We start from the raw sequence: 53,872 nt of genomic DNA, 5'->3' as shown, positions 1-53,872 counted from the left end.
GATGAGAAATGTGATTGAGGGCCTTGACCACTTTGGCGCGGCTGAAACGTCCGGCGATGCCGTAGGAGGAGGGAAGCTGTTCATCAAGGGGGGCCTGCAACCAGCCGGGCAGCTCCTCGTCGTGCCAGGTGTTGGTCGCATCCACCAAGACCAGGTCTCCGCTGCCAGCGCTGTGAACCCAGTCGGGGTCCACCTCGTCCAGCTCCTCCTGCGGCACAGCAAGGATGACGATGCCAGTGCCCTGCTCAGATGTTCTGACCGCTATCTGTTCGGGCCACACCGGCACCGCCCCGGGTGCGTATATCTTCAGGTGGTGCTGCAGCGCTTTCGGCGGGCGCGTGGAGCACATGTCCACCGCGATGCCCACGCGCAGCATCACCCTGGCGAACGCGGTTCCCGCCCTCCCGGACCCCAGAATGCCCACCACTGGCTGCTCAGACATGGTGATACGCCCGTCCTGCGCTGATCTCCTGTGCGCGGTACAGCTGTTCGGCCAGCATGAGCCGGACCAGCTGGTGCGGGAACACCAGGTTGCTCAATGACCAGGTGAAGTTAGCCCGGCGGTGCAGCTCGGCGTTGACCCCATAGGCGCCCCCAATCACCAGTACGACGTCGTTGCCTGAGTCGAACTGCTGCTGCAGGTGGGCTGCCAGCTGAGGCGAGGAGATATTCGTTCCGCGTTCATCCAACAGGATGAGGTGCTGCTGGGGTTTGACGGTGTTGAGGATCTTGGCAGATTCTTCCTCGCGGGCGGCGTCGTGCTCCTTAGACGAATGCGGCAACAGCCGCCAGGAGAGATCGTAGGGTTTGCGGAGCCGCTTGGTGTAGCGGTCGATGCCATCAGTAACCCACGGTTCGTGTTTCTTGCCGATCGCAAGAACAGTGGTGCTCATTGCTGGCCTCTTTCGCAGAACATGAGCGACGGCCCCGAGACTACCGGGGTCTGCGGGGCCGCCAGAACGCGGTAGCGGTGGGATTTGAACCCACGGTAGGGGGTTACCCTACACAGCATTTCGAGTGCTGCACCTTCGGCCGCTCGGACACGCTACCTTGCGCACGAAATCGCGCCTCGTCATGCTACCAGTTTGCGCGCGCCTAGGCTGCCTCACCCGCGATGTTCAGCGAAGAACGCCTTCAACAGGGCACCGCACTCATCGGATCTGACCCCAGGCTGAATTTCTACCCAGTGGTTGAGTCGGGGCTCGCGCAGGACATCGAATACGCTTCCGGCTCCGCCGGCCTTCTTGTCCCATGCGCCGAAGATCACAGTGGCGATCCGGGACTGGCTGATCGCGCCGGCGCACATAATGCACGGTTCCAATGTGACCACCAGGGTGCAACCGTCCAACCGCCAGGACCCCATTGCCTGAGCTGCTCCGCGCAGAGCATTGAGCTCGGCGTGGCCGGATGGGTCGGCATCGCGCTCGCGGGTGTTGTGGCCCGAGCCGAGGATCACACCATCGGCGCTCAAGACGACAGCGCCCACAGGTACGTCTCCGGCAGCGGGTGCCTGGTCTGCCAACTGAAGGCACTGCCCCATCAGCCGGTGCTGTGTCTGTGGGTCCCTGGGGGAGAAGTTCACCTCTGACACGATACTGTGACACGCGCGCTGGTACCTTGATGCCATGCGAACTCACGCCGTTTCACACCCTCTGATCGACCATAAACTCACTCAGCTGCGGCGGGTGGAGACCCCATCGAATACATTCCGCGATTTGACCCGTGAGTTGGTGTCACTTCTGGCCTACGAGGCGTCGAATTCGCTTCCCACAGAGGAGACTGAAATTCGAACTCCCGTCATAGAGATGGTCGGTACTCGGCTGGCGGGGCCAAAACCGCTGGTGGTGCCGATTCTGCGCGCCGGACTGGGCATGCTGGACGGTATGACGGCCATGATCCCGACCGCGGAGGTCGGTTTTCTGGGGATGGCCAGGGATGAGGAGACGCTGAACATCGTCACCTATGCCGAGCGACTTCCGGACGATCTGACTGGGCGCCAGGTGTTTGTGCTCGATCCGATGCTCGCCACAGGTGGCACGCTGGTTGAAGCTATTCGGTTCTTAGAGCGCGCTGGTGCGGCAAGGATTACCTGCATCTGCCTGCTGGCGGCTCCGGAGGGAATCAGACGCCTCGAGGAGGAGGTCGGGGACCTGGATATTGAGCTTTTTGTGGCGGCTATTGATGAGAAGCTCAATGAGAAGGCGTACATCGTCCCGGGGCTTGGTGACGCTGGAGATAGACTCTACGGTCTGGCGGAATAGTACGTGGCCTACATCACCATTAGGTGGGCAAATCTCACTATGTGGAATTTTCTGGCTTATGTTACTTGCGTTTCGGAAATATTACGGCGATCCTGAGAGTGCCCACTACCCGGCAACCAGCCAGGAAGAGTCACGATTCATATGTCCGCACCGCTCAGTAAGGCCCAAAATCCAGGGTACGTTCACGTTTCAGTGAGGAATGCTGCCCGGCGCGCTGAGCTGGCCCGCAAGATGCGCAACGGAACCCCCGGCGCCAATGGCCAACCACGTACGGCGCCCATTCCGGTGCTCGCCCCACACAACGGAGCGCAGGTAGTTCACCCGGATGTCGTCGCCCGCGGATTCGTAGTCTACGTCGGGCTTGATGAGGACACTGCCAAGGCCGAGGGAACCTCGCTGCATCGGATCGCCACAGAGCTTCGTGACTATGTGGAGCACATCGCACCTGAATCGCAGGTTCACATTGCTATGGCGATGGCATCGCCGACGGCGGAGGGTGCTGATCTTGAGGTGGTGCGCCAGGCGCTCGGAGATCCGACTGTCGCGACGCGGGGACAAGCGGACCAGCCCGCTGTCCCGAGTGCGCCCCCGTCCTCGCTCTCGGCTTCGGGTGTCCTGATCGATCTGGCGCGTCGCGAAGTCCAGCTCGATGGCGAAGGTCTCAATCTCACCTACAAGGAATTTGAACTGCTCAACTATCTCGTTGAGAACTCGTCCCGGACCGTCGGGCGGGAGGAGTTGCTGCAGCGGTTGTGGCGCCACGTGGATGTCGACCAGATGCCCAATGAGCGGACCATTGACGTCCATATCCGGCGGCTTCGATCTAAACTGGGGCGCCTGGCCAACACGGTGCGAACAGTGCGCGGGCAAGGCTACCGCTTCTACGAGCACCCTGAAGTGACGGTCTGGGCAGCGCCCGAATACAGCATCTGATTCATGGCTAAGACGCTATTGGTGCTCCGTCATGCCGAAGCGGGACATAGCTTTTCCGGCGATGACTTCTCCCGCACCCTGACCGGGCACGGCGAAACCCAGGCTCGCGAGATCGGTCAGTGGTTGCTGGAGTCCGCCTACTGGCCGGAGGTCACGGTGGTGTCCTCCTCCATGCGAACCCGCCAGACCAGCATCTGGGTCGCTCACGAGCTTGGTGAGAGAGCGCCCACCGCGCAATTGGATGACCGGATGTATCTGGGATCTCCGGGTCAGCTCTGCTCAGTGATCAATGAGACACCCGAAACCGTGAACAACCTGCTGGTGATCGCCCATATGCCGGGGGTCCAGGAACTCAGCATGAAGCTGACAAGTGCCGAGTCAGATGAGGAGGCCGCGCTGAACATGGCCTCACAGTGGCCACCGGCTGGACTCGCTCGCTTCGATGTGACCAAGCCCTGGGCTGAGTTGGACGGGCGCGACGCCGCCCTCGCTGAGTTCGTCACCACCGGATCGTGGAAATGAGCCATCCCTGATTGGACCGGATTTGGCTCAGCCGGAAAAGCACGTGTAGTATCGTCAAGGTCCAACTCACGGTACAGTGAGTTTCTGGAGCAATGCGCCTATAGCTCAGCTGGATAGAGCGTCGGTCTACGGAACCGAAGGTCTGGGGTTCGAATCCCTATGGGCGCACCAACAGAGAAATGCCCCTCGATCCCAGTCAGCACAAGGGATCGAGGGGCATTTTTGTGTCCAAATTTGGGCCGGAAATGTGGTCCATTTTAAGGGCTGGTGGTGACTTTAGTGCCACCTTTACTGTGACGCACCATGTGTAGCCAGCGGCGATAATTAGGCGGGTGAGTAGCGGATTCAGTGCTGTCCAGACTCAGTTTCGGACGAATGTGGGACAAGGAAGAAGGTCTGGGCGTGATGACAGAGAATCGTCGGATGGCCTACAGCATCAAGCATGCGGCTGAACAAGTTGATATCTCAGAGCGAAAGCTGAGGGAACTCATTGCAGCCGGCCACATCGCGACAGTGAGGCCGCCAGGCACATCGCATCCGAAGATCACTCACGCCGAACTCGAAGCGTGGTTGGAGGCTGGCAGCTAATTGTCAATGCTGTGGTGTCGGCAGCCTCAGTCGTAGGGCGACTCGCCCCTGGATGCCCTGGAACCGCGCATTACGGCATCATGCTCCTCTTGGGTGAGCTTGTCCTTTAGCGCGAGGTCTCTCCAGCTGGGAGCTTGATAGGGCGGATCGTCACCGCCGTGCTCTAGCCATTTAGCATGAATTTCTTGCTGATCGCCAGGGGAGAAGCGCCTCAATCGCCCTTGGCGGTGACATGGCCATGCGAGACGGTCAGAGAGGGCGCGCACTTTGTCTGCGGAAACGCCATAGCGATCTGCTATTGCATCGATGGTTACCCAGCGATCTCGTCCGCTATTGTCTGATTCCGACTGGCTATACATAACTATCGAGGGCCCGATCGATTCGCTCTCGACGCGCCTTGCGCTCTTCTCGAGTCTCAATCCGATCAGGTCGATTAGGCCTCCACATATCGCGAATGCGCTGTTGATCGCTCGGAGAGAAGCGAAGCATCCTGCCCTGCCGACTGCAGGGCCACTCTCCAGAGTTCGCTCTTGCACGAACGGTCGTGAGGCTTATGGAATAGAGTTCGGCGATCTCGTTGACGGTTGCCCACCGCTGCTCCATGGGGAACCGCTTGTCCGAAGGTGCGTGCTGCTCGTCCACCATGAGACTCCTAAGGTCGCTGTTGCCACAGCATTACACGGGGGAGGTGTTCACTCAAGGGGAAGCGGTGCACTCAGGGGTATTTTTGCCGCAAAGCTCTATAACCTGTGGCGTGTTGCGAAGCTTTGAACCATGGAGTATCTAACTTCCGGGGGAAGCGCTTTGCTTTTTCTTTCCGGGATTCGTCCCGCCATCGAATCTGTCAGGGCACGCCAGACTTGGTGGTCTGCTTATCAATGCTCGCTATCGTCGTCGCTTTCCCGGACTCCGCCGAACCATTCCATAAGGTTATTGTCTACATTCTCCATAAGCTGCTTGTAGCCACCGTCAACATAACTTTGTAACCGTTTACGGCCTTGCTCAACACGCTCCCGAAGGGCAGGAGAAAGTAGAAAATCTAGATCATCAATATGCTCATCGTAAAGCATTAGCGCATGTTGACTGAATGAAACATTATCGAGGATCTCTATTTTCATGTTCTCAATGGTTTTTTCTAGCTCATCGATTCTCCGGAGTGAGTCAAAAAGCTCACTGATTGCGCGGGCTTCCTCGCTCGGAGAAGACATCTGTTCCGTACCTGCGTTCAACAGGTAGGCCAGCGCGCGCGCCTCACTAAGTCGGACCGGCCTCTGGCCCTTCTCGATTCGGGAGATCGTCATCTGGTTGATGCCGTCAAACCCCAGCTCCTGCATCTTTGTAGCAAGTGCGTCCTGGGAGAGGCCATCTCTGATGCGCATTTCGCGCAGGTTGGAAGCAAAGTTGAGTTCGCCTTGCGTTAGGTCCGAGGGGCCATCTGGGGTGTCCATGCGTTGATTCTTGCACACATACGTTTGAAACCTCAAACAACGTGCTACCATGTTTGAGTAAGTAAACGAAACGGTTTGGAGGACGAGATGCCAGGATTGAAACTGCGGAGCACAACAGACATCGCCAATACCTACGGATTCCCTGAGGCGACACTCCGATACTGGAGGCACTGCGGAGAGGGGCCGCCCTCCGTTCGAATCGGGCGCAGAGTCTTCTACAGAGAGCAAGACGTCATCGACTGGATTAACAACCAGTTCGACGCCGAAGTCGAGAAGCGTGTGGGCGCATGAAGCTGACCGTCGCCCTGGCCCAGTGCGAAAATCAGTCAGATCACTACGGCAATGAGGAGGCGCTGTACTACCGCGGAACAGCCAGATGCGAAAGTTCTGAAGCGAAATACGAACGGCCCGGTGATCTCCGCCAAGACACCTACCGGACCGCTCAGACCAACCACCAGAAAGGGGTAGCAGTCGCTAGCGAGTCTACCTCCTTGACCACAGTAGGGGGCATCGACCAATGACCAGAAAACCAGTCCCGCACGAGGAGCGACTCGCGTACGCGTACCAGCAAGCTGCGGACCGGTCTGGGTGCAGCATCTCAACGATCCGCCGGGCGGTAGCCGAGGGCCACCTCGTGAGTTTTCCCCTCAAAGGAACAACCAAGCTCGTCATCCCTCGCGAATCACTCGAGGACTGGGTCCGCGAATCTGCAAAAGCCGCGTAAGGCCCCTCAATTCCGCCACACCACCAAGTCCGTTGCTCGACGGCACCCCACAGGAGGGGACTGTGACCTTAGATACCTGTACCCAAAACTCATTCACCGAATTGTCGTTCGTGTACCTATGGAGGCTAATAAGAGGCGCGTCGAGCGAGCTCATGGGCAGCCCGTTGAGTGTGCGCCGTTCCAAACACCTCGCCGGTCAACTCTGCGGTGGACATGGCGACCTCGATCTGCAGCTAGAACGGTACTGGCCCTACATGCATAAAGATCCGACCGGCGAATCCGCCGTTCGGCAAGTGCTGCGAGATGCCGTCAGGCGTCGCTAGACCTGAAGGGATCTTTCCAATGAGCAAAAACACAGCAGACCAAACCACCGCGAGTGGTCTCGTCCAGCACTCATTCAGCTCACCACTAACTGCTGGGGAGGAGCGAAGGATGCACCGCAGGGCGCTCGCGGCAGAGTTCGTCCGTCTAGCCGCCGCGGCACACTCTAGGCATCCGACGCGGGCACGCGCATTAGTGCTCCAGCACATGTCCAGTACAGCAGCAGCACACGGCCTCGGACCCGAAGAGATTCAGGCCGTCATCCGTCAGGCCGGAGAGGAGATCACGAAAGGCTCAACGAGCTTGCCAAGCTGACCACACCGGAATCAGAGGCGTGAGCGCTTTCTCGTCACAGTGAGGGGCCACGCCCCAAGACAAAGCCACTAAATCACATCAGAACGGCCCGGTCACCCCGCCAAGAGTCCCGGACCGTGCAGACAATCCACAAAACAAAGGAAACAACCCTCATGTCACATTATACCCCAACTCAGCGCACTTCAGGACTCTCCATTCCGCAGCTGGAGGCCCTCGCCAAGAACATGAGCATCGACATTGACCCACTAGACCTACCAATCGAAGAGATGTGGGCCGAGTACACCCGACGTGACCGCACGATCAGGCTCCACCCGGACCTAGGCCGACCACAGCGACGCTGTGCACTGGCGAACCTCATCGCCCACGCGAGGCTGCGAGATCTCAGTGACAAACCATACGACAGCGGAGAAGATCTGCGGATGGCCGCTCGGATGCTCATCACCCCAAAAGACTGGGAAACGATCAGACCCACATGGGAGCACAGGTCAGAAGGTGACGACCTCCTCATATTCCGCAAATTCGGGATCCTGCCGAAGCTGCTTGCCGCCTACGAGCAGACCACCAAGGTGTGGCACCCAGTTGGCTGTGTGAATTGGTTCGGGCTGTGCGGAAACGGAACCGATGACGACATCCACGGCTTCACGCCCACATCTATCAAGGTCAGCGGCATCGCCTTGCACGCCCCTATAGCCGTGGTTGGAAGCCCTGGGGGTGATTACGAAGTAAAGGCCGGCGTCACAGTCGAAGTCGATGGCGGACTTCTCTACGGCGATACCACAAGCTTCGAAGCATCAGCAGAAGAGACTCGAAAACTTGCGCGGTTCCTTCTGGATCAAGCCAATGCAGTGGACCTAATGGTGCAGGATCACAACGAATTCACCCACAATGCCTCCATGCTGCGGAATCAACTGCTCACAGTCGGAGGCGAGCAGCATGGCTAAAACCCCATGGCATCCCAACACTGCCAAGAACAGAGGGGAGGACAAGAATGTCACATGAATACACACAGGTGAATACGGCTCTCTGGTCCGATGACGATTGGCGCGCACTAGACAGAGAACTGCAGTGGCTGTACTTCCTCTTGTGGACCCACCCAAACCTGAGCGCAGCCGGTGTGCTGGATTGGAGACCGGGGAAGCTCAGTGGGTTCTCGGCCGATACAGCAGCATCTGATATGCGGCACATCGCAGCTTCACTTCAGGCGAGGCGGTTCATCTTGATCGACGAGGACACGGAAGAAGTTCTCGTTCGCCCTTACATCAGGCGAGATCGGAACCGTCTGTCCATGCCCAACACGGCTAAAGGCATGTGTCGGGCGTACGCGGCTACGGGGTCAAAGAAAATTCGAGAAGTCATCGTCCACGAAGTGAAAAAGGCCTACGCCCGCACACCTGAGATGAAAGGGTTTACATCCGAAAACTCACGCGCTGACCTACTCGATCTCATGAGTCAACCATCCAACCCTATTGAATACTTCGTGGATATAGATGGGATGGGATCAAATGTAGATCAAATAGGGATCGAAACACCATCCTCGAATGTTGGTGAGATATCCAAGGGATCCCATCACGGAGAGATCGACAACAGATCTCCCCTACGAAAGACGGTAGACGTTAAACATAAACGGTCATCCCAGGGTCATTCTGAGGGTCAAAGTTCGACGGAGATCCCGACTGACGGGACCGAGACAAGCTCGGTCGATTTTTCATTGATCTCACCGGAAGATGCTGGACCCAGCCTTGACGACCTGTTCAACGAGTTCTGGTCTCACTGGCCGAAGAAGGTGAAGAAGCCCGAAGCGCACGCAGCGTTCATGAAGGCAGTGAAAGACAAGCGAGCAACGGCCAAGCGGATCATAACCGGAGCCAAAGCCTACGCGGCGGCTGACCTACCAGATAAGAAATTCATCCCCAACCCAGCGACATGGCTAAACAACGACCAGTGGAACGACGATCCCAACGACTCGATCTCGGGTTCCGAGTCAGCCTCACCCGGACGTGAACCAGCGGTCGTCCGAACCGACCCGTGGGGGAGGGGCTCAGGCTTCTACCGGCGCGCCTACGACTGGCCCATCACCACCGACTACCGAGAACGCGATCTGCAACCCCCGAAGGAGGAGTTCCTTGTCTGGCCTGGAAACCCTGCAACCACCGAAGACATCGCAAACGACAAGCTCGTCTACCACCATGGAGGTGACCCAGCAGACCGCCCCAGAGGCTGAACGAGCACTCCTCGGAGCAGTACTTTATTCCGGAGGGCGTGCACTGGACCACCTCGACTTCGACCCTGCCGACTACGCGGAACCCCGATGGGAGATGATCCACACCATCGTCAGGGATCTCCGAAAGGCAGGGCAAGTGGTTGACCCCATCACTGTCGATGAACAGGTCCGAAAGCACAACGGGGGTAAGCCCGTCACTGCCGACCTGCACAGGCTCATGGAGCTGCCAGTGTCACCAGCCTCTGCAGAGCACTACGCGGCGATAGTCACCACGTGGGCCACCCGTCGTCGACTGATGGAGACATCGGACAAGATCAGGTCACTAACGGTCGACGGGCTAGACCCTGATGCCGTGCTCGCAGAGGCTCACAATATGCTCGAAGGAGTCCGGGCGAGGTCCACCACGACAGAACAGGTCCGGTTTATCGGTGAGACGCTAGCTGACACGATTGAAGGGTTGAACCACAAGGCCAGCTTCACACCGACCCCGTGGCCAGCACTGGACCACCTCATCGGAGGGTTCCGGCCCGGTGCGTTATACGTCACCGGAGCCAGGACCGGAGTTGGCAAGTCACTGTTCGCCCTCGAATCGGCTCTATCGCTTGCCGGCCAAGGCTCCGTGGCTTTCATCAGCCCCGAAATGCCGGAATCCGAAGTGCATCACCGAATGATCGCAAACCGAGGAGGGGTCGGCATCAAAAACCTCATAGACCGCGATATCAGCGAACGCGACTGGGAACGCATCAAAGCGGCGAACGACCAACTCGTCGATGCTCCCATAGCGATCCGGGAGGGAGCAGCCACAGTTGCCCAAGTGAGAAGGTTCGTCGCTAGCGTCCACGCCAGAAAACCCCTCGCCGGGGTCATCGTGGACTACATCCAGATGATCCGACCTCCAGACGGAGACCGACGAGACAAACGCGAACAAGTCGCCGAAGTCTCCTGGGCCATGAAAGATCTCGCGATGAAATACAAGATCCCAGTGATCGCACTCGCGCAGCTCTCACGTGGCGCAGTAGCCGAAGACAAACCGCCACAAATCCACCACCTCAAAGAGTCAGGATCCATTGAAGAAGACAGTGATGTTGTACTGATGCTGCACCGCCCACCTTCTCAAGACTGGGAGATGAGCGTCATTGTAGGAAAGAACCGGCACGGCCCAGTCGGGGATTTCGCACTCGAGTTCCGCGGCTATAACTCCACCCTCGGAGGACACAACCAAAGGAGAAAACCATGATCAATATCGAACAAGCTGAAGAGCTACTAAACGCCATAGAAGCCTATGGCGATAGTGAGAGACTCCTCGGACAAGCTGAACTTAGAGAGTTCTGGGGAGAGGACCCTGACCCACGAGTGGGACCAGCGAACAAGCGCGTTACAAGAGCCCTCGATGAAGTGCGCCGGATGCTACGCCCATATGTGAGTGAGCCAGACCATCCAGGACTCGAAGGTCGCTTCGATGTCGACGAAGTAGCTCCGCCAGAAGATCCTGAGGAGGATGAGTTCGTCGAGGTGAAGTGGCTATTCGAAGACGAAGAGGAGCACTCGGCGGAGCGCTGAGTTTTCTCCAAGACCGCCCTCTAGGTGCCCGCTGCGTAGTCCGTGGCGGGCACCTACGTCTCTGGCGCAGGCCAGGGCCCGCGCCGCTTTGCCGTCAGAGCATGCTCACTCAAAGAGTAATCAGCACGACACAACCACCCGCCTAAGCCCCTGGACCACCGCCGGGGGCTTTCCTTATGCCCGGAACAGCCCACCAGTGTTCGACCCACTACAAACCCTATCGATCCTGCTCGTAGCTACCGCCCGGGTTCACGCCCGGAACAGCGGCTGACTCCAAGGAAAGGACCGCCCATGACCCTATCCGACAACGTGCACCGCCTCACACGACATCACCTCACCCTCAGCACCAAAAAAGTCACCACCGTGCCACCACTACTCGACCAACTAGCCGAAGCCGTACACAGCAACACCCGCACCCGTTCAGGAGGTCGCAACGAAAGAGGGCTACCAATCAACAGCGACGCCATAGACCTCTGGAAAGAACTCGACACGCAAGTGAGAACCGCAGAAGCAAACCGCACCGGCACGACACGCGGACACCTCACACAAATACTCCAACGCTGGAAAAACCTCACCGACCCCCACCTCACCCAAATCACCACCAACATGGTCACCCAAATCGAGAACCTACTCGACCCGCCACCACCCAGAAGGCCCATAAGGCAGCCCTGCCCAGCCTGCGACCAAGAATGGACACACGACACAGCCGGAGACCGCAAACCAGCACTCACAGCAAACGTCTACGACCCAGAAGGCGGCGTATTACCACCCACAGAATGGGATATCCACTGCGCCGAATGCCAAGCGCAATGGCACCCCAACGACCCTGCCTTCAAAATACTCATCCAACTCCTAACCACAACCCAGGAAGCTGTGATAAGATAGACTTGTCTAACGGATAACTGGATCATTTTCCGACAAGATGCGTTGAGTCCTTGTGGTGGGGCTCTTTTTTTATGCCCGCCCGGCGGTCAGGGTTTATCTCCTCTCCCAGGCCACCGGGCATTGCCTCCGGCAGCGATTGGATCGCGCTCAGCAGACTCACGACCGCTGAGAAGTAAGCGGGATCGTACCCCGCCCAGAGGACTCGCGACACGCCAGCGAGGGCCAATGTCGCATCGAAGCACCAGCCAATCGGCGGGGATATTTTCTGTCCTGCCCCCGGCCTGATGGGCTAATCCATAAGGGTTGATAGGGACGAGAGTTAGGTGGTTGGCCAGCTGAAAAACCGCTTGCATCGCCCAGAACTTCGTCGGCTCTTACTTGGTATATGGGTAACATAAAATTAAGCGATGGAAACTGACGATTTGGCGTTCCCAAGCGAGTACCCGGCATGCCCCGAAAGTTGGGCGCCTTACCTAGATTCCATGACACTGAACGAGATTGAGTCTCGAATTGAGAGGTTCGACCAGATAGCCTGGACACTAGGTTCGCCGGAGCGTTTGCGGGACGAGTTGTATGCGGTCCTCACACCACCCCATCGGAGTTCCTTTCCCGTAGTGTCCGCAGAATTTCGGAACATTCCCGAAGCAACTAATGTTTACCGAGTTCGTCAAATCAGTAGTCCTGAGCAAATCAAAGAATCTGCCGACGTTTGGCACGCGCCTCCGAACCTGGTCGGGGCGGGGCGACTGAACCGAGAGCAGGAATCACTCCTCTACACTGCCAATTCGCCTAAAGTAGCCATTGCGGAAGCTCGCGTCCAAGTCGGGGACATGTTCGCCTTATCTGAGTACGAGGCCGCTCACGATATCCCTGTAGTTCTGGTTGGCCAGCAGGCGTCTATAGCAGGCCTTAATGCCCTACAAGCTACCAAGAAGCGTTTGCTTGATGCTTTCTTCTTGAGGATATTCACGACGCCATCGCTTCCAAATGGTAACCGCCCGTACGTTGCCACGGAGGTCCTGGCCAAGGAATTCTACGACTATCCAGCGGACGTGTGCACGGGCTGGATGTACGATTCGATATCCAGTCCAGGGGGAGTTAATTTCGCATTCCGCCCGGACGAGAGTCAACGCGTGTTGCAATTCAAATGCGTGCACTTGGCGCGCCTTCTTCACACCGGTCCTGAGGCCTACGGTTGGTACATGTTCGATGTCAAGCGCCAGAGAGCCGGCAGAGACGAACTAGTCTCCGTTGCTACAAACCCACAAGGCGCGGACTGAGGTTGTCTTTGATAGCAGACTGTCGCGGTGGTCATCCAACCACCATTCAGTGATATGGCTTCCATGGTTACCGCATGACGTTCGGTTCGACTTGCAGGCTAAAGAGATAGTGACATGAGCTCGAGGGGGAGCGGGATGGGTAAGCCGGCGATGTACTGCGGTGCTGATGAGTGCTGCGAGGGTAGGCGGTATCCAGCCTGTATGGATCCCACGAAAGCTAAGGCCCCCACCCTTTCACCTGAGCAATCTCATTGGGACGACGAGCAAGGACTGAATACCCCTTACCTCTGCAGCGATTGAGGCCCAGCTCTTATAGCGCCTGCCTCTATGCCCGCTGATACCGGCACCCTTATAGGCCCAACCCTTTAGGGGCTGGGTATTGGGGGCAGGGATACGGGTACGGAAGGGGAGCCGCACACATGGCAGCACGGGTATGCTCCACCCCACGATGCCCCAACCTGACGGGGATCAATGGGGAGCCGCAGACCGGGGGCAGATGCGGGGACTGCAAGGCCAGGGCGGATAGGGCACGACGACCAGACGGTAACCCGTACACCACCACAGGCCACCACCGCTTCCGCGATGAGGTACTGGCACGCGATCCCATCTGCACACTGTGCCGAGCCGCACGGTCCACCGTGGCTGACCACTACCCAATGGAGAGAGTGGACCTGATAGCTAACGCTCTGGATCCCAACGATCCGTCTCATGGACGTGGATTGTGCAAGCTCTGTCATGACAAGCACACAGCAAAGACTTATTCCTTCGGTGGAACGCATTAGTTACCTCTGGTGACCGCGTGACCGTGGAGCTGACGGCGCGATCGACTGCGAAGTTTGAGCGATGAACAAAGTTCAGTCGGAGCTTGAACACAACCGGGGGTGACCCCTTGAGGGGGATCTGTGCCGGACCGCCGGGGAGGGATCTCTTTGGTCCGGAGGGTTCAAAACATTTCTGACCCTCGATATATATGTTCAACACCGAAAGGGTGATGACAATGGCCTCTGGAGGCGCAAGGAACCGTTCTGGACCGCAGGCAGACCCGAAATCGGGCCGATCTGACCAGCGCAAACTCTCCTTCGATGAGCTCCCAAGCGAGGGCCGCGAGGGTGAACCGCCGACCGAATGGCCGCTATCTGATCCGCAGGTCTACATCGAGACGGTCTCTGACTCAGGCAAGCCGATCAAGAATCTTGATATCGATGCTTCTGAGCAACGCAAAGACGCTGAGCTCGCACTCTGGGCCGAGGTCTGGACCTATCCGCAGGCCGTTGCGTGGGAGCGTGAACCGTGGCGGTGGAACATCATTGCCATCTGGGTCCGCACATTCCTCACCGCATCGGGGCCCGAGGCTAAAGCTGCCGACAAGACCGCACTGCACCGCTTTGGTGACCAGATCGGCCTGACTCCCGCTGGCTTGCGTGAGAATGGCTGGCAGATCGTCCGCGATGAGGTCGCGTCACGCCGCCAAGAATCGACTGAGGCACCTTCGACCGAACCGCGAAAGCGTCGGTTGAGGGCTGTAGGCGATGAGCGCTGATGGGCTCGGCGTCGTTGACTTCCCTACTCTCGGTGACCTGCTGGATGGATGGATCGAAGCGCACTGCAAGGTGCCCAATGGTTTCGACCGCGGTAAGTCATTCAGTCTCTCTGACTGGCAGTTCTGGTGTGTAGCTAACCACTACCGCGTACGGAAGTCAGCCAAGTGGATCCCGGCGTCACCGATGCGCTCTCAGGCATTCGTCTACCGCCGTTCACAGATTGTGGCACCGCAGAAGACGGGTAAGGGGCCGCTATCGGCTGCCATTGTCGCGTCTGAGGCTGTAGGGCCGACTCTCTTTGGTGGTTGGGCGGCTGAGGGCGATCAGTACCGCTGTGAGGACCACGGCTGCCCTTGTGGCTGGGAATTCGACTATGAGCCCGGTGAGCCAATGGGGATCCGCCAACCATCGCCGCTGATTCAGCTACTGGCTACCTCTGAGGACCAGGTTGATAACGTCTACGGGCCGCTGAAAGCCATGATCAAGCTCGGCCCACTCGGTGATCTGATGAAAGTCCGTGAGGGCTTTATTCGCATCATGGGTGGATCTGACGAGAAGGCTGATGACTTCGACAAGATCGAGGCTGTGTCTTCCTCGGCACAGTCCCGGTTGGGTAACCCGATCAGCTTTGCGCTGCAGGATGAGACGGGCACCTACACAGTGAGCAACAAGCTCGTGAAGGTCGCTCAGACTCAGCGCCGCGGCCTTGCCGGTATGGGTGGCCGCGCGATGGAGACCACGAACGCCTGGGATCCGGCTGACAACTCAGTGGCTCAGCAGACATTCGAGTCAACCGCCAAGGACATTTTCAAGTTCTACCGCCAGCCGCCGGCTGATTTGTCCTACAAGAACAAGCGCGAACGCCGTCGAATCCACCAATTCGTCTATGCAGGCTCACCCTGGGTGAACCTTGACGACATCGAGGCTGAGGCTGCCGAGCTTCTGGAGCAAGATCCGGCGCAGGCTGAGCGATTCTTTGGTAACCGCGTGGTCTACGGCGCTGGAACGTGGCTCAGCGATGAGCATGTGGTCGCTATGGAGAAGGAGCACCCGCTACCACCAGATGGAACCTCAGTTGCCGGCGGATTCGATGGCTCGGATCACGACGACTGGACGGCTATCAAGCTCGAGACTAAAGAGGGCTTGCTGTTCACTCCGCTATACGGTCCTGACTCTCGTCCCGCGTACTGGAATCCCTCAGAGTGGGGCGGCACAATCCCCCGCGGCGAGGTTGAGGCTGCGTGGGACGAGATCAGCCGTCGATATGAGCTTGTCCGCGTCTACTGTGACCCCGGCTTCCATGATGAACGGTCCTGGGAGTCGGATATCGAGACATGGGCGCAGCTCTACGGCGAAAAAGTGTTCATTTCATGGCCCACAAACATGATTGGGCGCATGTTTCCAGCCCTGACCCGCTTCCATGCAGATCTCCGCAGCGGAGAGGTCATGCTCGATGACTGCTCAGCCACTCGAGTACATCTGCAGAACGCCAAGAAGGTCAGCAAAACCCAAGACCGCTACGTTCTCGGCAAGCCCGCCCAAACACAAAAGATCGACATTGCCGTGACCTCAGTACTCGCACACGAGGCCGCAGCCGACGCGCGCGCCGCTGGTTGGCCGGTAAAGACAGAGCACTACGTCTACTTCGCCTGAAAGGTGGTGGCTACATGTTGTCAGCTCAAGAAGCCGCCACTAAGACCCAGGAGCTCTACGACTGCCTGGCACGCCGCCGCCCGATGATTGACAACTTTGACCGCTACTACGAGGGCGAACAGCCCTTGAAGTATGCCTCAAAGGAGTGGGCCAAGTTCCACAAGGAGCGCTACAAGGGCTTCTCGGATAACTGGTGTGCCGTCGTCATTGATGCACTCAATGAGCGCTTGCGTGTCAGTGGTCTACAGGTTGGGTCTGAGCCTGACGATGCCGAGAGGCAGCTCTGGGATGACTGGCAGCGCAACGACATGGACGCGCAGTCTTCGCAGGGCTTCCTGCAGACCATTGGCTCCACGCGCTCTGCTGTCATCGTCTGGGGCGACGAGAACGACGAGCCGGTCTACACCTGGGAGCACCCGTCACAGGTCTACGTGGAGTATTCCGCGGAGTTTGTTGCCAAGCCTCTCTATGCGATCAAGGCATGGCAGGACGATAAGCGCGAGTACGCCACGCTGTACACCGATGAGCAGGTCTTCAAGTGGCAGCGCCCGCTTCCAATGGAGGGTATTAAGGATGGCCGCACGTCATCTGGACTGTATGTCAATGCCGCGGGGTTCTCTGCCACTGGCTCATGGGAACCGCGACAGGGTGAGGGCGACGACACTTGGCCACTGAGCCACCCGCTGGGCGAGCTTCCCGTTGTGGAGATTCAGAACCGTCCACGGCTCAAGCGCGGGCCGATCTCGGATATTTCTGGCGTGATGGCAATGCAGGACGCTATCAACCTGCTTTGGGCATACCTCTTCGGAGCCGCAGACCACGCATCATTCCCCGCTCGCGTAATCATGGGCCAAGAGCCTCCCAAGGTGCCAATGCTCGACAAGGATGGGCAGAAGATTGGCGAGAAGGCCATTGATATCGAGGAACTTCGCCAAGGCCGCATGTTGTGGCTCACTGGCGACAAATCCTCCATAGATCAGTTCGATTCAGCCAAGCTTGATGTCTTCACGGATGTCATTGACATCAACATCAACCACGTTGCTGCACAGTCACGCACTCCGGCTCACTACTTCATTGCCAATAAGGGCATGTCGAACCTCAACGGCGAGACCTTGAAGGCCACAGAGACGCCGCTGGTCAAGAAGGGTGGCGAGTTCCAGCTCTACAGCTCGAACGGGCTCGCCAAAATCTTCCGGCTGGGTGCCAAGGTCCGCGGCAACAATGCCCTGGCTGACAGTATCGGGCCACACTCGATCCAATGGGCTGACATGGAGATCAGGTCTGAGGCTCAGCGCTCGGATGCGCTGATCAAGATGAAGCAGATGGGCTACCCAATGCGGCACCTGCTCAAGATGAACGGTCACAGCCCGAACGAGATCGACACCATCATGAAGCAGATTGAGGCAGAGCAAGCCGCAGACCCTCTCTATGCGGCTGAGCAGGCCGTGAGGCGTGGTGCTGACTATGAGCCTGACCTCACTGTCTGACGAGCATCTGGATAACCGCCGGCTAATGGCGATGACTGCCACAGCATCTCTCTCGGCCATCTGGCGCAACGAGGTAGACCCGCGCAACATCGTCCGCACGTGGCGTCGAGCGATACCGGACGCTGCCGAGGTTGTAGCTGAGTACCAAACGCGCGCAGCTATTGACGGTCAACGTTTCATGGACGCCACGCTCAACGATGTGGGACTCACTCCAACGGGCCCAGCGATCAACCCTGCGGGCTTCGCAGGCTTCACGTACCCGCTTGAGCGAGCACCGGCTCGAATGCTGGAGCAGTCCCTAGAGTTTCCCGCGTATCGGGCACTCGATGGTCTGCAGCGTGGCGCAAGTTCCTCTCGTGCTATGGCTGGCGGTCTGGACTCACTGGTCCAAATCGGCTCCACTGCCGTAGCGGACGCTGGTAGGCAGGCTGACGGCGTTGTCGCAGCGACAGAGAATCAAGTTACAGGCTACGTGAGGCAGGTTGAAGCGGGCGCGTGCTCACGATGCGCGATCCTTGCAGGCCGGCGTTACAGATCCAACGAGGGTTTCGACCGTCACCCCAACTGCCTCTGTAGTCACAAGCCCATTATCCAAGGCGGCGAGACGCCAGATGTTCAAGACCCATATGAAATCTTCAATCAGCTCCCACCGGATGAGCAGGAGCGCATCTACACCAAAGCTGGAGCTCAGGCGATCCGCGACGGCGCAGATATGAACCAGGTGGTCAATGCCCGCCGCGGGATGAGCAAGACCGATGGGGGCTCGCTGGTCACCAGTGAAGGCATGGGCAAGCGCAGGGGCCGCTACATCGGCAACGCAGGCCGAACGATGGAGCGCCACAGCGTCCGCGGCGCTCGCATGATGCCCGAAGAGATCTACAAGCGCGCAGGCGGTAACCAGCGCCTCATCAATGAACAGCTAGAGCGCTACGGCTACACACTCCCTGGCGGACAGCAGGCAGAAGGCGTGCTGAGACCGCAGCTCTCAGGCTGGCGCGGGCCATCCGGCTCTGAGATACGCGACTCCAACTAGCAACACCTATCAACCCTCCCGAAAGGGGAACCAATGTCAGAGAACACTGAAAACCAGGCCAGCGAGAGCGAGTCCACACAGGGCGAGCAGGCTGCCAATGAGGCACCCGTGCAAGACGGAGGCTCACAGGAGCAGATCGACTGGAAGGCCGAGGCTGAGAAGTACAAGAAGCTCACCAAGGATTGGGAGAAGAAGGCCAAGGGTGAGGCTGGATCTCTGACGCAAGAGAACGAGGAACTACGCGCCAAGCTCGAAGGTCGCGAAAAGGAATATCAGGCCGAGCAGGAGCGCCGGGAGATTGAGTCTGCCGCGCTCCAGAAGGCCAACGAGCGGATCTTACAGGCTGAGATTCGTGCCGCCGCAGCAGGGAAGCTCAACGACGCTTCCGACGCGCTGCGCTACCTAGATTTGTCTTCCTTTGAGGTTGGGGAAGACGGCGCGGTGGATACACAGGCTGTGTCTGCCGCGATTGACGACCTCACGCAAAGCAAGCCCTACCTGGCCGCGCAAGGTGGCAAACGATTCCAGGGCAGCGCCGACGGCGGGGCTCGAGAGAGCTCTGGACCGGCGCAGCTATCTCGCTCTGATCTGAGCGGGATGTCCACTGACCAGATCAACTCTGCGCGTGCCGAGGGACGGTTAAACGACCTCCTCGGACTCAAATAACAACTAACCGAAGGAGGCAGGCGTCATGTCTGTTGAAAACTTTATTCCTGAGATCTGGAGCGCCGCACTGCTCCAGTCGCTCCGCGATCGCCTTGTCTATGGACAGGCCGGAGTGATCAACCGCAACTACGAGGGCGAGATCGCCCAGGCTGGCGACACGGTGCACATCACCTCGTTCGGTGATCCTGCCGTGCGCGAGTACACCAAGAACGAAACGATCTCTTGGGATCTGCTCGAGTCTGACCAGCAGTCGCTGATCATCGACCAGGCTGATTACTTCGCCTTCAAGGTTGATGACATCGACCGCCGTCAGGCGATGTCCGGATTCGTGGAGGAATCCACTACCGGCGCATCGTACAACCTGGCCGCTGAGACTGACGCCTACCTCGCAGGCAAGATGTCAGACGCCGCTGTGGACGGAAGCGACCTGGGGGCCATTGAGGTTGCCCACGCTCGCGATGCCTACAACCTTCTGCTCAAGCTGCGCACGCGGCTGACTCGCACCAACACCCCGGACGAGGGGCGCTTTGCAGTGATCCCGCCCGAGCTGTACGGCGTGCTTCTGCGTGACGACCGCTTCATTCGCGCCGACGCTTCCGGCACCACCGAAGGGCTCCGTAATGGCGTCGTCGGTCGCGCTGCTGGCTTCGACGTGATCGAGGGCAACCGGGTTCCAGAGAATGCCGGTGCGTACACCATCCTTGCCGGTCACGGTATCGCTACCACGTTCGCTGAGCAGATCGCCTCCACTGAGGCTATGCGCCTGGAGAACACCTTTGGTGACGGCGTTCGTGGCCTGCACCTCTACGGTGCCCGCGTGGTCCGCCCAGACAATGTAGCCAAGGCCACCGTCACTATCGATCCTGCTGCAGAAGAAGGCGGCGGAGACGGCGAAGGCTGATCAGTCGGATAACTGAAGGGAGGCCGTCGTGCCTAACGAATTTCCCCCGCTAGTCACGGCGGCTGACCTTGAGCCGTACGATATCGACACCTCGAACGAAGCGCTCATCAACAGCCTGATTGCCGCAGTGTCGTCGGGGATCCGGGAAGCTGCAGGCGTACCTATCTCTAAGGTGCAATCCACCGTGGAGCTCTACGGGCGCAATAGCCAGTTTCTCGAGATCCCCGGCGGGCCACTGCTCAGCGTTGACGAGGTACTGAGCGAGGGCGAGCCGGTCACTGATTACAAGATCCGCGATGGTCGCCTATGGCGCAAGGCCAGTTGGGGCACCATCGAGGACGACATCACGGTCACCTTCACTCATGGCTGGGATCCAGTACCGGCAGATGTGGTCAAGCTCGGAATCAACCTTGTAGCCGCAGGGCTCAACGAGGCGACGTCCGAGGGTGGCCTAGCATCACGCCGGGGCCTGGTCTCTAAGCAGATGTCACTCGATGACTATTCAGAGCAGGAGTCTTACGTCCGCGGTGAGGACGAGGTAATCGACCTGACAGAGATCCCAGACCGCACCCGCGAATGGTTGCGGCGTAGGTTCTCATCCCAAGCATTCGTCACTGGGGGCCAGTGATGAAGACACAGCAACTACTGGAGCGCGGACGGGCAGTGGCTGAACGTCTAATGACCGGCACGTGCACTATCACCCGCGAAGACCCTGATGGCGAGACCACGATCAACCCGGATAACGGGCAAGAGATCCCCGTAACCACCACGGTCTACACCGGCAAGTGCAAGCTCAGCTCCACCCCGGCTACTGGTGAACAGCTCGACTCCACCCACCACCGCTACCTAGTGGAGACCCCGCGGCTGCACCTTCCCCACGATGCACAGGTCCAGTCCGGCGATGACGCAGTGATCACCGCGACTGAGACCGGCAACGTCTCCACCGGCATCAGTATGCGCCTGGTGGACCTCAACCGGGGCACATACCGAACGTCGCAGCGATGGAACGTGGAGGTGGCTACGGGATGAGCATTCACGTTCGCATGGAGGGTCTTGATGCAGTTGTAGCGGACCTTGCCGCTGCACCTCGCCAGACTGCCTCCAAGCTCCGCCCAATCATGCGCAAGGGTGGCGTGCAGATGAAGCGCAAGATGGCCGACGCATTTAAAGGCTCGCGGTCATTCAGGCAGGTTGGCCGATCGGTTGACTTTGACTTCATCGAATCGTCTGGCTTCGGTATCGGGCACATGGAGGTTGAAGTTGGCCCCAATGCACACCGCAACCCAGCTGCAGCCCTAGCCGGTATCGCCTACTTCGGTGGCGCGAACGGTGGTGGCGGCACAGTCCCGGAGCCTGACCAGATCCTGGAGGACGAGGCCAATACCGCGGTCAAGTTCCTGGCCGATGCGCTGGGAGATGTGCTGTGATCCACTTCGACGCCATACGCGACATGATCACCGACGAGGCAGTCAAGGTCTATATCGGCAAAGCTCGGCTCAGCAATCCACCGACGACTAATGACTTCCCCTACGTCGCCATTCGGGGCTCACTGCCCACGCACTACTCAGGCACGGGACCAGATGAGCCGACACTGGCGGACCTGCCGAGCTCATGGCGGGCAACGATTCGCCTGACCTACGCGGCGGTGTCACCCAATCAAATGCAATGGCTGCTTCCTCGAGTCCGTGACGCCATCGACCGCAAGGTTCCAGTTATTGAGGGCTTCACTTGTGAGCGCATCCGACTCAGCAGCCTGCAGCCCATTGATGATGACGAGAGTATGCCGCTATCCAATGGCCGCTATCCGATCTATGGCATTGACGAGCTGACCCTGATCGCCCAACGAAACTAGGAGATTCACCATGCGCGACCCCGTTGTCGTCGTGTCTAAGCGCACAGGGCAAACGCTCGAAGTGCCACGGGCTCGACTCGATAAAAACCCTCACCTCTTCCGACTTCCGGCACGCGCTGCGAAGTCGGAGCCCAAGGCCAAGAAGGCTGCGGAGCAACCCGAGAAAACCGAGAATACTACTGATAAAGGAGGCCGCTGATGGGCCGTCGATTGAGTCAGGGCCGCATTAAGCTCACCCTTCTGGTGGATGCTCCAGCGGACCCCGAGAACCCCACTGCAAGCGAGTTGAACGATGGTCACGATGCTTCGGCTGATATTGACATGCCGTCGTTCGTGTTCACCGCCGCTGATTCGGACACCCGGCCCAACACAAAGCTGGTATCTCGCTCTCAGAGCCAGATGGTCACCAACCGCAATCATGAGGCGAGCATTCGCGTCGAGCGCGGTTATACCGCTGGTGGTGACACTGCTAGTGACGACGAGACCGCACAGCTCATTCTCGACAATGTTGGCTCTCGCATCTGGGCTTACAAGCGCGAGTCTGACAAGTGGTCAACAGATGAATGGGAAGACGGCGACATGTACGCCATGGGTGGCAGTTTCGAGATTGACACTCCGAAGCGCGGCGACCAGGAAGGCAACATCGCTTTCGATGTTCGCCTGTTGCCACAGGATGTGTACGACTTCGGCACCGTCGCTGCCGGTTCCGGCACCTGATCCACCACTAGACCCCGGTGGCGGGGTTGCTCTCAGGCTCACCCCGCCACCGGCACTTCCCCACAAGAGCCTGACCCATAACCATTCAGCCCTGGCGCGACTGTGCCGGGGCTTTTCTGTACCCAAGGAGAGCCTGAGATGACCGAGAACCTGGACGCCGAAACATTCAGCCTGGACGACTGGCTGAAAGACGCACACCTGCCTGAGCGATCCTGCCGCATCTTCCGTGGCGGACACCTGATCGGCAAGTTGGAGCGACTGCAGGACCAGATTCGTGATGAGCAATCCGCGAGCGAGCAGACGCTCCAGTCGCGCCAGAAGCTCACGCAACTCATGGAGGAATACCAGGCCACGCTAGAGAAGTTCGGAGCCTCTGCGCTGACTGTCTATCTCCGCGCGCTCAGTGGGCCCATCCTGCGAGAACTGCGCGCTGAGTCAGACGAGATCGAAAAGAAAAAGGGCCAGGACCGCCAGACTTCCGCCGCTGAATTCTGGTACGCGATGGTAGCTCGCTCTGTGGTCGCTGTTCAGCCCGCCGATGGTGAGCGCCAAGCAGTCAAGTGGACCGCTGAGAATATCAAGGCTCTCGACACTGAGATTGGCATGGGTGAGTTCGGCAAGCTCAAGGCCACCTATCAGCGTGCTCAACAGGAAGTCCAGGAGCCGGACGCAGATTTTTTACAGAAGTCCTCTGGCGGCAACAAGGACGATACCGAAAGCTGATCCAGATTCTCGGCCTAGCTGAGCGGTACGGCAAGCCGCCGTCCACTTGGCTAGGCGGGGAAGCCTGGGGAGAGAAAGACGCTCGACTCACACTGGCGTTTGCGTTCTACCAGGACGGGCTCTGTAGCTGCGGTAAACCGATCATTGTTGCCCACGACGAGGCGCAAGACGGCTGGTATGAGACCAAAGAGAGCATCTGTTACTCGTGCAAGGCGCAAGAGCAAGAGAAGAAGTCCGACGCCAAGCCTGAGCCTGGATCCAAGACCTACGTGGTGCTAGATCCCGAGGGAATCAGGGCTAGCGCTCAAGAATGAAGTCAATACCCCTGTCAGGGTGGTAGTTCCAGGACGCGGTCCCACCGAACCATGACTCGCTGCGATTGCCTTGGAGCGCGTTTGTCTGTTCGATGTCTTGCCATACACGAGCAGGAGCACCAGAAGCACCCAGGAGGCAGTTGACGGCAGCGAAGTGTTCGACTTCCCCGCCACGCACGGAGACCTGCCGCGCCTGTCGGTTGTGAGACATAGCTGAGCTGAAACTGCTGCATGCACCAACGGCTTCCGCAATCACGCCCTCATACTGCTCACTTCCGCTCGACGCAGACGGGCTCCGGGAATCAGTCATGGCGGAACCGGCGACCATGAGCGCGAATAACGCAGCCAATCCACCAGCGGTCCACCACAGAAAGCGCTCGAATCCTCTTGTGGGTTTCGTTGTGGACTTCGCCACCTGGTGATCCTCAAGAGTCTCGGCGCGGCGCTCTCGGGCTGACTGGCTCCATCGCTCACGTTTCTGGCGTCGGCTTTCGGGTTCCATAACGTCCCCTCGCTGCAATTCCCAGCAGTATTTCACGCCTCTAGGAGGTTTACTATGGCTGATCGCCGCGTAAAGCTAATCCTCGAGGCACAAGTAGACCAGTTCAACAACAATCTACGGCGGGCGCAGACCGAGGCTGAGGGGCTTGGAAACAAGCTCCAGAGGTCTCTCGGTTCGCGCGAGATGCAGTCCTTAGGTCGGCACCTAGCAGCCTTTGGCGCGGCCACTGTTGCCGCATTGGGTATGGCCGCTAAGGCTGCCATCGACTGGGAAACTGCATGGACCGATGTCATGCGCCGTACCGACGGCACGCCACAGCAACTTGGCGAGCTCGAGGACGCTTTGCGTGGGGTTGCTCGTGAGCTACCGACGACTCACCAAGAAGTCGCTGCTGTAGCTGCCGCCGCCGCCCAGCTAGGCGTCTCCGTTGATGATGTCGAGGACTTCACCCGCGTCATGATCGACATGGGCGTAGCTACGAATATGACGGCTGAGGATGCCGCTACAGCTATGGCCCGGTTCGCAAACGTCATGGGCACGCCAATTCCAGACATGGACCGGCTTGGCTCGGCCATTGTAGATCTCGGCAATAACAGTGCGACAACTGAGTCCGAGATTATGGACATGGCTCAGAATATCGCTGGTGCTGGTGCCGCATTCGGTATGAGTGAGGGTGAAGTGCTCGGCTTCGCTGCAGCACTGACATCGGTTGGCGTCCCTGCCGCAATGGGTGGCACTGCGGTTAGCCGCATGATGTACGACATCGACGCCGCTACGACTGAGGGTGGAGAGGCACTACAGGGCTTCGCAGACATCGCGGGCATGACTGCTGATGAGTTCGCCAACCTGTGGCAGGAGGACTCTGCTTCAGCCCTTGAGAGCTTTGTGCTTGGGCTTCAGAGGGCTTCTGAGGAAGGCACTAGCGTTGCTGAGTCCCTGGGTGAGCTGGGTATCAATGAACAGCGAACCGTCCGCGCCTTCACCAACATGGCCGCTGCAGGTGACTTTCTGGGCGACTCTCTTGATCGCGGAAACACTGCCTGGGAAGAAAACTCCGCACTAGCGACTGAGGCCGGTTATGTCTATGACACCACGGCTGCGCGAATTCAGGCGGCATGGGCACAGATTCAAGATGCCGCTATTGACGCGGGACAGTACCTGTTGCCGGTCATTGACTTCTTGCTCGATGGTGTCTCTCGCCTAGCTACTGGGTTCCAGGATCTACCGGGCCCAGCCCAGGGTGCACTGACGTATATCGGTGCACTCGTTGGGCCCGCTGCACTGCTTGCCGGCTCATTCATTCTCTTGGCTCCACGCATCTTTGAAACACGCGATGCCCTGCGAGCAATGAATATCATTGGCCCCGGCGCGAACAGTGTCCTCCGGAACTTGGGGCGCGCAGCCGGTATCGCTGGCGCTGCAGCCGGCGTCATCTTCCTGGCAGACAGCCTGCTACGCCTGGGGGACACCCAGTATGACGTGAGCCGCATGGCGCTCGAAGTTGAAAATGATTTCCTGCGCATGGCTGAGGCTGGGACCAACGCTTCGGTTGGATTCTCGCACCTTGAAGCCAACAAGGACTCATGGTGGCAGAACGGTCTGTCCAATGAGATCAACAACGTTGCTGACGCCTGGATGCACATGCAAGACACGGCGGATAAGTGGCACAGTGGCGGGCCGGAAATGTTCGGCTTCAACAACCTCGCCGTTGACCTCAATGAGTTCACCGCCGCTTTCGAGGCTGCTGATACCGCAATGGCAAATATGGCAGCCAATGGTCGCGTGGAAGCCGTCGCGGACCAGATGCATGAATACGCTGATGCCTTTGCTGCTGCTGGCCTGTCGTCTCGAGATCTGGGTGAAGCCTTTCCAGAGCTCCGCGACCAGTTAATCCAGCTTCAAAACGAGGTTGGGCCTACTACTGCAGAAGGCCGAGAGCTTGCGGAAGTCATCGAGCTACTTGGCGGAAGAAGTGTTATATCCGCTGAGGGCACCGACAAGGCGAAGCAGTCCACAAGCGAGCTGGGCGAAGCTGCTCTCGATGCCGCAGGTGGTATTGATGAGCTAGATGGCGGCATGGACGAGCTTACCGCTGGGCTCGAAGAAGTTGGCTTGGCTGCTGACGGAACAGTCGAATCACTGAGCGCATTTATGGACGTGCTCTTTGAGGCTGGCATCCTCACGATGGACTCACGCGAGGCAACTTCTCGCTTCCATGAGGCAATTCGCAATGCTGACGATGCCCTCAAGACCATCACGGAATCCCAGGGCGAAATGGGCCGGATGCTCAACCGGAACAAGACTGACTTCGACCTGACAACTGAGGCTGGGCAGCTTGCGAATGGAGCATTCCAGGACATCACAAAGTCGGGCTTCGATGCAGCGCAAGCAATGGCAGAGAATGGCGCGTCACAGGATGACGTGCAGGGCAAGCTGCGCCGGACCTACGACAGCCTCATTGAGACTGCTATCGGCTTTGGTATCAGCGAAGACGCCGCTATCGAACTAACTCGTGAAGTCATGGGTATCCCTGGTGATGTGTCCATTGATTCATGGATGTCCGAGGAAGCAAAGCGTGTAGCCGAGGAAACAAAGCGTGTTCTCGATGCTACTGATGGCACACACATTCGAACCTCGCACACTCACACAGTCAACCGGAATATCCGCGAGAGTATGCAGCGGCTCGGGATTGACCCGCGCCATAACAATGTGGCAATGGCAACCGGCGGCGCTGTCCGTGGCCCTGGTACTGGAACCTCTGACGACATCCCCGCGTGGCTCTCCAATGGTGAGCACGTCCTGACCGCTAAAGAGGTCGGCCTCATGGGTGGCCAGCAGGGCGTCTACGACTTCCGTAGGTCTCTCACTGGCACGACACCGCAGCGACCATCTGGCCGTGATCTGGTGCCGACGTACGCCACCGGGGGAGCGGCTACTCGTGGCAGTGGTGGCGGTGGTATCGACTATGAGCGCCTCGCCAATGCAGTGAGCAACCGTCCGTTCGTCGGTACGCTGCAGACAGCAGAAGGTGCCTTCCTGGGCGAGGTCCAGATGGCAATGCGTCACCCCGCAGTAATCCGCACAGCATCCCAGGGCCTGGCTGAGCAGTCAGGCCGCGATCAGAGGGGGACCGGTGGCAGACGACGTTGATATCAGGTTTGGTGGCGAGTCCATCAATCAAGTACTGGCCGATGAGGGCTACGAGTTCAGCGTCAACGGCATCACTGGTGATCGCTTGTTGGGATCCAGTCTTGAGGTTGCCGGCCAACCTGGGCGTGATGGTGACCGGCTGATCGACAAGAACCTCCCGTCACGCACAATCACGGTTACTTACACGCTGCAGGTGGACAAGGAAGCCTCACACGAGGCGCTGGAGAAGCACGCAGAGGCCGAGCAGATACTTGCTGGCCTCTTACATCGTCCCGGCCTTGCAGAGCTGGAGATGAGCCACAGAGACGGCTACTTCCGCGCCGAGTTCGAGGGCGCTTCTAAGTCCAGTGACTACGCCCATATGCACCAGGGCACGCTGACCTTCTTCTGTCCACAGCCGTTCCTCTATGGCTCGTCTCTGACGACGACTATTGCCGGTGGGCTCGTGGCGGTGGACTCGAACTATTACGTGGAGCCGGTGATCATCTGGACCACGAATCAGAGTGTGGGCGCGGCGTGGATCGAGGTTGATGGCGAACGACTGACTATCGACACCGGCATCAGCTCAGGTCAGCAGATTCGCATCGACTCCCAGCGCATGGAGACCCGCATAGGTGGCGTGCTGAACGTGGAGAACATCGGCCTGCCGGGGGAGCCTTACCCGGTGATCCGCGATGGCTCCAGTATCACCCGCTCACCTGGTGGGTCTATCGAATTCAGGTATCAAGCCCGCCACATCTAGCACCTGATCACCGCCACATTCTTTCTCGCTCGACCCCCTGCCCTGGAGGTGCCATGTCTTCTCACGGAACCAAAGCATCGGTGGGCCTACTGGGTTGGAACGGCAATCCGATCCGTGTCATGCAGGGCGCAGATTGGGTGCTGGAGGACCGTGAGGATTCCACTAACCAACTCCGCGTGACGGTCAGCCTCGCTAGTGCTGAGGGCGTGAAGACTGAGCAGGAAGTCATCTTCAAGGGCCGCAAGTTCGCCATCACTGGTCTCGACCGGGACCGCGCTGATGATCTGGCGTTGCTGATCGCTGATGAGGTCCAGGCCGAGCTGGCGGATTTGATTCTGCCGACGTTCAAGTCGGTGGCGTGGACTCTTGAGGCCGCGATGGAGGCTGCGCTTCAGAATACTCGGTGGACTATCGGCAGCCTGAATGGTGCCCGGTTCCCTGTGGTGGACTTTGAAGAGATCTCGGTGCTTGAGGCGCTACAGTTCCTTGCCCGCCACCAGGACGCACGCCTGGTGTTTGATTCTCTGCGTCGTCGTGTGAGCATCCTGGAACAGCCCGGTCAGCTACTGGAAAAGGTCTTCACTTATGGTCGGCAGCTCACCAATATCGAGAAGGAAGAGCGCGCACCTAAGACCACGGTGATCCGTCCGACTGGTGCCGATGGGCTGACCATCGCCAGCGTCAACAACGGTGTTCCCTATGTGGAGGATTACGGCTACTACACCTCGCAGGGCATTAGCCTGTCCAATGCGCGTGCCCGGTACAAGAAAGAGGACTACTGGGAAGAGACCCGCTATGAGGATGCGGAGAACCTGAAGCGTGATGCGCTGAACCGGCTCAAGGATGAGGCGCACCCGCAGATCACTTACACGCTCACCGCAGCGGCCACGACTGCTGTTGATGGCGAGGATGACTTTGACCTGGGTGAGCTTCACTTGGGCGATCAGGTGCACGTCTGGGACCAGCAGATCGACGCCAAGCTCAAGGCCGAGGTCACCGCAGTTACGACTAGCTCTGACTCGTCACAGAACCAGCTTGTCCTGTCGTACCTTCCTGAGTCGCTAAATGCTGGCACTGAGGGCCGCTATTTCGGTGACTCTGGTAATCCGCATGGTGATAGTGGTCGGTCTGGTTTCCAGCCTCGCCCGTCTATGCCGATCCTGGAGTCTCTGAATCGTGTTGGCGGTGGCCTTGTCCGCTGGAATGGGCAGGACCACGACGGCAACACTTCTACGATCCCGGCGCGGTTCGGCACGATTGAGACCCGCGTTGCCAAGCTGATTGATGGGGCGATCCCTTCGCCGGATAGCGACGAGGCTTTCTCTGGCACGTCTATTTCTGAGCGTGGTGGCGGTATCGCGTCGGTCGCGTTCGGTGGCGGCGGTGAGTTCGCTGTGTGGTTCTACATGGTGGGCCGCGATGGCCGCACCCGCTCGGAGTATTCCGAGCCGCTGGTGATCGAGGTTGAGGCACTGGTTGACACCGATGCAATGCGGGATGAACTGGACGCCGCTGAGGAACGCCTTGATGGTCTCGAAGGGATCATGGGCGGCTACGACGGGAATATCAGCGACCTCAACAAAGAACTTGAAGACCTTGGCGAGTTCCTAGCCAACGGTGACGTTGACGCTGATTCATGGAGTGTCGGTGGCCGCATCATGGGCCGCGACATCATTGGTCAGACCTTCGCTGGTGCAGCGGCGGCATTCCTGCGGCTCACCTCAGAGAACATCGAAGCTGGGGCAATCCAGACCCGGCACCTGGCGATAGCGGATCTCCAGAACCATCTCAATGATGATGCGCTCTGGGAGTTTCGAGAGAGCGGCACTGACAGTGGTATCTGGTCTGCTGGATCAGGTGAGGCGTCAGGGTGGGCCACGCTCACTACCCAAACCCAAGGCCCAGTGGTATTGCGGTACAACACCTCTGACCACGTTTCAGGGGAACCGTCATCCTTGCGATTCGTCCCTACTGGGCAGGGTGTGCCAGTTCGACCTGGTGACTCTTTCTACTTGACCGCAGAAACGTGGGTTGCTGCCGGTTCAACCGGAAACCTGCGCCTGTACGCCCGGTACTCCGATAGCAACGGCGGCAACGTCACGCATGAGGAAATCGGTCTCATCACTAGCGGTGGTATCGCGCACGAATGGGAGGTGCCAGCAGGCTCGCATCGGCGCATGGAGCTGGAGTTCTGGGCTGAGGAAAGCGGTTCGAGCAACGGGCAAATGGGCAGCTTCCGGTTCCGACGTAAGCATGGTGCTGAGCTGCTGGTTGATGGCGCGATCACCACACGCAAGCTCTACATCACTGAAGAGATGGTGGCCGAGCTTGGCAAGTTCCTCAAGATTAAAGTTGGGGAACTTGGGGCCAACGAGATCGAGGGTATGTCGATCATTGGCGGCACCATCGAGGGCACTGTCATGCGTGGCAACCTGTTCGAGACAACCGCAACGCCCAATCGGGGTATTAAGTTCGACACCAACAACTTCCGCGCCTGGGACTCCAATAACAACCTGCGGACACAGGTATCAGCCACCACGGGGAACCTCACTGCGACGGGGAGCATTCGGACGAACTTCTCCGGAAACATGGTTGAGATCTACGACGATGGTGACGGCGGAAATATCCGCTTCCACTCGGGGTCGGCGCGTAGCTCAATCAAGTCACGCCACTCAGCAGGCCGTCTCTCGATGGTTTACAACGAGCTAGACGGCAACGCATCAGACCTCCCATTCGTGGGAGTCGAGGCAGACAAGGCGATACTCCAGTACCGCTCACAGGTCATCATGGTCGGCAGGCGCTCAAGCGGTGCTGAATACCTAGAGCTAGACGGGTCGCCTGTCACGGTTCGCGGCAACATCGACATGCGTAACGGTCGCACGCAGTACCGCTACGGAAACGCCGCACCGCTGGCCTTCGTGGGCAACCGGCCAGAAGAGGGTAGTTCTCCACACTTTGAAATCCGTGTCGAGGAAGGCCCGCTCCGCCTCAGTGCTAGCCGCATTGACGCGCGGGCCATTGACCGCGAAACGACCTCCTTGTCCGCCAATGTTCACGTCAATCAGAACGGTTGGCTGCGCCGGGTCTCATCTGCTTCCCGGTACAAGCTGGATCAGAAGGCGCTCAATGTGCCTGACACGATTCTGGACATCTCACTCAGGGACTGGGTGGACAAAGCTGAGGCTGAGGCCTACGCCGAATTACTGGGTAAGCCGCGACCATTCAGTGAGCGCGATCAAGAGGACTACGACGCCATTACTATGCGCCGTGTTCCTGGCGTGGTGGCCGAAGAGGTTGCCGACCTTGGCGGTGACCAGTTTGTGGTCTACGGACAAGACGGGCAAGCCGAAGAGGTCATGTACGACCGGCTTTCGCTGGCTCAGATTCAGGCGATTCTTCGGCTTATCACTCAACAGCAAGAACACATCGACGCCCTAACGGATCGCGTCTCAACACTGGAGGAGGCCTCATGAATGCCGAGGACGTAGAGAAGCTGCTTGCCCAGAAGGACAAGGTAATTCAGCGGTTGGCCTCGCAGGTGGCGAACCTGAATCTCGAGTCCACGATGGCGGGCGTCGAGCTGGAAGAGAAGGACGCACGCATCAAGGAGTTGGAGGCCAAGAATGAGTGAACAGCAGATTGAGCTTCCCGCCCTTGAACACGGTTTCGTGAAGGGCCGGTTTGTGCTCGCCAAGGCTGACAGCCTGGGGGACGGCAACCGATACCCTGACCTGCTCCCAGAGCAAGGGCAAGTGCAACTCATTCCGCAGCACGTCATCTACCTCACGGAAGGCCCGGAGCCTGCCACGGTAGAGGGGCGTCCCATCCCAGGCGAGATTGACGAGCGCGGATACCTGGTGGACCCAGAAAGCGAAGAGGACCAGGAGCTTGAGCCGGGAATGTGGCTGGCTGTTGGCCGGTACACGGTTGAGCTGATGTTCGCCGGAATGCGCAGGCGTCGCTCATTCGGCATCACGGTCAAGCCGGAGCACACCAAAGAGAACCCACTCCACCTGACTCTCGCTGAGCCACAGACGCCCGCACCTGGCACCACGGAGATCACGCGCATCATTGACCGGCAGCTCGCACAGTTGGCCGCAGAAGAGGCACAGGGCTACCGCGACGAGGCTGAGACGTTCCGTGACGAGGCCCAGCTCGCCACCCAGGGCGCGGACGCCTACGAGGTGGCAGTACAGCAGGGTTACGAGGGCACCCGCGATGAATGGCTGGAGTCGCTGGTTGGCCCTATGCCCACTGAGCTTGCCACTACCAGTGATCCGGGATTGATGGGGACAGAGCATGTTTCCAAGCTGGAGACGGCACCTTCCGGCTCAGGGACCAGTGTCACCATCCACGTCTCTCCGAACGGGGACGACTCGGCAAACGGTGGCGCGTCTACGCCCGTCAAGACGTTGGCTGAGGCCACAAGCCGTGTCCCTGACATTGTGAAACAGGGCCACAGCTACCGTATCCGGCTACTGGAGGGTGAGTGGGACGAAGACCTAGAGCTGAATCACCGTACCGTCTACGGCCTCCTGTGTGTGGAAGGCTCAACCGATGACCGCTCCAACCATAAGGTGCGAAGCGTTTCCCATTACTCCATCATCGGTCAGCTTCAGGTCAGAGACATCACTACAACAGTGAAGGATGGCTCGGGACCGTCATTCCGATTCTCCCGGTGCTCACCTCATGTCCTCGTATATAACTGTGACGCCGAAGGAGACCCTGAGCACGACAAGGGTGTGACCGGTGTGATCGGTTTCCTTGCTGACTATGGATCGAATGTCATGATCCGAAACTCAAACGCCAGCCATAAGCGTTACGGCATTCGCTCAAATTACCTATCCCGCGTCTTCTCCCGCGACAACACAGGCGAGAACAACACATTTGGAATGGGTGTCAGGTGGGGTGGCATCTTGTCCTCCTGGGGTACACAGCCAAACGGCGACACGATGCGAACCAACTCGTCAGGTGGCCTAATGCTCGCCGGACAAGGGGAGCGCTCAGAGGTATCACCCGACGAGCGCGGACTCATCGCCTCCCAGCAATCCGGCAACTACTCAGGCGTGAGGAAGAGCTACATCCTCAACTCCCAGAATGCAGGCATCGGGACAACGATACCCACCAACGCGAAGGTCAGACTGCACTTTGTTGGCCCTGCTGAAGGATTCTTATTCAGCAAGATCGCTTTCCACGGCAAAAGCTCAACGACAGCAGGCAGGCATATCAACGCAGAGGCGGGGGCACTCCTACGCAACAGCACGTTCAACCCAACAGAGCCCGCAGTGGTGGTGCACTCGTCAGTCGGAATGATTGAGGCTGAACCGGTGCAAGTTATCCACAGTGGGAGCAACCGCAGATTCTATATAGACATTTTGCCGTACTCCGCACAAGCGGACACGTGGACGATTAGCGTCAAAAACACGATGGGCGGCACATCAGAGGCGCCCATCCTTGAAAACGTCGAGCTGATCACATCATGAACCGGGAAGCCATGCCGCATAGCCAGCACGTAGCAGTCCGCGAACCACCCAGCGCAGGGAGGCACCATGCCAGGTAGATTCCTCCCAACATCATCCGGGATTCTCGGCAGTGTGCTCATCGTGGCTGGAATCGGGTACATCGGCATTGGTCTCGGCTGGTTGGTTACATCAACCGTGCAGCGACTAGCTGGCATTCAATGGCTAGGAATTGCCGGAGGAGACGAAACCATCGGCGCAGGCTGGATCACCATCGGGGTAATCGTTGCCATCTGCGGAATATTCAGCAGCAAACCCAAGGTCGAGACAGCCGGGACCATACTGGCCACCGGCTGGCCGGGGCTCATGGGCATCTTCTTTCTCATCGCCTGGGGTAGTGGCGAATCAGAGACCGGATGGATCACCACAATCAGCTACAGCCTCTTCGCCATCCTCATCACTACTGTCGCTTCACACCCCCGGCCTAAATCGCGGGGGCGATTCGACAACTGCGATAACGAAGGCGAGGCGTGATGTATGACACCAGAGCAGGGGGCATGGACGGTTGTCGCAGTGTTCATCACAGGGGTGTTCTCATTCCTAGTTGCACGCGCCAAGTCCAGGGCCGATGAGAAGACCAAGACGGCCTCACTTGAAGCGTCGGTATCAGATAGCACATGGGAACGTGCCCAAGAGTGGCTGAACCGGCTAGAGGGTGAAGTCAAAGAGCTGCGTGCCGAGAACCGCAAGATCACTGCCAAGCATGAAGAGTTATGGGAAGAGAACCGGTTGCTGCATCAAGAGAACCGGGATCAGCAGCAGCTCATCAAAGAGGTAGCTGAGTACATCCTTCAGACGGATGCGTGGATCGCTCAGGGATCCCCGCCGCCACCGCCGACTAAGCCGCAGCGGATCGCTCAGCACGTCGAACAGATCAGGCAAAAATACAGCCACTAACCACCACTGCAAGGCCTCCACGGGGGCCCTTTTTTATGCCCAATTGGAGGCCGCAATGAGCAAGACACATGAGTTTGACGACGGGACTGTCGTGGAGCTGGACGATGACGTGGAGGTTGAAGACTTCCTCAACGCGGACGCAGACGACATCTCAGAAGAGGACCACGCCGCCCTGGTCGCCAAGTGTGAGGCCGAGGTGGACACCTCAGACCTTGACGAGGACTACGAGCCGGAACCAGAAGGGGATGACCTCGCATGAGCCGCTACACCAGAGCCCAATGGGGCGCACGCTACCGGGCCGGATTCGGTGACCGGTCCCAGAACTACCCACTGAATGAGGTCTGGGGGCACCACAGTGTGACTGCCCAGCTTGGACCCAATGCGACCTTCGCTCAGGAATGCGCCCAGATGCGCGTGCTGGAGAATATTGGTCAGCAGAGGTTCAAAGGTGGCATCAGCTACAGCTTTGCATTCTTCCCGTCAGGCCGCGCTTATCACGGGCTTGGGGCTTCACGCATCGGCGCTCACACAGGTGGCCGCAACAGCATCAGTATCTCGTTTGTGTTCGTCGGCAACTACGAGAACACGGTGCCCACAGCTGCAGCACTCGGAGCCGCAGCGCAGTGCCTGAAAGACCTCCGTGCGCAGGGCATTATCCGCCAGCCACGCATGAACGGCGGGCACCGTGACGCTCCCGGCCAGCCCGCTACGGCTTGCCCAGGACGGCACCTGCACTCGCGGATCAGCGTCATCAACTCGCAGGCCGCAGGGCGAGTGACACAGGCTCCAGCTAGGCCAGCTCCAGCACCCACCACCAGCTCATCCTCTAGCAACTCCAACCGTCACCGCAGTGAGCAATTCACCAACTGGCCGCAACGTGCACTACAGGTCCGCGACTTCCCTGTCGGTACCTACTGGCTACGGCTGGGAGACAGTGGCCGCGTGATTCCGAACGAGTACCGGCACGCTCTTGTGCTGGCACTCCACGGCGCAGGCTACGAGTACAAGGAGCAGTCCGTGCAAGGTGCATGGCGACAGATCAGGGACTGGCTCAGAGGTCAGCACGGCTACAACACTCCAACTGATCGCCGATCAGTGGCGCGTGACTTCCAGCGCTACCTCCAGCGCCAGGGGCTCTACCGGGGCGCGATTGACGGCGTACTCGGACCACAAAGCATCTGGGCCATCACCACCTGGCTCAACCGCATCCGCAGCGCATACAACTCATAGGAGAACAGCATGGCAGAGAAGAAAGTAACCCGAACGCCACGCAAGAGGATCTACATCGGCGTCATTATCGTGGCAGTACTGGCGCTCATCATCTTTGAGGCAGTAGTACCAGGCACCACGGACAACCTCTCAGGAGCCGCTGAGATCGTCGTGGATCGTCTAGGTGCCATCATCCCCACAGCAGCCGCAGTGATTGGCTCTGTGCTGGCACTGCTGAACCTCACCGATGATGAACCGAAAGACCTGTACGACCCAGTAGAGGATGACGTACAGTATTAGCACGTTGCACCAGAGAGCGCCCACTTGGCTACGGCTGAGTGGGCGCTATTTCTGTGTCTAGGCCCTTCGCTTCCATTCGGGAACCTCTAACTTTGGAACAGCTCGGAGCATATAGGCGTCGAACTGGGGGACCGTGAACGAGGCGAACCCATGGGTCGGGGTGTAGAGCAGCCCCATCGAAATCAGCTCGGCACGTGTGGGGCCTTGGTTCTGGGAGGTTCGATTCATCCGCTCGGCGACATCAATCGCCTTTTGCGGACCCGGTCCCAAATCGGCCATGGCGCGCAGGTAGGAGCGTTGCAACTCAGTACATCGATCAAGGCGCACTCGAAAAAATGAAGTGTCCAGTTTGCTCGTATAGGCGGGTATGGCGTCGGTTATGTCCTGTTTAGTGATGCGGCCATTTTCGGCAATACTCCACACCGCATACCCGAGTTCTTGTATGAAATAGGGGTAACCTTCTGTGATCCTCACCGCCTCATCTAATGCTGCATCCTCAAATTCGACACCTTCGTCTGCTGCGGGCCGGGCCAGGGCTTCCTTTGCATCCGCCTCATTGAAGTTGGCAATCTCTGGGAACTTGAAAAGACGTTCAGCGTAGGACTTAGCGTCACCCGCCAGCTCTGCTATTTGGGGAAGGCCAGCACCCACCATAGTGATAGGAAGTTTTCGTTGGACGGTTTTATGTAGGGCCGATATGACTGCTTCAAGTTGCTGCCGGCCCAGGAATTGGACTTCATCGATAAGCAACACGAGTCCTATTTCCTTGTCCCGCGTAGCCTCTCCCACGGCGACAAACATGTCGGTTAAGTCCCGTGACAAGACGCCGTGATCTGCTAACCCTTCAGCGGCCTCAACATCTAGGCCGAAAGCGAGTCCACCATCAGGCTGGGCGGTCATCGTAAACGACTTTATGACGGAGGCCGCATGCGACATTCGCTCGGACCAGCGTTTGCGGGGCGACAGTTCTAGCAGTGCTGAATGGAAGAGTGGACCAAGCTCTACGCGGAAGCTGGCCTCGTCACTCTTGGTGGCCTCTAGCTCAATAACAACCCAGCCTTCACTTTTGGCCTTCCGCTCAAATTGGTTGAGCAGGACGGTTTTGCCGACCCCCCGTAGTCCAGTAATGATCATGGACTGTTCCGTTCGTCTCCTGGCCAGCCTGCGGAGGAGCACCTCGAAAGATGCGAGCTGATCGTCACGACCAACCATGGCCTCTGGTTCTGCGCCGGCGTTAGGCGTGTAGGGGTTGAGCACTGGGTCCATGAGCCAACCTTACCATCGCGTTATGAGGTTTAGTATGGTTTAGTCGTTGTCACTAAAGCTGCCTAATGTCCATAAATGCGGCCTAACGACCTTGGCCAGTCGAAGTGTCCCTGTCGTACACATCTTGCCACCACGACTCGTCCCGGCTGATCCTGGTGCACCACGACGCGGGCACCCAGGCCGAGTGAGGCTCATCCCTAGTCTCATCCCACCGGACCAACACCGCCTCACGGGACCACGCCTTCGCCTTCGCATCCACCGTCCGATCAGGGAACGACACACGCACATACGGCTCACGATAACCAACAGCCCGCGTAATCAGGTCAGTAGGGTTTGAAGTCGTGGTGAACTGTAAAGACGAAGAGACTCGAGGCTAGCGTGGACGTTGAGCGGCAGCAGCAGAGGCTCCCACGTCAGCAGTGATCGGTTTTCAACGTCGCTGGCCCACGGCTGGGCATATGGTGACGGCACGCCCGGTCAGTGACAGCCATTCTCGTTGATCCAGTCCTCGATGTCGGCGAGTTCTTGCCCGTCGATCTCCTGGCCATCGAGCTCATCGTTCATGATGCCACCCCAGTGAGTCCATGCTTCATCGCAGTCATCGAAACTTACGTTGGATGAATCTGTGCCATTTGGGGGCTCAGTTTCAGTCACATCCTCGTCGGGACCTTCTATTGCCTCTGCATTATCCTCTCCTGTGATCTCCCACGAAACTATGTACGTCGGTTCACGCCACTGCAATGTGGCTGACGTACTGGGAACCTCCCATACAGCTGTGTATTGCCCTGACTCACCCGGCTCGATCGGGTCTTGATGTCCGAGGTCCAGCTCGCAGGCCAAAGACTCTGGAGTGGACAATGCGTAGTGGTAGTCATCCCACCTAAATGCGTTCGAGTTGAAATCGATTGCATCTTCGGCTTCATCATCAGCAGAGATATCAAAGCCGAGGTATGCGAATTGTCCAACTTCGGATTCGTAGTCGTTGCACGTATTGACAAACTCGATTGAAGTCAGTGCGACAGTGCCAGCGTAATTGTTTTCGTTCTCGAAAGGTCCTAAGTCAACCTCGACTACCTCCCCGATCGCTGCCTCTACATCACCGGTCATGCGACTATTGAACTCGCGTTCTTCGAATAACCCCCCTGACGTGGGCTGCTGTTGCTCCATTTCTTCGAGTTGCTGCTGTAGCTCTTGCACTTGAGTCTCTAGTGCCTCTATGCGGTCTGCACCATCTGCACTTTCTGCTCCACATCCCGCGAGCCCCAATACTGCTATGCCTCCCATTGCAGCGATGCGTGTTGGTTTCATAAGTGCCTCTCGAAATTGTGAGTGATTCATCCCGCCTTCAGGTGCCGGTGACCCAGGAGCGAGCTTCCATAGTAGATGCGCGCATGCGGTGGGAGTACCCCTGAGCTCAGGTGAGTATGGCTTCCGCCGCCTAGAGGCTCTTGTGGCGCCGGCCCACTAAGCTCAGTCCCGTGCTTCGCCGCATCCAAAACGCCCCACTTGGCTACGGCTGAGTGGGGCGCTAATTGCGTGCGTAGGGGCCTATGACGTCACCCGCGTTGGGTCCGATTAAAAGTAGAGTTCTGAATGAAGCTACGGGTGCGAGAAACTCAGGTTTTTCAGCTGGAGGAACATGACGGGTAGGTTATGTGCCAGTTATATTCAGTAATTGCCCTGCCGAAGCCAACGTCGAGGATTGCGTGTGCCAGACCCACAGACTAAGCAGCGCATCAAGGGTAGTTGGGCGCTGAATGACGATGGGGGGCTGAGACTCCTGTGGGGGTCAATGGTGGTCAACTGGGTGGCCCGAGTCCTGGCTGTGCTTGCAACACTACTGGTCGCGCCTCTAGCTAGGGAACTCATTAGAAGTGGGGAGCTCAGTGTTCAAGAGTGGACCACAGGAATCGCCTTGGTCTTTGTTGTGCTTGCTGGCCTTACGCACCAGATTGCACGGGACGAAGCGCGGTCGCGTCACACAACTCACACTGAGACACACGCAGATAACCTAACCGCCGAACTGAAGAACAAGAATCGCGAGCTGGGGTTGATGCGGCACAAGCACCGTGCCGAAGTTGAGAAAGCAAAGACAGAGGGTGCTGCTGTCCTCAGTAGTGGCCTGCCCACAGTTCTAGCGGCTTTACTCCAGGCATCGGGAGACGATTGGCGAGCACCCTCTGTAGACGCGTTTTTGCGTACCGCCCTCTTGTCCACGACGAGCATGGTTGACATACCCAAGGTTCGAGCCTGCTTGTTTGAGTACGAGAAGGTTGAACGGGATCAGCGCGGACCAGAAAAGACCTTGGTGGCGCGGTTGGAGCCGGCAAACAGCACCAACCCTCCGAGGCGCGAGTTCAGAGACGCTGATGACCATGGACGAGAGCTAATTGAGATGATGTTGCGGAACGAATCCATACTGGTTCCGGATGTCACAAATCCGCCGGTACGTGTGTCATGTGAGAATCGTCCCTACAAGACGTTCATCGCGGCTGCGATCGTTTGGCAGGGCACAGAACTCGGGGTGCTCACAGCAGATGCGCCCATCAAGGGAAGCCTGACAGACCACCACAAAGATATCGTTCGCTTGGCGGCGCAATTCGTTGCGATCGGCCTATACTTCAAGGAACATGGCTCTGCTCAGGATACCGAAGATGCCGTGGCTCGGGGCCTCGACGCCCTCTGGGAAGGACCCGATTCGTTGTTCTAAATCCAATGGCGTGTGATCCATACAACATGCCTCTAAGGCGCTAGAATCGATATTAGAAGAATCACCGGGGAAAGGGTGGTAGCGATGACTGGGTCAGCATCCGTGCATGATGTCGCCGCGTACATTCTCGAGCAGACCGGGACTTTAGCAACCATGAAGTTTCAGAAATTGCTCTACTACTGCAATGGCTGGTACTCCGCAGTATCCGACGAGCCTCTTTTCGAATCGCGGATAGAAGCTTGGAAATACGGTCCTGTGGTCCGAGACGTCTACACCAAGCACCGTCGGCAAACCGCCGTAACAACTTGGGAGGGGAACCCCTCCCAGCTCAGTCAAGCTCAACGTTCTGTAATCGACATCGTCCTGAATGCGTACGGCGCATTTTCGGGAATGAAGTTGGCCGACATGACGCACAATGAGCGACCGTGGGCTGAAGCGTGGGCTAGGAAACCTATCCAGGGTTTTAGTACTGAAGAAATATCCCCGGAGAGTATTCGCGATTACTTTCGTGAGTTGAGAAGCAATGCTCGCGAGGAGTCTGGGCCCACCACCAGCAGCCGACGGGGTAGAAGTGGAAACTCTCAAGTCGTCCGCGAAGCTGCCTCTACGGCAGGTTAGGGCAGAGCTACTTTCGCGTGCCTGCTGGCTGCAAGTAGCACTCGACAACGCGGACTGATCCGCCAACGACGACTCGCATCCCTGTCATGACCGGGATTATGAGCGGTCGACAGATGAAAAAGCGCAGTCTGGGAGACGGCGCATCTACAGCCGGCCTTTGGGACTGCGCTGCGCCGCATACATCCGCTCGATGTACTCATCCAGCTTTGCATCCTCGATTCGCCATTGGCCGCGTCCGCCGATTTGGATGCCCTCGAGCTCTCCGTTGCGGAGTAGGGCGCGGATCTGCTGCTCGCTGGTGGCAAGGCTTTCAGCGACTTCGGGGATGGTGTAGAAGCGGCGTGGCATGGGTAACAGCCTAGAGGATGGTGGCCCGGGAATGGGATCGAGAAAGCGTCAAGATCTCATGGACCTGCATGCCACGCTGCTACGGTGCGAGCGTCATGATCGGCGTGTTCAGCTCACGTCACCGTTGCGGTCGTAGTAGCGGGCCATGAGGTTCCAGTACACCATCAGCAGCCCCATCTCCAGTGCTGTCGCCGCTGCGGCCGGTACTGCTCGGCGCTGATGAGCGGCGACCAGGGCGGCCAGTAAGGCGGCGGTCGCGGCGACGTTGACGGCCATCGCAGTGTCCATTGGCCGTTCGGCGATCCACTGTTCCTCCCCAAGCGCAACCCTGGTCGACCATGCCCGGTCGTCTGCTGGTTTGCCGAACACCACCGGATTGATTGCCATCCATAGGCCGACCAGTCCTGCGTCGCGCCAACTGCGTCGCCACACCGGGACAAGCATCAGGGGCGCGCTCGCCCATCTCGTCCACATGCTCCACGGATTGCTGTGCCGGGCGAACACCGCCCGCTTGACCTTTCGCCAGTCCTCCATTGAAGGCTCCTCCCGGTCCTGCCGGCCGCACCCGCGCTTTGCACTTGTCTTCCAAGGTGCAGTCGGTGGCACCGCTAATTATATCGGCATCGGTTATGGCCGCTGGCCCTTTCGCGGCTACTCCCGTTGGCTGTTTGGTCGTAAACGTCCTGCCAATTCGACTCGTCCCGGCTTATCCTGGCGCACCACGCTGCCGGCACCCAAGCACTGTGCTGCTCGTCCTTACCCTCAACCCAGCGGATGAGCACCACGTCCCGGTTCCATGCCCTGGCCTTTGCGTCCACCGTCCGATCAGGTAGAGCGACTCGAACATAGGGGGCCGCTTCAACCGACTTCCGCGTCAGGGACTCCGGTGTGGGTAGGTCTGCGTGCCAGTGCATTGTGGGGGAATCGAAGATGGACATGGACAGTATTGTGGCTTCCGGCTAGGAGGTCGGCTAGTTCTATCCCACTAGCCCCAGGCGTACTGCGGTTTTGGCAGTGGTAGCTACTGCAGTTGCGAGGAGAGCTGGGCAGACTGAGGAGCGTGTCCCGTCTGCAACAGCCTCGACACTGACTCCATGGCATCCTTCACCGCGGGGGACTGGCGAGTGCGGTAGGAGCGGGACATGTGGCGCGTGGAATGCCCCAGAATGTCCATGATCACTGACTCCGGTATGCCGAGCAGGTCTAGGAGGTCTGCCACAGTGTGCCGTGCGCCGTGGACGTTCACGCGCTCTTTAGTGGGCGTCGCAGACATCTCTATTTCTGAGTCCACTAGCATTTCGTACCAGAGGTCAGTGATCTTATCTCCGTCCCACGGCTCGCCTTCAGGCGTACGAAATACCAGTGCCCCTTTAGGCGTGTCGGCGGCCAGTGACTTGATGATCGACGCTAGCGGCTCAACCAACGGGTATGACCGCCAACCCGACTTGGACTTGGGACGCACGAGGTAGAAGTTCTTTACGCCAGCATGCCGGTACTCATAATCTTTGGATGCTGCAGCCACATCCTCAGCATTTAGCCTCTGGAGCTGCCAGGTCACGTCCAGGTGACTTCCCACTCGGTCGGGCTCCAAGCCTAGTAGCTCTCCCTTACGTGCTCCGGTGAGAAGGAATGCGATCCATAGCGGCGCGAGGTGGGCGTGCTTGGTCTTCTCGTCCATCTGCTTCCCGAGCCACTTAAGTAGCTCGACGGCCTGCTCGACAGTGAGAGCTTTCTCAACAGTCTTGCCCCGCTTCGGGATAGTGAGGTGCTGCATGGGGTGTTCTAACAGGTATCCGTCACCCACGGCATCTGAAAGGCACTTGGAGAGGTAGCTGTGTAGATTGCGCGCGGTGCCGGGAGACTTCCTTTCCGCTATCTCCGCGGTGAGGGAGCGAATGCGCTGCGGGGTGAGTTCCTGCAGTTTCTTGCCCTTATAACGTTCAGCCACGTGCTTGTTGAGCGCTGAGCGGTAGGACTTGATGCTGTTGGGGTTGATCTTCTGCGGCGCAATGTCTTTGAGCCAGTGCTCCACCCACTTGTCGACCGTAATCGTCTTCGAGCTCAGGTTCCCGCGCTCGACTTCACGCTGGATCTTCACCAGCTTCTGCATGGCCTTCTTCTTGTCCTTGGAAGACGCATAGCGGTGCCGGCGCTTCCACTTGCCCTCCGCCTCATCCCAGATCGGTGGCAACTCGACCCTGACACGGTGCAGCCCCTTCTTCGCATCGTAACTAATCGAGCCTTCGCCCTTGCCCCTCGCCATGCAGTTCTCCTAGGTGGTGACATTGGTGGTGACATTCCATGTGTATCACTGGATAAACAGTGTGTCATAAACCCCAGAAACAAGCGGATCTACGCTTCTAATTGTACCGTTCCTTCGGTCTACGGAACCGAAGGTCTGGGGTTCGAATCCCTATGGGCGCACCAACATGCAGTACCCCTAGAACCCAATTTGCACAAGGGTTCGGGGGTACTTTTGTATCTGATCCTTTCGGCCACCACTGGGTCTTTCTGATCCCCCTGGTCCGGGGTGGCACTTGCATCGCATATTCGGCGGTATCGAGGTTCACTGCGACCTTTAGATGCGTGTGCAATCCGGCGCGCAAAAAATCGGGCCCCCACCGTGTGGTGGAGGCCCGATCTCTGACGCTTGCGGTGGTTAGCCCGCTCGTTTTCCGGCGATGAGGCTCCAGAGGAAGGAGACGATGAGGCCGCCGAGAATGGCGAAGCCCCAGGTCGCGGGATCGAAGAAGGCGTCATTGACGTCGATGCCGAAGATCGCGGAGGCGATCCAGCCGCCCAACAGTGCACCAAGGATACCGGTGAGGAGGGTGACGAGAATGCCACCCGGTTGTTTGCCGGGCATGATGGCGCGCGCAATTGCACCCGCAATAAGTCCCAATACGATCCAACCAATAATACTCATGACGTATCTCCGCTCTGTTTGTACGACTTTCGGCTAATGACAACATACCTTGAGGTGGCCCGAGAGCCCAAGAGTTGGTTGCCCGCAGTAGTCGACGAACATCGTGAACGTGCTGCCCCGAGGCAACATGCCCATGGTGGAGATCAGCTCCAGACGGCGAGCCCTGAGATGTCCTGCGGGAGCGCATTGACAAACGATGTCCGTTCCCCAGGCGTCACAGCATCAGCGATCACAGAGATCGTAGCGTTCGCGACTCGAGTCGTGGCGTCGCGGTCCAGGTCCAAGGCTGACTCGATACGGCCCAGCAATGCATCCCTCGAAAGGTCTTCCGAGCCCTCGTGAGATGCCAATGCTTCCTTGTACTCTGCCGGCAATTGTGCGGCCATCTCGCGAGCCTCTGAGCCGATGTTGAGGCGGCTGAGCTCTGCCAGAACCGTGGTTCCTGCCTCATGCGCCGCCTCGCTCGACTCCAAAGCCGCGCGGTCCTTGATAATGGTGTCAATCTCTTCAGTCTGCACTCTTGACTCCTCCTAAGTATTGATTGTCTAGATGTCTCGTCACGCTATCTGCTGCACCCTGGTCAGATGCAACCCCAGCTGGTCTCCTGGGCAAAACGGAATTGACACTCGCCACGCGTCCGCGGCACTGGCCGCTTCTTCCAGGTCAGCACGTACTGCCGTGTAAAGTCATCCTCCAACGGCCCCCTGAGAAGGTGTTACTGGTCCGGTTGTGGTGCGTGTTGAGAGAGCAGAGGTCATGTCCGTGGAGCTAGCAGAAACCCACAAGTATCTGGTGAAGCACGACATCAAGGGCGGTCTCACCGCGACGTTATTGGCCAGCCGGGCCCTGGCAAAAGGAATCCCTGTCTCGGCAGATTCCAAGCGTCGGCTGACCATGAAGGTGGGAAACCGGAGAATCTGGTTTGATGGCGCCCGGTCGAACCTGAATGATCTTTTGGCCCGCCGCTGCACGCGCTACAAGGATGTGACGAGTCGGCTGCTTCTCAATGGAGGGGTGCGAGCCCCGGAGAACATTGCCTTTGGGCACCATCAGTTGGAGGAAGCCTGGGGCTGGGCATCACACCAGACCCCTGTGGTGGTGAAGCCCCCTAATGAGGGTATGGGCGCCTCGGTGCACATCGGGGTCTCAGATTTCTCAGAATTCCAAGCAGCGTTCGAAGACGTCGCCACCCAGTCCGACTACGTTCTCGTCGAGCGGTTCGTCGAAGGCGTTGAGCACCGTGTGCTCTTGGTGTACGGAAAAGTCGCCGCGGCCGCACGACGGGTGCCAGCCAACGTGATAGGAGATGGCTCCTCCACTGTGACGGAACTGATCGGGGAAAAGAACCGGTTACGTACCGAATCGCAGAACCCCGTTCACTACCAGATTCCTATTGACGACGTCGTCGTCAAAGAGCTCAAGAAACAGCAGCTCACCTTGGAATCTGTCCCCGAAGATGGCCAGCAGGTGTGGCTGCGCCCAAACTCCAATGTGCACAGTGGGGGAGACGGGGTTGACGCTACAGATGAGCTCACCCCAGAAGAAATACGTATGGCCGAGGAGGTGGCCAAGGCCATACCCGGTCTGCGCGTCGCCGGGATCGATATGATCCTGCCGCGCGATGGCAAAGGGGACAAGCCCTATGTGCTCGAAGTCAATAGCAGCGCCATGATCACCGGCCATCACTATCCCTGGGTCGGGCAGAGCCGGGATGCTGCAGGCATCTTGATTGACGCCATGTTCGCCGAGGCTGCATCGAAAAAACAGCGGCCCCAAAATCCGGATCAGACGGTGAAAAAACCAGAAGTCTCCACCTCATCCCGATTGCGCAAACAGCTACGCATTCTCCGCCGCCGCCTTCACTGGTTGAGATCCCGGAAACTGAAATAAGCAAAGCCGTCAAGAAGTGACGTCGGTCACACTTCCGTTGATAGTTCACCTGATTGTGACAATCTCGCGTTAGAGTTAGCGCTGTCTACTCCTGTACGACGATGCAGAAAACAAGGCAGGGTTGGCGCGGACAATGAAGTTCGTGTCAGGGAACCTTAGGGATCCAGCCAGTGCTTCGTTTGTATCGGCGTACGCCGTAGGCGCGATACATCTGTCACCCAATGGAGGGAAAAACAGTGAACACCGTTGCAATGGCGCCCGGTGAAAAGATCGAGGGCATCGCCAATGATGCCCCCACCACGCACCAAAAGCTCATCGACTTCGTCACCACGATCGCCGAGCTCACACAGCCGCAGGACGTCCACTGGGTGGACGGTTCAGAGGCGGAACATACCCGGCTCACCGATCACCTGGTAGAGGCTGGGACGCTAACTCGCCTCACCAGCCCAGATTTCCCGAACTCATTTGCTGCCTTCTCTGATCCAGCCGACGTCGCCCGCGTAGAGTCGCGGACTTTCATCTGCTCAGAAAGAGAACGCGACGCCGGTTTCACCAATAACTGGGTGGAGCCGGAAGAGATGCGCCAGACACTCCGTGGAGTATTCGATGGCGCAATGCGGGGCCGAACCATGTATGTGATCCCGTTCGTCATGGGCCACCTCGAAGCAGACGATCCCAAGTTCGGTGTCGAGATCACCGATTCGGCCTATGTGGTCACGTCCATGAGAATAATGGCGCGCATCGGCACTGATGTGCTGCGCAAGATCGAAGAACTCAACGCTTTCTTCGTCCCTGCAGTGCACTCAGTGGGCGCCCCTCTGGAGGCTGACGAAGAGGACGTCCCGTGGCCCTGCAATGAGGACAAGTACATCGTGCATTTCCCTGAAACCCGGGAAATCTGGTCTTACGGCTCCGGATACGGAGGCAACGCCCTGTTGGGCAAGAAATGCTACGCGTTGCGCATCGCGTCGGTTATGGCACGTGATGAGGGCTGGCTGGCCGAACACATGCTGATTCTGAAACTCACCAGCCCGGAGCAGAAGAGCTACTACATCTCTGCGGCGTTTCCCTCGGCCTGCGGCAAGACGAACCTGGCGCTCATCGACCCCACGCTCAAGGGTTGGAAAGCAGAGACCCTCGGCGATGACATCACCTGGATCCGACCCGGCAAGAACGGCGAGTTCAGGGTGATGAACCCCGAAGCCGGATATTTCGGCGTAGCACCCGGCACCGGATGGCACACCAATGCCAATGCCATGCGTGCCATTGCCAAGGGGAACTCGATATTTACCAACTGCGCTCTCACTGACGACGGTGGCGTCTGGTGGGAAGGTATGACGGAAGAGACACCGGAGCACCTCATCGATTGGACGGGCCAAGACTGGACTCCAGACTCAGACGAACCGGCAGCTCACCCCAATGCCCGATTCTGCACGCCCATCGATCAGACCGACATGCTGGCTCCGGAGTACTTCGAACCCAACGGCGTGAAGCTCGATGCCATCCTTTTCGGCGGCCGCCGCAAGACCACAGTGCCGCTGGTGACGGAGGCGCGCGACTGGAATCACGGCATTTTCTTTGGGGCCACCCTCTCCTCGGAGACCACCGCTGCAGCAGAAGGTCAGGTTGGCACAGTGCGCCGGGACCCGATGGCGATGCTCCCCTTCATCGGGTACGACGCCGGTGATTACCTCAAACACTGGGTTGAAGTCTCCGACGCCGCATCAGCGGAGGACTTGCCCAGGATCTTCCTGGTCAACTGGTTCCGCCGCAATCGTGACGGTGGTTTCGCATGGCCCGGTTTCGCGGAGAATACCCGGGTTTTGAAGTGGATAGTTCAACGGTTGGAGGGAAGTGGGGAGGCGGTGGAGACCCCCATCGGTTTCACTCCGACGGTCGACGCGTTGGACCTCAGCGGACTCGATGTCAGTGATCATGACATCGAGGATGCGCTCAAGGTTGACCCCACCGAGTGGTCAGAGGAGTTGACTGGCATTGACGCGTGGTTCGATGAGTTCGGAGAGTCTCTGCCGGGTAGCATCCGCGCCGAGCTCGAAGAACTCCGGGGGAGACTCAACGCCCGATAAGGACAAGTCCCTAGGGCCTGAGTTCCTGACTCCCTCCAGTCGCACCCATCAGAGAAGCCCGTTCGGCGCACCACATGCACCGAACGGGCTTCTCTGTGCCCGCTGCCGAGGCGACAATGTCCCTCGCGCCTCGCCGGTGTTCTCGCCGCTCCACGCAGGAGACCTCCCGATTCAACGACTCGGAGCCACCACAAAGTTAGGGCAGCCTTCCTAATTATTGCTAACATGTTGATGTGCAAATTGAACACACGACTGCTGAGCTGCGGACGGAGTCGGTGTCGGTCTCCTACGGAGCCGCCCCCGTCGTCGTCGATGCGAGTTTCGAATTGGCTCCCGGCGGCATCACGGCCCTCATCGGCCCCAACGGCAGCGGCAAGTCCACACTCCTCCGTGGGATCTCTCGCCTTGCCGACTCCACGGGAACCGTCACTCTGGACGGAACGGACACCTCGCAACTGTCCCCACGCGCATTCGCTAAGCGACTGACTGTCCTAGCTCAACAGCGCCCGACACCAGGGGGTCTGACGGTCACGGAGGTCGTGGAACTGGGCAGGCACCCGCACCGCCGCCGATTCAGCCGTGCGGACCCCGCTTGTCACCAAGCAGTTGAGCGCGCCATCACGCTCACCGGCCTGGATGCGTTACGGGACCGGCCGGTGACTGAACTCTCAGGAGGTCAGCTCCAGCGAGTCTGGCTTGCCACCTGTCTGGCGCAGCAGACCGACGTCCTTCTCCTGGACGAACCCACCACGTTCCTGGACCTGAGGCACCAAATGAGCCTGTTGGATGTCATCCGTGACCTAGCCGATCACCACGGCCTGACCATCGGCGTGGTGCTGCACGACCTGGAGCAAGCAGTCGATATCGCCGACCAGGTGATTCTGGTTTCCGAAGGGCGCATTGTTGCCAAAGGAACTCCGGCTGAGGTGATGACCGCCGAGAGACTGACCAGGATCTTTGGCGTTCCCATTGATGTCACAACGTCATCCTCTGGCGAGATGACAGTCCGCGCGCGGCGCTCCGGCCGCAGGAACAGTCACCATATGGAGCACCGCGAAGAACCTGTCCTGCTCTACCCCTGAGCTACACGAAAGACCTCCGCTTCTGGATGTTCTTAGTTTTTCTTGTGCCGATTATCGAAAGGAACCTTGCCCACAATGTATCCCTCCACGAGTTTGCGCGGAGTGGCGGCCGCTGCCGCCGTCGGACTCCTGAGCCTGACTGCCTGCGGAACCACTGAGGTCGAAGAGACAGAGAGCAGCTCAGAGTCTGAGGACTCCGGACCGGTGACCGTCACCGACTACCGCGGCGAGGAAGTCACGCTCGATGCCCCTGCGCAGCGAGTGGTCACTCTTGAGTGGGCCCAAACCGAGAACGTCGAGGTTCTCGGCGGCCGCCATGTGGGAGTCGCGGACCTGGAGGGTTATGAAACCTGGGCCACAGCCGCCTCTGTTGATGACGATGCCGCCGACGTCGGCCTGCGCACCGAGCCGAGCCTCGAAGCAATCGGTCAAGCCGATCCGGACCTCATCCTAGGAGTCGATGTTTCCGTCCCCGAAGGTCTCCTCGAGGACTTGGAAGAGATCGCGCCTGTGGTTCTGCAATCCGGAGCAGACGCCACAGACCCGCTGGGGAATATGGAGGAAAACTTCTATATGACAGCTGAGCTTCTCGGCGCGCAGGACCGGGCCGATGAGATCTGGGCGGAGTTCGAGGAAACCCGGGACAACGCCGCGGAAGCTATCGCAGATGCCGGTGCTGAGGGTACGCCCTTCGTGCTCGTCTACCCCACAGTGGAAGGCAATACAGCCACGTTCCGAATGCACGGCCCCGGCGCCCTAGCCCAGAGTCTCGGCATGGAGATCGGACTAGAATCCGCTTGGGAGGACGAAGGTGATGAAGCCTTCGCTATCAGCCAATCGGATATCGAAGGTCTGACCGCGCTCGATGACCGCACCATCTTCTACTGGTGGACTTCACCGACTGACCCTGCGGACCCGTTCGAGCCCTTGGAAAACAACTCCGTGTGGACCTCCCTCGGTTTTGTGGAGCACGAAGCGATGCACCCTGTGGAAGGCATCTGGATCTACGGCGGCCCGGCATCGGCCGGACAATGGATGGAGTACCTCACCGAGACAGCGGTCGAAACTGCCGGAGAGTAGTGACCCCGATGAAGACTGCCGTCCAGGCGGATACTCCCGTCCGCCCGGGGAAAGCCGAGGCGCCCCGCATCACGGCAGCCTCGGCAAAAGCCAGGGTCGCTGCCGCATCCGCGCTTGCCCTCGCAGCGGCAACGCTTACGGTGCTTTCCGCTGTGCACCTGGCACAGGGGACCTCTGCCGTATCGCCTTGGGATTTGCTGGCGGCAGTCTTCAGCACCGGCGACAGCGAGGCCATCGCAGGTTTGCGGGCACTCGCCCTCGACTCACGTCTGCCGCGCCTTGTCGGAGGTCTCGTGGTCGGTGCCGCCCTGGGTGTTGCTGGATGCGCACTGCAGGCAATGACGCGAAACCCGTTGGCTTCACCTGACACCCTGGCAGTCAATGCCGGTGCCCACCTTGCACTGACTGCTGCTGCGGCATTCGGAGTATCGCTACCGGCACTGAGCTCAGCAGGACTGGCGTTTCTGGGTGGGGGTATAGCCGCAGGAATCGTGTTGACTCTGGCGGGCTTCTCCGAACACGCGCCCATCCGCTTGGTACTCGCCGGAACGGTGGTCGCCATGGGCCTAGCCTCAGTCACTGCCGCCCTGCTGATGCTCTTCGCGCAGTCCACACAGGGGCTTTTCCTCTGGGGAGCGGGAACGCTCAATCTCTCGGGGATCTCTGGCCTGCTGCCACTGATCCCGGTGGTGATCGCCGCGGTGCTCGGACTGGTGCTGCTTTCGCGCAGCACGGACGTGCTTTCGCTGGGCACTGACACTGCTCAATCTATGGGCGTCAACGTTGCTTTTCTGCGGGCTGCCCTGCTGATCTGTGCCGTTGCTCTCTCAGCTGCCGCGGTGACCATGGTCGGGCCCTTGGGGTTCGTCGGGCTCTGCGCTCCAGCCATCGTCCGTCTTATGTCATCAAGAATCATCCGATTGGGTCGCTTTGCCTGGGCGCTGGCGGCCTCAGCTCTGGTTGGTGCGCTGATCGTGATCGGCTCAGATGTGGCCGTCCGTGCTCTGGTGTTCGCCGTGGCCGGTCCCAATCTGGCAGTTGCTATCCCCACAGGTGTGGTCACGTCCCTGGTGGGCGCAGTTTTCCTTGTGGTGCTGGCTCTGCGGATACGCGGCGCAGGTGACAGTCAGGAGATCTCCGCACTGCCGCTGCCGCACCGGGTCAGACTGACCCGCCGCATTCTCCTGACAGGTGTCGCCGCGCTGCTGCTGGTCATTCTGGCCGGTGCCGGTCTCCTGCTGGGGGACTTATGGTTGCGCATCGGAGATCTACAGCTTTGGCTCAGCGGAGAAGCGGCCCGGGCCATTGAAATCACTCTCAACTTTCGCAGCCCCCGCGTGGCCGCTGCGGTTCTGGGGGGTGCGGTGCTCGCTATAGCCGGCGCCCTGGTGCAGACCGTGACACGCAACCCGCTGGCTGACCCCGGACTCCTGGGCGTCGCCGCAGCCGGTGGCGCCGGAGCGATCGTCGCACTGATCGTGTTCAGCTCCTCAGCGTGGACCATGTCCGCCGGGGCAGCGATTGGTGCCACTTTGGCTGGTCTGGTGGTCTTCCTCCTGGCAGGCTCCCGCGGTAGCTCGCCGGAAAAAGTGGTGCTGGTGGGCATCGGCGTCATGACCGCTGCGCAAGCCATCACCCAGCTGCTGATCTCCTCCACTAACCCCTACAACCAGGCGATGGCCATCTCCTTCCTCGGCGGGTCCACTTTCGGCACCACGTGGAGTGACCTGGGGCCGATCTTGGCAACCCTGCTGCTGGTGATCCCGGTACTGGTGCTGCTGCACCGGGAGTTGGACATCATCAGCATTGACGACCTCACTCCGCGTGTCCTCGGCGTGCGGCTCGGCTGGGTGCGTGCCGTGGCGCTTGTCATCGCAGTCTTGTTATCAGCGGGGGCAGTGATCGGCATCGGGGTCATCAGCTTTGTCGGGCTTGCCGCACCCCATATGGCGCGGATGCTCGTGGGGCGTGAGCACCGGTGGTTCCTGCCGGTCTCGGCACTGCTTGGCGCTGCCCTGGTGTCACTGTCCGATACTTTTGGGCGTACGATCATCGCGCCAGACCAGCTCCCTGCAGGTCTCGTGGTCGCGGTGCTCGGTCCGCCCTACCTGCTGTGGTTGCTGAAGCGCTCCACCGCGCGCTGATCCCCGAGTGATGACTAGGGCTGAGCGCGCTATTCTTGGAGTCATGACAGAGCAGCGAGTTGTACAAGCCCATGACATCATCGATGCCCCTGCCGCGCGGATATTCGACCTGATTGCGGAGCCCTCGTTGCAGCCGACGTGGGACGGAAACGACAACGTCGGGGCAGCTGAGCCGGGCCAGCGGGTGAGCGCTGTCGGCGATGTGTTCATCGTGCGCCTGACTAACGGGAAGGTGCGCGACAATCACGTCGTTGAGTTCACTCCAGACCGTCTGATTGCGTGGAAGCCCGCGACAGAAGGGCAGGAGCCAGCCGGCCATCTCTGGAGATGGGAGCTGGACGAACGTGGCGACGGTTCTACCGAGGTCACCCACACCTACGACTGGACCGACCTCACCGACGAGCAGCGCCTGGTTCGCGCCCGCAGTATTGACGAGTCCTACCTGGCGGCCTCCATCGCACGACTCAAAGAAGTAGCCACCCAGGCCTGACCTTCGAGATCAGTTTTGGATCAGGCCCAGCACCTGGTCACGGACAGTGGCCATCTGCTGTTGGGTGTGCGCTTCGCCGTTGAACCGCAGGAACGGTTCAGTGTTTGAGGGCCTGAGATTGAACCACCACGTGCCGTCGGTGGAACTGATCGTCACCCCGTCCGTGCGGGTGATGATGACGCCGCTGCCGGAGAAGCTGCCCACCACGCGCTCCATTGCGCCGGTCTTGTCCTCCACTTCCGAGTTGATCTCTCCGGAGGCCGCATACGGGTTGTACTCCGCAGCCAACTCGTTGAGCCCCAGGTCTTGCTCGCCGAGGGCTGCGAGCACGTGCATGGCAGCCAACATCCCTGTGTCGGCGTTGAAGAAGTCCCTGAAGTAGTAGTGAGCGGAGTGTTCGCCGCCGAAGACTGCGGACTCCTCGGCCATCACTGCCTTGATGTAGGAGTGCCCCACGCGAGTCTCGACGGCTCGGCCCCCATGGCGTTCCACCAGCTCCGGAACCGCCTTAGAGGTGATCAGGTTGTGGATGATGACTGGCCGTTCTTCACCGCCGGCTTGGGCACGGGCGATCTCCCGGCGCGCCACCAGGGCTGTCACGGCAGAGGGCGAGACGGGTTCTCCTTTTTCATCAATGACGAAGCAGCGGTCAGCGTCGCCGTCGAACGCGAGGCCGATATCGGCCTCATGCTCCAGGACTGCATCCTGCAGATCCCGCAGGTTTTCCGGTTCCAAGGGGTTGGCCGGATGGTTGGGGAACGTTCCGTCGAGCTCGAAGTAGAGCGGAATGATGTCCAGGGGCAGGTCTCCGAGCCGCTCACCGCCAAGTACCGCCGGTGTAGTCATTCCGGCCATGCCGTTTCCGGCGTCTACAACGACTTTCAGGGGGCGGCCTCGGGAGAGGTCCACCTGAGTGCGCAGGTACGCGGCGTAGTCGGTGAGGAGATCTGCGGTGTTCACTGAGCCC

General features: G+C 59.0%; 59 protein-coding genes and 2 tRNA genes (1 of these 61 cut by a window edge). 45 read left to right on the top strand and 16 right to left on the bottom strand.

Features of this window, described 5'->3' with window-relative positions; genetic code table 11:
- The 4 genes from FH975_RS05430 to tadA all read right to left on the bottom strand — a co-directional run.
- Positions 1–442: NAD(P)-binding domain-containing protein (locus FH975_RS05430; RefSeq protein WP_162320421.1), on the bottom strand; the 442-nt coding region annotated here is incomplete at its 3' end.
- Positions 435–893, bottom strand: coding sequence for a 23S rRNA (pseudouridine(1915)-N(3))-methyltransferase RlmH (locus tag FH975_RS05425; protein WP_162320420.1), 459 nt, complete (start codon positions 891–893; stop codon positions 435–437). The genes FH975_RS05425 and FH975_RS05430, both read right to left, overlap by 8 nt.
- Positions 894–962: 69 nt before the next feature.
- Positions 963–1,050 (bottom strand) — tRNA-Ser (locus FH975_RS05420).
- A 55-nt stretch (positions 1,051–1,105) separates the two neighbouring features.
- The gene (gene tadA, locus FH975_RS05415) at positions 1,106–1,582 is read right to left on the bottom strand and encodes a tRNA adenosine(34) deaminase TadA (RefSeq protein ID WP_328821788.1); all 477 of its coding nucleotides are present in this window, start codon (positions 1,580–1,582) and stop codon (positions 1,106–1,108) included.
- Positions 1,583–1,625: 43 nt separating this feature from the next.
- Here tadA and upp point away from each other — a divergent pair, with 43 nt between their 5' ends.
- From upp to FH975_RS05390, 5 genes are all read left to right on the top strand, one after another.
- Positions 1,626–2,261, top strand: a complete 636-nt coding sequence (gene upp, locus FH975_RS05410; protein WP_162320419.1) for a uracil phosphoribosyltransferase — start codon at positions 1,626–1,628, stop codon at positions 2,259–2,261.
- Between the two features lie 141 nt (positions 2,262–2,402).
- On the top strand, positions 2,403–3,194 hold the full coding sequence (locus FH975_RS05405) for a winged helix-turn-helix domain-containing protein (protein ID WP_162320418.1): 792 nt from the start codon (positions 2,403–2,405) through the stop codon (positions 3,192–3,194).
- A 3-nt stretch (positions 3,195–3,197) separates the two neighbouring features.
- The gene (locus FH975_RS05400; protein ID WP_162320417.1) at positions 3,198–3,716 is read left to right on the top strand and encodes a SixA phosphatase family protein; all 519 of its coding nucleotides are present in this window, start codon (positions 3,198–3,200) and stop codon (positions 3,714–3,716) included.
- A gap of 94 nt (positions 3,717–3,810) precedes the next feature.
- Positions 3,811–3,887, top strand: a tRNA-Arg gene (locus tag FH975_RS05395).
- 234 nt (positions 3,888–4,121) lie between these two features.
- Positions 4,122–4,304 (top strand): helix-turn-helix domain-containing protein, encoded by a 183-nt coding sequence (locus FH975_RS05390; RefSeq protein WP_162320416.1) that lies wholly within the window; start codon positions 4,122–4,124, stop codon positions 4,302–4,304.
- Positions 4,305–4,655: 351 nt separating this feature from the next.
- On the opposite strand, the gene FH975_RS17060 is transcribed toward FH975_RS05390, so the two are convergent.
- Positions 4,656–4,907, bottom strand: coding sequence for a helix-turn-helix domain-containing protein (locus tag FH975_RS17060; RefSeq protein ID WP_407938616.1), 252 nt, complete (start codon positions 4,905–4,907; stop codon positions 4,656–4,658).
- A gap of 272 nt (positions 4,908–5,179) precedes the next feature.
- Entirely contained in the window at positions 5,180–5,752 is a 573-nt protein-coding gene (locus FH975_RS05385; RefSeq protein ID WP_162320415.1) for a helix-turn-helix domain-containing protein, read from the bottom strand.
- An 87-nt stretch (positions 5,753–5,839) separates the two neighbouring features.
- Between FH975_RS05385 and FH975_RS05380 the strand changes: the two genes are divergently transcribed.
- The 22 genes from FH975_RS05380 to FH975_RS05275 all read left to right on the top strand — a co-directional run bounded on the left by FH975_RS05380 (position 5,840) and on the right by FH975_RS05275 (position 23,631).
- Entirely contained in the window at positions 5,840–6,043 is a 204-nt protein-coding gene (locus FH975_RS05380; protein WP_162320414.1) for a helix-turn-helix transcriptional regulator, read from the top strand.
- Entirely contained in the window at positions 6,040–6,273 is a 234-nt protein-coding gene (locus FH975_RS05375; RefSeq protein WP_162320413.1) for a hypothetical protein, read from the top strand. Before FH975_RS05380 ends, FH975_RS05375 begins: the two co-directional genes overlap by 4 nt.
- Positions 6,270–6,476, top strand: a complete 207-nt coding sequence (locus FH975_RS17055; protein WP_162320412.1) for a helix-turn-helix domain-containing protein — start codon at positions 6,270–6,272, stop codon at positions 6,474–6,476. Before FH975_RS05375 ends, FH975_RS17055 begins: the two co-directional genes overlap by 4 nt.
- A 788-nt stretch (positions 6,477–7,264) precedes the next feature.
- Positions 7,265–8,053 (top strand): hypothetical protein, encoded by a 789-nt coding sequence (locus FH975_RS05365; RefSeq protein ID WP_162320411.1) that lies wholly within the window; start codon positions 7,265–7,267, stop codon positions 8,051–8,053.
- A 275-nt stretch (positions 8,054–8,328) separates the two neighbouring features.
- Positions 8,329–9,333 (top strand): hypothetical protein, encoded by a 1,005-nt coding sequence (locus FH975_RS05360; RefSeq protein WP_235928462.1) that lies wholly within the window; start codon positions 8,329–8,331, stop codon positions 9,331–9,333.
- The gene (locus FH975_RS05355) at positions 9,299–10,570 is read left to right on the top strand and encodes a replicative DNA helicase (protein ID WP_162320409.1); all 1,272 of its coding nucleotides are present in this window, start codon (positions 9,299–9,301) and stop codon (positions 10,568–10,570) included. Before FH975_RS05360 ends, FH975_RS05355 begins: the two co-directional genes overlap by 35 nt.
- Positions 10,567–10,893 (top strand): aldo-keto reductase family protein, encoded by a 327-nt coding sequence (locus FH975_RS05350; protein ID WP_162320408.1) that lies wholly within the window; start codon positions 10,567–10,569, stop codon positions 10,891–10,893. Before FH975_RS05355 ends, FH975_RS05350 begins: the two co-directional genes overlap by 4 nt.
- Before the next feature lie 291 nt (positions 10,894–11,184).
- Positions 11,185–11,778 (top strand): DUF7341 domain-containing protein, encoded by a 594-nt coding sequence (locus tag FH975_RS17150; protein WP_456238258.1) that lies wholly within the window; start codon positions 11,185–11,187, stop codon positions 11,776–11,778.
- A gap of 407 nt (positions 11,779–12,185) precedes the next feature.
- Positions 12,186–13,058 carry an RES family NAD+ phosphorylase gene (locus FH975_RS05345; protein WP_162320407.1) on the top strand — a complete coding sequence of 291 codons (873 nt, stop codon included), beginning with the start codon at positions 12,186–12,188 and terminating at the stop codon, positions 13,056–13,058.
- 970 nt (positions 13,059–14,028) lie between these two features.
- Positions 14,029–14,598 (top strand): hypothetical protein, encoded by a 570-nt coding sequence (locus FH975_RS05340; RefSeq protein ID WP_202923029.1) that lies wholly within the window; start codon positions 14,029–14,031, stop codon positions 14,596–14,598.
- The gene (locus FH975_RS05335; protein WP_162320406.1) at positions 14,588–16,252 is read left to right on the top strand and encodes a condensation domain-containing protein; all 1,665 of its coding nucleotides are present in this window, start codon (positions 14,588–14,590) and stop codon (positions 16,250–16,252) included. The genes FH975_RS05340 and FH975_RS05335 overlap by 11 nt, the downstream gene beginning before the upstream one ends.
- Positions 16,253–16,266: 14 nt before the next feature.
- Positions 16,267–17,739: a phage portal protein gene (locus tag FH975_RS05330; protein WP_162320405.1), complete on the top strand. Its 1,473-nt coding sequence runs from the start codon at positions 16,267–16,269 to the stop codon at positions 17,737–17,739.
- Positions 17,717–18,772: a hypothetical protein gene (locus FH975_RS17145; protein WP_235928461.1), complete on the top strand. Its 1,056-nt coding sequence runs from the start codon at positions 17,717–17,719 to the stop codon at positions 18,770–18,772. Before FH975_RS05330 ends, FH975_RS17145 begins: the two co-directional genes overlap by 23 nt.
- 33 nt (positions 18,773–18,805) lie before the next feature.
- Positions 18,806–19,438 carry a hypothetical protein gene (locus tag FH975_RS05315; RefSeq protein ID WP_162320402.1) on the top strand — a complete coding sequence of 211 codons (633 nt, stop codon included), beginning with the start codon at positions 18,806–18,808 and terminating at the stop codon, positions 19,436–19,438.
- Between the two features lie 25 nt (positions 19,439–19,463).
- Positions 19,464–20,339: a P22 phage major capsid protein family protein gene (locus FH975_RS05310; RefSeq protein WP_162320401.1), complete on the top strand. Its 876-nt coding sequence runs from the start codon at positions 19,464–19,466 to the stop codon at positions 20,337–20,339.
- A 28-nt stretch (positions 20,340–20,367) separates the two neighbouring features.
- Positions 20,368–20,967, top strand: coding sequence for a hypothetical protein (locus tag FH975_RS05305; RefSeq protein ID WP_162320400.1), 600 nt, complete (start codon positions 20,368–20,370; stop codon positions 20,965–20,967).
- Positions 20,967–21,368, top strand: a complete 402-nt coding sequence (locus FH975_RS05300) for a DUF6093 family protein (protein ID WP_162320399.1) — start codon at positions 20,967–20,969, stop codon at positions 21,366–21,368. Before FH975_RS05305 ends, FH975_RS05300 begins: the two co-directional genes overlap by 1 nt.
- Positions 21,365–21,766: a hypothetical protein gene (locus FH975_RS05295; RefSeq protein WP_162320398.1), complete on the top strand. Its 402-nt coding sequence runs from the start codon at positions 21,365–21,367 to the stop codon at positions 21,764–21,766. Before FH975_RS05300 ends, FH975_RS05295 begins: the two co-directional genes overlap by 4 nt.
- Positions 21,763–22,191 carry a hypothetical protein gene (locus tag FH975_RS05290; RefSeq protein ID WP_162320397.1) on the top strand — a complete coding sequence of 143 codons (429 nt, stop codon included), beginning with the start codon at positions 21,763–21,765 and terminating at the stop codon, positions 22,189–22,191. Before FH975_RS05295 ends, FH975_RS05290 begins: the two co-directional genes overlap by 4 nt.
- Before the next feature lie 10 nt (positions 22,192–22,201).
- Positions 22,202–22,390, top strand: a complete 189-nt coding sequence (locus tag FH975_RS05285; RefSeq protein WP_162320396.1) for a hypothetical protein — start codon at positions 22,202–22,204, stop codon at positions 22,388–22,390.
- Positions 22,390–22,908 carry a phage tail tube protein gene (locus tag FH975_RS05280; protein WP_162320395.1) on the top strand — a complete coding sequence of 173 codons (519 nt, stop codon included), beginning with the start codon at positions 22,390–22,392 and terminating at the stop codon, positions 22,906–22,908. Before FH975_RS05285 ends, FH975_RS05280 begins: the two co-directional genes overlap by 1 nt.
- Positions 22,909–23,046: 138 nt before the next feature.
- Complete coding sequence (locus tag FH975_RS05275) at positions 23,047–23,631, top strand: hypothetical protein (protein ID WP_162320394.1); 585 nt, start codon at positions 23,047–23,049, stop codon at positions 23,629–23,631.
- A 297-nt stretch (positions 23,632–23,928) separates the two neighbouring features.
- On the opposite strand, the gene FH975_RS05270 is transcribed toward FH975_RS05275, so the two are convergent.
- The gene (locus FH975_RS05270; RefSeq protein WP_162320393.1) at positions 23,929–24,447 is read right to left on the bottom strand and encodes a hypothetical protein; all 519 of its coding nucleotides are present in this window, start codon (positions 24,445–24,447) and stop codon (positions 23,929–23,931) included.
- Positions 24,448–24,501: 54 nt separating this feature from the next.
- Here FH975_RS05270 and FH975_RS05265 point away from each other — a divergent pair, with 54 nt between their 5' ends.
- The 10 genes from FH975_RS05265 to FH975_RS05220 all read left to right on the top strand — a co-directional run bounded on the left by FH975_RS05265 (position 24,502) and on the right by FH975_RS05220 (position 36,264).
- Positions 24,502–27,597 (top strand): phage tail tape measure protein, encoded by a 3,096-nt coding sequence (locus FH975_RS05265; RefSeq protein ID WP_162320392.1) that lies wholly within the window; start codon positions 24,502–24,504, stop codon positions 27,595–27,597.
- Entirely contained in the window at positions 27,581–28,339 is a 759-nt protein-coding gene (locus FH975_RS05260; RefSeq protein WP_162320391.1) for a distal tail protein Dit, read from the top strand. Before FH975_RS05265 ends, FH975_RS05260 begins: the two co-directional genes overlap by 17 nt.
- Before the next feature lie 53 nt (positions 28,340–28,392).
- Complete coding sequence (locus FH975_RS05255; protein WP_162320390.1) at positions 28,393–31,812, top strand: phage tail spike protein; 3,420 nt, start codon at positions 28,393–28,395, stop codon at positions 31,810–31,812.
- Positions 31,809–31,970: a hypothetical protein gene (locus FH975_RS05250; protein ID WP_162320389.1), complete on the top strand. Its 162-nt coding sequence runs from the start codon at positions 31,809–31,811 to the stop codon at positions 31,968–31,970. The genes FH975_RS05255 and FH975_RS05250 overlap by 4 nt, the downstream gene beginning before the upstream one ends.
- Positions 31,963–33,822 (top strand): right-handed parallel beta-helix repeat-containing protein, encoded by a 1,860-nt coding sequence (locus FH975_RS05245; protein ID WP_162320388.1) that lies wholly within the window; start codon positions 31,963–31,965, stop codon positions 33,820–33,822. The genes FH975_RS05250 and FH975_RS05245 overlap by 8 nt, the downstream gene beginning before the upstream one ends.
- 66 nt (positions 33,823–33,888) lie before the next feature.
- A complete protein-coding gene (locus FH975_RS05240; RefSeq protein WP_162320387.1) occupies positions 33,889–34,332 on the top strand; it encodes a hypothetical protein in 444 nt (147 codons plus the stop codon).
- Between the two features lie 3 nt (positions 34,333–34,335).
- Positions 34,336–34,755, top strand: a complete 420-nt coding sequence (locus FH975_RS05235; RefSeq protein ID WP_162320386.1) for a hypothetical protein — start codon at positions 34,336–34,338, stop codon at positions 34,753–34,755.
- A 55-nt stretch (positions 34,756–34,810) separates the two neighbouring features.
- On the top strand, positions 34,811–35,014 hold the full coding sequence (locus tag FH975_RS05230) for a hypothetical protein (RefSeq protein ID WP_162320385.1): 204 nt from the start codon (positions 34,811–34,813) through the stop codon (positions 35,012–35,014).
- Complete coding sequence (locus FH975_RS05225) at positions 35,011–35,985, top strand: N-acetylmuramoyl-L-alanine amidase (RefSeq protein WP_162320384.1); 975 nt, start codon at positions 35,011–35,013, stop codon at positions 35,983–35,985. Before FH975_RS05230 ends, FH975_RS05225 begins: the two co-directional genes overlap by 4 nt.
- A gap of 9 nt (positions 35,986–35,994) precedes the next feature.
- Complete coding sequence (locus FH975_RS05220) at positions 35,995–36,264, top strand: hypothetical protein (protein WP_162320383.1); 270 nt, start codon at positions 35,995–35,997, stop codon at positions 36,262–36,264.
- A 57-nt stretch (positions 36,265–36,321) separates the two neighbouring features.
- Here FH975_RS05220 and FH975_RS05215 read toward each other — a convergent pair whose 3' ends face one another.
- Together FH975_RS05215 and FH975_RS05210 are read right to left on the bottom strand one after the other, a co-directional pair.
- Positions 36,322–37,530: an ATP-binding protein gene (locus FH975_RS05215; protein ID WP_162320382.1), complete on the bottom strand. Its 1,209-nt coding sequence runs from the start codon at positions 37,528–37,530 to the stop codon at positions 36,322–36,324.
- A gap of 477 nt (positions 37,531–38,007) precedes the next feature.
- Positions 38,008–38,838 (bottom strand): hypothetical protein, encoded by an 831-nt coding sequence (locus tag FH975_RS05210; protein ID WP_162320381.1) that lies wholly within the window; start codon positions 38,836–38,838, stop codon positions 38,008–38,010.
- 400 nt (positions 38,839–39,238) lie between these two features.
- Between FH975_RS05210 and FH975_RS05205 the strand changes: the two genes are divergently transcribed.
- Both FH975_RS05205 and FH975_RS17040 read left to right on the top strand, forming a co-directional pair.
- Positions 39,239–40,240, top strand: a complete 1,002-nt coding sequence (locus FH975_RS05205; protein ID WP_162320380.1) for a GAF domain-containing protein — start codon at positions 39,239–39,241, stop codon at positions 40,238–40,240.
- 84 nt (positions 40,241–40,324) lie between these two features.
- Positions 40,325–40,858 carry a Panacea domain-containing protein gene (locus tag FH975_RS17040; protein ID WP_162320379.1) on the top strand — a complete coding sequence of 178 codons (534 nt, stop codon included), beginning with the start codon at positions 40,325–40,327 and terminating at the stop codon, positions 40,856–40,858.
- 144 nt (positions 40,859–41,002) lie between these two features.
- Here FH975_RS17040 and FH975_RS05195 read toward each other — a convergent pair whose 3' ends face one another.
- The 6 genes from FH975_RS05195 to FH975_RS05170 all read right to left on the bottom strand — a co-directional run bounded on the left by FH975_RS05195 (position 41,003) and on the right by FH975_RS05170 (position 44,650).
- The gene (locus tag FH975_RS05195; protein ID WP_162320378.1) at positions 41,003–41,206 is read right to left on the bottom strand and encodes a helix-turn-helix domain-containing protein; all 204 of its coding nucleotides are present in this window, start codon (positions 41,204–41,206) and stop codon (positions 41,003–41,005) included.
- Positions 41,207–41,314: 108 nt separating this feature from the next.
- Positions 41,315–41,740 (bottom strand): DUF6653 family protein, encoded by a 426-nt coding sequence (locus FH975_RS05190; protein ID WP_162320377.1) that lies wholly within the window; start codon positions 41,738–41,740, stop codon positions 41,315–41,317.
- 74 nt (positions 41,741–41,814) lie between these two features.
- Complete coding sequence (locus FH975_RS05185; protein ID WP_162320376.1) at positions 41,815–42,144, bottom strand: hypothetical protein; 330 nt, start codon at positions 42,142–42,144, stop codon at positions 41,815–41,817.
- Between the two features lie 83 nt (positions 42,145–42,227).
- On the bottom strand, positions 42,228–43,469 hold the full coding sequence (locus FH975_RS05180; protein ID WP_162320375.1) for a tyrosine-type recombinase/integrase: 1,242 nt from the start codon (positions 43,467–43,469) through the stop codon (positions 42,228–42,230).
- Positions 43,470–43,865: 396 nt separating this feature from the next.
- Positions 43,866–44,132, bottom strand: a complete 267-nt coding sequence (locus FH975_RS05175; RefSeq protein WP_162320374.1) for a GlsB/YeaQ/YmgE family stress response membrane protein — start codon at positions 44,130–44,132, stop codon at positions 43,866–43,868.
- A 143-nt stretch (positions 44,133–44,275) separates the two neighbouring features.
- Positions 44,276–44,650, bottom strand: coding sequence for a DUF2267 domain-containing protein (locus FH975_RS05170; protein ID WP_162320373.1), 375 nt, complete (start codon positions 44,648–44,650; stop codon positions 44,276–44,278).
- 244 nt (positions 44,651–44,894) lie between these two features.
- Between FH975_RS05170 and FH975_RS05165 the strand changes: the two genes are divergently transcribed.
- The 6 genes from FH975_RS05165 to FH975_RS05140 all read left to right on the top strand — a co-directional run bounded on the left by FH975_RS05165 (position 44,895) and on the right by FH975_RS05140 (position 52,905).
- A complete protein-coding gene (locus FH975_RS05165; RefSeq protein ID WP_162320372.1) occupies positions 44,895–46,022 on the top strand; it encodes an ATP-grasp domain-containing protein in 1,128 nt (375 codons plus the stop codon).
- Between the two features lie 251 nt (positions 46,023–46,273).
- Complete coding sequence (locus FH975_RS05160; RefSeq protein WP_162320628.1) at positions 46,274–48,109, top strand: phosphoenolpyruvate carboxykinase (GTP); 1,836 nt, start codon at positions 46,274–46,276, stop codon at positions 48,107–48,109.
- Between the two features lie 233 nt (positions 48,110–48,342).
- Complete coding sequence (locus FH975_RS05155) at positions 48,343–49,191, top strand: ABC transporter ATP-binding protein (protein WP_328821787.1); 849 nt, start codon at positions 48,343–48,345, stop codon at positions 49,189–49,191.
- A 75-nt stretch (positions 49,192–49,266) separates the two neighbouring features.
- Positions 49,267–50,271, top strand: coding sequence for an ABC transporter substrate-binding protein (locus FH975_RS05150; RefSeq protein WP_162320371.1), 1,005 nt, complete (start codon positions 49,267–49,269; stop codon positions 50,269–50,271).
- Positions 50,272–50,279: 8 nt separating this feature from the next.
- Positions 50,280–52,415 carry an iron ABC transporter permease gene (locus FH975_RS05145; RefSeq protein WP_162320370.1) on the top strand — a complete coding sequence of 712 codons (2,136 nt, stop codon included), beginning with the start codon at positions 50,280–50,282 and terminating at the stop codon, positions 52,413–52,415.
- Positions 52,416–52,458: 43 nt separating this feature from the next.
- Positions 52,459–52,905 (top strand): SRPBCC family protein, encoded by a 447-nt coding sequence (locus FH975_RS05140; RefSeq protein WP_162320369.1) that lies wholly within the window; start codon positions 52,459–52,461, stop codon positions 52,903–52,905.
- A 9-nt stretch (positions 52,906–52,914) separates the two neighbouring features.
- Here the strand turns inward: FH975_RS05140 and FH975_RS05135 are convergent, their stop codons facing one another.
- Positions 52,915–53,872, bottom strand: partial view of a phosphomannomutase/phosphoglucomutase gene (locus FH975_RS05135; protein ID WP_162320368.1) — the 3' portion only. Its footprint extends 449 nt past the window's final position; only the last 958 of its 1,407 coding nucleotides appear in the window; the start codon falls outside the window, past its right edge; its stop codon occupies positions 52,915–52,917.

This window comes from Nesterenkonia haasae, assembly GCF_010119385.1.
Classification (GTDB): Bacteria; Actinomycetota; Actinomycetes; order Actinomycetales; family Micrococcaceae; genus Nesterenkonia; species Nesterenkonia haasae.
This window is presented reverse-complemented; position numbering and strand designations above follow the sequence as displayed.

Excerpts from the sequence above, each read along its gene's own strand:
- FH975_RS17145 (WP_235928461.1), top strand. The coding sequence starts at position 17,717 with ATGAGCCTGACCTCACTGTCTGACGAGCATCTGGATAACCGCCGGCTA.
- FH975_RS05390 (WP_162320416.1), top strand. The coding sequence starts at position 4,122 with ATGACAGAGAATCGTCGGATGGCCTACAGCATCAAGCATGCGGCTGAA.
- FH975_RS05250 (WP_162320389.1), top strand. The coding sequence starts at position 31,809 with ATGAATGCCGAGGACGTAGAGAAGCTGCTTGCCCAGAAGGACAAGGTA.
- FH975_RS17060 (WP_407938616.1), bottom strand. The coding sequence starts at position 4,907 with ATGGAGCAGCGGTGGGCAACCGTCAACGAGATCGCCGAACTCTATTCC.
- FH975_RS05140 (WP_162320369.1), top strand. The coding sequence starts at position 52,459 with ATGACAGAGCAGCGAGTTGTACAAGCCCATGACATCATCGATGCCCCT.
- FH975_RS05145 (WP_162320370.1), top strand. The coding sequence starts at position 50,280 with ATGAAGACTGCCGTCCAGGCGGATACTCCCGTCCGCCCGGGGAAAGCC.
- FH975_RS05345 (WP_162320407.1), top strand. The coding sequence starts at position 12,186 with ATGGAAACTGACGATTTGGCGTTCCCAAGCGAGTACCCGGCATGCCCC.
- FH975_RS05365 (WP_162320411.1), top strand. The coding sequence starts at position 7,265 with ATGTCACATTATACCCCAACTCAGCGCACTTCAGGACTCTCCATTCCG.
- FH975_RS05275 (WP_162320394.1), top strand. The coding sequence starts at position 23,047 with ATGACCGAGAACCTGGACGCCGAAACATTCAGCCTGGACGACTGGCTG.
- FH975_RS05215 (WP_162320382.1), bottom strand. The coding sequence starts at position 37,530 with ATGGACCCAGTGCTCAACCCCTACACGCCTAACGCCGGCGCAGAACCA.
- FH975_RS05380 (WP_162320414.1), top strand. The coding sequence starts at position 5,840 with ATGCCAGGATTGAAACTGCGGAGCACAACAGACATCGCCAATACCTAC.
- FH975_RS05270 (WP_162320393.1), bottom strand. The coding sequence starts at position 24,447 with ATGGAACCCGAAAGCCGACGCCAGAAACGTGAGCGATGGAGCCAGTCA.
- FH975_RS05225 (WP_162320384.1), top strand. The coding sequence starts at position 35,011 with ATGAGCCGCTACACCAGAGCCCAATGGGGCGCACGCTACCGGGCCGGA.
- FH975_RS05340 (WP_202923029.1), top strand. The coding sequence starts at position 14,029 with ATGTTCAACACCGAAAGGGTGATGACAATGGCCTCTGGAGGCGCAAGG.
- FH975_RS17040 (WP_162320379.1), top strand. The coding sequence starts at position 40,325 with ATGACTGGGTCAGCATCCGTGCATGATGTCGCCGCGTACATTCTCGAG.
- FH975_RS05335 (WP_162320406.1), top strand. The coding sequence starts at position 14,588 with ATGAGCGCTGATGGGCTCGGCGTCGTTGACTTCCCTACTCTCGGTGAC.
- FH975_RS05315 (WP_162320402.1), top strand. The coding sequence starts at position 18,806 with ATGTCAGAGAACACTGAAAACCAGGCCAGCGAGAGCGAGTCCACACAG.
- FH975_RS05355 (WP_162320409.1), top strand. The coding sequence starts at position 9,299 with ATGGAGGTGACCCAGCAGACCGCCCCAGAGGCTGAACGAGCACTCCTC.
- FH975_RS05230 (WP_162320385.1), top strand. The coding sequence starts at position 34,811 with ATGAGCAAGACACATGAGTTTGACGACGGGACTGTCGTGGAGCTGGAC.
- FH975_RS05405 (WP_162320418.1), top strand. The coding sequence starts at position 2,403 with ATGTCCGCACCGCTCAGTAAGGCCCAAAATCCAGGGTACGTTCACGTT.
- FH975_RS05330 (WP_162320405.1), top strand. The coding sequence starts at position 16,267 with ATGTTGTCAGCTCAAGAAGCCGCCACTAAGACCCAGGAGCTCTACGAC.
- FH975_RS05385 (WP_162320415.1), bottom strand. The coding sequence starts at position 5,752 with ATGGACACCCCAGATGGCCCCTCGGACCTAACGCAAGGCGAACTCAAC.
- FH975_RS05220 (WP_162320383.1), top strand. The coding sequence starts at position 35,995 with ATGGCAGAGAAGAAAGTAACCCGAACGCCACGCAAGAGGATCTACATC.
- FH975_RS05245 (WP_162320388.1), top strand. The coding sequence starts at position 31,963 with ATGAGTGAACAGCAGATTGAGCTTCCCGCCCTTGAACACGGTTTCGTG.
- FH975_RS05180 (WP_162320375.1), bottom strand. The coding sequence starts at position 43,469 with ATGGCGAGGGGCAAGGGCGAAGGCTCGATTAGTTACGATGCGAAGAAG.
- FH975_RS05210 (WP_162320381.1), bottom strand. The coding sequence starts at position 38,838 with ATGAAACCAACACGCATCGCTGCAATGGGAGGCATAGCAGTATTGGGG.
- FH975_RS05160 (WP_162320628.1), top strand. The coding sequence starts at position 46,274 with ATGGCGCCCGGTGAAAAGATCGAGGGCATCGCCAATGATGCCCCCACC.
- FH975_RS05295 (WP_162320398.1), top strand. The coding sequence starts at position 21,365 with ATGAGCATTCACGTTCGCATGGAGGGTCTTGATGCAGTTGTAGCGGAC.
- FH975_RS05280 (WP_162320395.1), top strand. The coding sequence starts at position 22,390 with ATGGGCCGTCGATTGAGTCAGGGCCGCATTAAGCTCACCCTTCTGGTG.
- FH975_RS05185 (WP_162320376.1), bottom strand. The coding sequence starts at position 42,144 with ATGTCCATCTTCGATTCCCCCACAATGCACTGGCACGCAGACCTACCC.
- FH975_RS05175 (WP_162320374.1), bottom strand. The coding sequence starts at position 44,132 with ATGAGTATTATTGGTTGGATCGTATTGGGACTTATTGCGGGTGCAATT.
- FH975_RS05235 (WP_162320386.1), top strand. The coding sequence starts at position 34,336 with ATGACACCAGAGCAGGGGGCATGGACGGTTGTCGCAGTGTTCATCACA.
- FH975_RS05300 (WP_162320399.1), top strand. The coding sequence starts at position 20,967 with ATGAAGACACAGCAACTACTGGAGCGCGGACGGGCAGTGGCTGAACGT.
- FH975_RS05190 (WP_162320377.1), bottom strand. The coding sequence starts at position 41,740 with ATGGAGGACTGGCGAAAGGTCAAGCGGGCGGTGTTCGCCCGGCACAGC.
- FH975_RS05240 (WP_162320387.1), top strand. The coding sequence starts at position 33,889 with ATGCCAGGTAGATTCCTCCCAACATCATCCGGGATTCTCGGCAGTGTG.
- FH975_RS05195 (WP_162320378.1), bottom strand. The coding sequence starts at position 41,206 with ATGCCACGCCGCTTCTACACCATCCCCGAAGTCGCTGAAAGCCTTGCC.
- upp (WP_162320419.1), top strand. The coding sequence starts at position 1,626 with ATGCGAACTCACGCCGTTTCACACCCTCTGATCGACCATAAACTCACT.
- FH975_RS05310 (WP_162320401.1), top strand. The coding sequence starts at position 19,464 with ATGTCTGTTGAAAACTTTATTCCTGAGATCTGGAGCGCCGCACTGCTC.
- FH975_RS05265 (WP_162320392.1), top strand. The coding sequence starts at position 24,502 with ATGGCTGATCGCCGCGTAAAGCTAATCCTCGAGGCACAAGTAGACCAG.
- FH975_RS05285 (WP_162320396.1), top strand. The coding sequence starts at position 22,202 with ATGCGCGACCCCGTTGTCGTCGTGTCTAAGCGCACAGGGCAAACGCTC.
- FH975_RS05425 (WP_162320420.1), bottom strand. The coding sequence starts at position 893 with ATGAGCACCACTGTTCTTGCGATCGGCAAGAAACACGAACCGTGGGTT.
- FH975_RS05375 (WP_162320413.1), top strand. The coding sequence starts at position 6,040 with ATGAAGCTGACCGTCGCCCTGGCCCAGTGCGAAAATCAGTCAGATCAC.
- FH975_RS17055 (WP_162320412.1), top strand. The coding sequence starts at position 6,270 with ATGACCAGAAAACCAGTCCCGCACGAGGAGCGACTCGCGTACGCGTAC.
- FH975_RS05150 (WP_162320371.1), top strand. The coding sequence starts at position 49,267 with ATGTATCCCTCCACGAGTTTGCGCGGAGTGGCGGCCGCTGCCGCCGTC.
- FH975_RS05350 (WP_162320408.1), top strand. The coding sequence starts at position 10,567 with ATGATCAATATCGAACAAGCTGAAGAGCTACTAAACGCCATAGAAGCC.
- FH975_RS17150 (WP_456238258.1), top strand. The coding sequence starts at position 11,185 with ATGACCCTATCCGACAACGTGCACCGCCTCACACGACATCACCTCACC.
- FH975_RS05255 (WP_162320390.1), top strand. The coding sequence starts at position 28,393 with ATGTCTTCTCACGGAACCAAAGCATCGGTGGGCCTACTGGGTTGGAAC.
- FH975_RS05400 (WP_162320417.1), top strand. The coding sequence starts at position 3,198 with ATGGCTAAGACGCTATTGGTGCTCCGTCATGCCGAAGCGGGACATAGC.